Source organism: Vibrio sp. 10N.239.311.G01, assembly GCF_041465805.1.
Classification (GTDB): Bacteria; Pseudomonadota; Gammaproteobacteria; order Enterobacterales; family Vibrionaceae; genus Vibrio; species Vibrio crassostreae_C.
The window spans coordinates 1-53,626 of the sequence record NZ_JBFSRM010000031.1 but is presented as its reverse complement, the minus strand read 5'-3'; the positions used below and the strand labels follow the sequence as shown (position 1 = coordinate 53,626).

Sequence of the window (53,626 nt, the reverse complement as noted above, 5' to 3'; positions counted from 1 at the left end):
CCGATAGTACCAACGTTTACGTGCGGTTTCGTACGTTCAAATTTTTCTTTAGACACAATCGTGTTCCTTCCTAGTTATGATTCGCCACGTTCATTATTGAGCGAGACGCGCCAGAAATTGCTATTTTATGCGCCAACTCTCGTTAGCGCAATATTTGGACGCATTGTTCTTTCAAAAAATGAAAAAAAATGCCTTCCTTTTGTTTAACCACGCTCTGCAATGATTGCTTTTGCAACATTGTTAGGCACTTCAGCGTACTCACTAAACTCCATAGAGTAAGAAGCACGACCTTGTGTCGCAGAACGTAAATCAGTTGCGTAACCGAACATGACAGACAACGGAACTTGTGCACGAATTATCTTCAGGCCAGCTGTCCCCTCGTCCATACCTTCGATGATGCCGCGACGACGGTTAATATCGCCAACAACGTCACCCATCCAGTCTTCTGGAGTAGTTACTTCAACTTTCATCATAGGCTCAAGCAGAACCGGTTGCGCTTCAAGTGCACCCGTTCTGAAAGCCATAGAGGCAGCGATTGTAAACGCCATCTCACTTGAATCTGTTTCATGGTAAGAACCATCATATAGTGTAGCTTTGATATCCAAAACTGGATAGCCAGCAAGCACACCATTGTTCATCTGCTCTTCAACGCCTTTAGCAACTGAAGCGATAAACTCTTTCGGTACGATACCATTGGCAATTTCATCCACAAAGACAAAGCCTTCGCCAGCTTCTGATGGTTCTAGTTTCAGCCATACGTGACCGTACTGACCTTTACCACCATGTTCACGGATAAATTTACCTTCCGCTTTCGCTGTACCACGAATAGTCTCACGGTAAGCCACTTGCGGGTTACCAACGTTGCAGTTCACGCTAAATTCGCGCTTCATACGGTCAACGATGATATCTAAGTGTAGTTCACCCATACCAGAAATCAGAGTCTGGCCAGTTTCCGCATCCATATCAACGCGGAACGATGGGTCTTCCGCTGCTAGTTTACCTAGAGCGATAGTCATTTTATCTTGATCAGCTTGAGAGCTTGGCTCTACAACGATCTGAATAACTGGGTCTGGGAACTCCATGCGCTCAAGAACAATCTTATGGTTCTGGTCACAAAGGGTTTCACCAGTAGTCACATCTTTCAGGCCAATGATGGCTGCGATGTCACCTGCTCGTACTTCTTTTACTTCTTCTCGCTTGTTTGAGTGCATTTGAACAATGCGACCTAAGCGTTCACGTTGTTTCTTCACAGAGTTATAAGCTGTTTTACCGCTTTCAACAACACCAGAGTAAACACGGATGAAAGTTAAAGTACCAACGAATGGGTCTGTTGCAATCTTAAATGCTAGCGCTGAGAACGGTTCTTTGTCGTCTGCGTGACGCTCTGCTTCGTTCTCATCTTCATCGATACCTTTAATTGCAGGTACATCGACTGGAGAAGGAAGGAAATCAACAACTGCATCTAGAACAGCTTGTACACCTTTGTTTTTGAATGCACTACCACAAGTAGCAAGTACGATTTCATTATTAAGGGTACGAGTACGAAGACCTTGTTTGATTTCAGCTTCTGTTAGTTCACCTTCTTCAAGGTACTTATCCATCAGCTCTTCATTTGCTTCTGCAGCAGCTTCAACAAGTTCTGTACGATATTCTTCAGCCATTTCTTGCATGTCTGCAGGAATATCTTCGTACGTGAAAGTCATGCCTTGGTCAGCTTCATTCCAGTTAATTGCCTTCATCTTGATAAGATCGACAACGCCTTGGAAGTTTTCTTCAGCACCAATGTTCAGTTGAATTGGAACAGGAGTTGCGCCTAAGCGGTCCTTGATCTGTTCAACTACGCGCAAGAAGTCAGCGCCGGTACGGTCCATTTTATTAACGAAAACCATACGTGGAACTTGGTACTTATCAGCTTGACGCCATACTGTCTCTGACTGAGGTTCAACACCAGATGAGCCACAGAACACAACAACTGCACCATCAAGCACACGCAGAGAACGTTCTACTTCGATTGTGAAGTCAACGTGTCCAGGAGTGTCGATGATGTTAATACGGTGGTCCGAGAACTGAGCTTCCATACCACGCCAAAACGTAGTGGTTGCTGCTGAAGTGATCGTAATACCGCGCTCTTGCTCTTGCTCCATCCAGTCCATGGTTGCTGCACCATCGTGAACTTCGCCGATTTTGTGAGAAAGACCGGTATAGAACAGAATACGTTCACTTGTGGTTGTTTTACCTGCATCTACGTGAGCAACGATACCGATATTACGGTATTGCTCTATAGGAGTTTTACGAGCCACGGTTGAATCCTCTTATTAGAGACTTAGGGACTATTGCTATGTCTAGATTAGGCGTTAAAAGCGATGCTTCGCTAAAAATTGCTTGCCCTAGAAATAGCAATAGTTCCTAGCATAAGCATAGGAACTAAAGAAGTGCTGCAAGGAACCTTGCAGCACTAAAAAGGTATTACCAACGGTAATGTGCGAACGCTTTGTTTGCGTCAGCCATGCGGTGAACGTCTTCACGTTTCTTAACCGCAGTACCTTTGTTCTCAGACGCGTCTAGCATTTCAGCAGCTAGGCGTTGAGCCATAGATTTTTCACCACGCTTACGCGCAGCTTCAACTACCCAACGCATAGCAAGAGCGTTACGGCGAACCGGACGAACTTCTACAGGTACTTGGTAAGTTGAACCACCTACACGGCGAGATTTAACTTCTACCGCTGGGCGAACATTTTCAAGAGCTTCTTCAAATACAGCTAAGTGGTCTTTACCAGACTTCTCAGCCATTGAATCTAGTGCAGTGTAAACGATTTTTTCTGCAGTAGATTTCTTTCCGTCAACCATAAGGATGTTAACGAATTTTGCCAGCAATTCAGATTTGAACTTAGGATCTGGAAGGATCTTACGCTGACCTATTACGCGACGACGTGGCATGGATATTCTCCGTTGTCTTCTTCAGGTTTTTTCCAAAACTTTTCAGAATAATAAATAAAATAGTGTTTGGCCTTACTTAACGATTTCTTTTTAAAAAAGAGAATCAATTAAGACTTAGGACGTTTCACACCGTACTTAGAACGACCTTGTTTACGGTCGTTAACGCCAGCACAGTCAAGTGCGCCGCGAACAGTGTGGTAACGAACACCCGGAAGGTCTTTTACACGACCGCCACGGATTAGTACAACACTGTGCTCTTGTAGGTTGTGGCCTTCACCGCCGATGTACGAAGTTACTTCGAAACCGTTAGTTAGACGTACACGACATACTTTACGTAGTGCCGAGTTAGGTTTTTTAGGTGTAGTAGTGTAAACACGAGTACATACACCACGTTTTTGTGGGCACGCTTCTAGTGCAGGCACGTTGCTTTTAACAACTTGCTTTACACGAGGTTTGCGAACCAACTGGTTAATAGTTGCCATTAACTAGCTCCTGAAATTTACTTGAAAGTAAGCTTTGTGAAAAATCTATCCCTAATCACAAGTCGTAATTAGGGACGCAAAATTCTATTCAGCAGTGGGAGGTGTGTCAAGAAATATACAGATCTTTTTTAGCCGTCTAGAGCTCAGGATGGTCTACTTTTAACCAAACTGATAAAACACAGCTACCAAGTGACTGATTTGTCGTTCAAAACCGTCAGTTTAACGAAGCCATCGAAGTCAACTTGATCAATGGTACTTGAGACAAGTAGTTGTAAACCTCGGCTATCGAGATCTGGTTTTAACACCGACACCTGCTCTACTGCGCAGATTTGAGTGAATAACTCATGATTGGGAAGGCAAACATACACCGCATCTTCCACCAAAAGATACTGATCTTGTGGCTGAGAATAGGTCAATGCGAGTTTAAGTTTGTCGACTGATTTTACAATATGAAGCATAGCGTCCCCTAGAAAGTCAGTATCTGTTGGCACTGAGCTAACTTCTGCGTTAACTCGTCGGCTTCAACGGTGGTCACATCGATCAGCAGGTTGTCTGCTGAAAGACCAAACTGACTCAGACTACACTGACACACATACACCTGTTCGATGTCGTACAGGTCCATAAGTTTGAATGCAGAGATGTAGTCACGCGATAGTGTTTCGTCGGGCTGCTGCGCTTTGAGAAGCTGTGTCACGCCATCGCCAACAAAGAACACGGCAATGTCTTCACTATATGCGGACGCAGCAAGCAAGGCGTCTAACCCTTCTCTACCCGCAGCGGTCGTATGAGGGAAACTGTTAAATATAAAGGCTAACTTTCTCAAAACTGCACAACCCTATCTTGCGTTAGTAGCGCTTCCGATAAGCTCCCTAATCCGGCTTGAGTAAATCCAGTGGCTAGGTTAGAGGCACTTAGTTGATGTTGCTCTGCTTCTTCAGAGCTAATCACTCCGCGTCTTAGCGCAGCTGCCACACAGGTTTCAAGGCTAACATCGTGTTCATCAGCCAGCTTTTGCCAAGCAGAAGCTAAATCAAATTCATCGTTAGCCGGTACGGTAAGGTCTGAGCCGTTACTGACGCCATCTTGATAGAAGAACACACTGTGAAGTTTGTGGCCCTGTTTAATCAGAGCCACGGCAAACTGGTAGGCACTTCTTGCTGACTGTGAGCCATAGACTGGCCCATTCACTAGGAGTGTATAGCTTAGCAACCCTCTTCATCCTCTGTTTTACGTTGGCGGATGTATAGGTACACGGTGTGCTTAGAGATGTTCAGTCGCTCAGCAACGCGGTTGATCGCGTCTTTAATATCGAAAATACCTTTGTCGTACAGCTCCATCACGATCTGACGGTTCTTAGTATTGTTCGATACCGATTTGTCAGCGTTAATTTCTTCAATGGTGCGTTCAACCGTTTGGTCGACAAGTTCTTCAACGTCACTAGCGAAGTTAACCGATGATGCGGCTTCGTCTGCGTCTTGTGTAGGCATGAACGATTGCAGCACTTGTGAGAATGGCGCGTCTAGATTCACGTTAATACACAGTAGGCCAATCACTCGGTCTTCACCGTTGCGGATAGCAACCGTGATCGACTTCATCAACACTCCGCCTTTAGCGCGAGTGAAGTATGAACGTGAGAAGTTACGCTTAGAACCTTCAATATCTTTTAGCATCTTCAATGCAAGATCGGTGATCGGCGAGCCAACCTGACGACCTGTATTTTCGCCGTTGGCAATTTTAATCGCAGAAGTATTGAGGTCTTCTAAAGAGTGCAAAACGATTTCACAAAACGGACCAATAAGGCTCGCAATACCGTCAACAACGGCCTCATAAGATCTTAGAATGATTTTATCGTGTTCACTGAATGGCATAACGTGGACTGATTCCATTTCAAGTAACACATCTGCATTGACTGTTTCTGTAGTAGTCACTTATTCCTTACCTTCGTGTGAAAAATCAACAAATTTATGTAAGTTTATCAGAAAATTTTAATTGCACACCTAGCTAACATTGCAACTAGTGATTTAGAACAAGTTTAAAAATCAAATACTCATCTTCAAATCATAAAAAAAGCCTAACTCAAAGTTAGGCTTTTTATTCAATCAACGTATTTTAGTACGAGGCTTTTAACCGATATTACTGTGCAGGAGCTGCTTCAGCGTTATCGATGTTTAGTAGTTCTACTTCGAATACTAGCGTTGAGTTAGCAGGGATAGTCGGTGTGTCTTGCTCACCGTATGCTAGCTCTGGCGGGATAACGAACTTGTACTTAGAACCAACTTGCATCAGTTGTACGCCTTCAGTCCAGCCTGGGATTACGCGGTTTAGTGGGAATGTTGCTGGTTCGCCACGATCGTAAGAGCTGTCGAACTGAGTACCGTCTGTTAGCGTACCTTTGTAGTGTACTTGAACGGTATCAGTGTCTTTTGGAGAAGCGCCTTCACCAGCAGTCATTACTTGGTAAAGTAGACCAGATTCAGTTTGCTTAACGCCTTCAGTTTTAGCGAACTCAGCGCGGAAGTCATCACCGGCTTTCTTCACTTCTGCAGATTTTTCTGCCGCTTGTGCTTGCATCGTTTCAGCAACACGCTTGTCTAGAGCTTCAAGAGCTGCGCGAGTTTCTTCTTCGTTAAGTGCTGTTTTCTCTGCGAATACGTCTTCGATACCTTGAAGAACCATATCTTTGTCTAGGTTGATACCTAGCTCGCTTGGCTTATCAATGCTTGTGCTTAGGTAGTTAGCGAAAGATACACCGATTGCGTAAGCCGCTTTGTCATCTTCTGTTTTAAAGTTTACTGCTTCAACTTTAACTTCTTCTACCTGTGGAGCTTCTGCCTTTGGTTCTTCTTTCTGACAACCAACTGCTAGCATAACCGTTGCGGCAAGCAGTGATACTTTTAAAACTGATTTCATTGAATTCTCCAATTAATGGCCAAGCCATTGGTTATTGTGCACAAATCTAATGATTAGATTGGTGTGAATACGTTAGTTATAACAATATACTAGTCATATGTCTTTCGACACAAACCGGATTATTAGATGTGATGCGAATATTTTTCCACTCATTGCTATGTACAATTGTCATCACCTTGTTAAATGGTTGCTTTTTCTTCCAAGATGATGAGCAGCGTTGGGAAATTGAGCCCAATGGTGCCACCAGCTTTGCACTCAGCAGAGATGGACGCTTCGCCCTGCTCTACTCTCAGCAAAAGCAACTGCTCCTTTGGGACCTCGCCGAAGACCAAGAGTTGGCTCAGCTTGGTCCACAAGACCAGTTAGAAAACCAAGTATCGCGTATCCGTATCTCGGACAATGGCCGTTTTGCCATTACCGCTAGCCAGATGAACTTCGCCGTTTGGGACTTATCTTGGACTCAAGCACAAGGGCTCTGGTCTATCTCCGACGGCTTGATTCGCGATGTCGATATCTCTAGCAATGGTGAAAAAGTACTGCTTGGCCTTTCTAATGGAAAAGCCATCTATGTGGACTTAGTCACCGGACGCCGTCTGGAGTTCCTTGCTCACCGAGAAAAAGTGAATTCAGTCTCCCTCTCTTCTAATGGCCGCTACGCATTATCAGGCGGCAACGACTACAAAGCTTACCTTTGGGATACCGAGTCGGGCTTGGTGTTGCGCACCTTTGAGCATGAACAAAGAGTAGTACGAGTCGCGCTACAACGCGATGGTGAACTGGCTTTTACCTCTGATGGCGGCAATCAAGCGATGATTTGGGATCTTGAAACGGGCGAACCTCAAGCGCAATTGCAAAGCTGGTCTCGACAGTTGATTTTCTCGAGTGCGCGTTTTTCTGATGACGGCAGTATGTTGGTGACGGGCACACCATCCAGCCAAGTGAGTGTGTGGAATACTCAGGATGGCAAGCGAATTTCTCGCCACGATGCTGAGCCATTAAAAGATGCTCGCCCTCCTCGTGCGGTAGTGTATGATGCAGCCTTTGATGATAAGAACCGTGTGATATCGGGCACCTCTGCGGGCATTGCCCAAGCTTGGAATGTGGATTAAGAACGATGACAGAAAAGCGAGTTGAACAACTAGAAAGCCGCGTAAATGACCTAGAGTGTCAGCTAGCTTTCCAAGAACAGACCATTGAAGAACTCAATGAAGCGCTTAGCCAACAACAAATGTTAATCACGAGAATGCAAGATCAGATGAAGTTCGTGGTTGGCAAAGTAAAAAATATGGATGGCTCTAATCTAGCTGACGCATCAGAAGAGACGCCACCTCCACACTATTAAGTGCGGTTCAAAATAACCAATTAAATCTAACGACGCATATCGTTAGTTTCTCGTCCTCAATGTGTAAACACATTTCAGGACGGGACATAGAAAACTAAAAGGGCGACAGATACTTATCTGTCGCCCTTTTGTTTATTTCATCTCAGTGAATAAGCTAAAGCCAATTAAGCCGATACCAACTTAGTCGTCGGCATAAATCTTCACTTCAACACGACCTTGAGTATCAACGCTTGCACGATACATTCCTGAGCTGTTCATACCAAAATGTATATCGCCTTGGCCATCGATAGCGATCAAGCCACCTTCTCCACCCATGGTTTTCAATCCACCTTGAATGATCGTTTCACAAGCGGTGTGCACATCTTCTTTCAGATAACGCATTCGTGCTGCGACATCACTGGCGACCATTTTACGTAGGAAGAACTCACCCATCCCGGTTGTTGAGACGGCAACATTGCCATTTTCAGCGATGGTTCCTGCACCAATGATCGGAGAGTCACCCACACGACCGTATTTCTTATTGGTCACGCCACCGGTACTGGTTGCTGCCGCTAAGTTACCCGCTTGGTCTAATGCGACCGCACCAACCGTGCCGTACTTTTTATCGTCAGGGTATTTCTCAGCTTGCTGTTCATCATATTTCGCTTCAGACAGAGCAAAGATGCCTTTCTCTTTCATCGACTGAAGTTGGTCATAGCGGCGCTCAGTAAAGAAGTAGTCTTGCTCGGTAAAGGTGTAGTCATGCTCAAACGCAAACTTCTCGGCACCTTCACCAATCAGCAACACATGGTCGCTTTTCCGCATCACATCACGTGCAAGCTCAATTGGGTTTTTGATATGGCGAACGCCTGCAATAGCACCTGCATCCATTTCGCGGCCATGCATCACAGAAGCGTCCATCTCAACAAATTCATCATGCGTTAAAACAGAGCCCCTACCGGCATTAAAGTGCGGGCTGTCTTCCATCACCTTAACCGATGCCACTACTGCATCCAGAGCATCACCACCCGATTGCAATATTTGATAACCAGCCAAAACCGATTTTTCCAAAGCCTCGGTAATACCCGCTTTTAATTCATAGCTCATTTGCTCGCGCAAGATGGTTCCTGCACCACCATGAATGGCAATTGAAAAAGGCTGTGACATACAAACTCTCCACTGACGTCGTCTTATAATGTTGTGCTATCAATACCACATCCATGGTTCGATGTCTGATAACGAAAACCAAACTTTTACGAATGCTTAGATTTGCGGACACTTAGTTTGGTAGAGAAAAGCGAGGTCAAAAAGCGAGACTCCTAAACGCAAAAAGCCTCCACAAGGGAGGCTTTCAAGATTCTTAAACTAAACCGTTAATTCGGTATTAGTGAGAACCACAGCTACCGCCGCCGCAGCAGCCGTCTTTTTTCTCTTCACCGTGGTCATGGCCTTCGCCACCACAGCAACCGCCTTCGTGGTCATGATCGTGGTCGTGACCGCCACAGCCGCCTTCTTGGTGTACGTGACCGTGTTGAACTTCTTCTTCAGTCGCTTCACGAACCGCTACAACTTCAACGTCAAACGTTAGAGTTTGGCCAGCTAGCATGTGGTTACCATCAACAACAACTTCGTCGCCATCTACTTCAGTAACTTCAACTGGGATTGGACCTTGGTCAGTATCCGCTAGGAAACGCATGCCAACTTCGATTTGCTCAACACCTTGGAATACGTCAGCAGGAACACGTTGAACTAGTGCGTCGTTGTGTTCGCCGTATGCGTCTTCTGGAGTAACAGTTGCAGAGAACTTGTCGCCAGCTACTTTGCCTTCAAGCTCTTTTTCAAGACCTGTAATTAGGTTGTTGTGACCGTGAAGGTAATCTAGTGGAGCTTCTGCAGTTGATTGGTCAACTACTACGCCATCTTCAAGTTTCACTTGATATGCAACACTAACTACTACGTTCTTTTCAATTTTCATGAGAGCTCCAAGGAGGTTTGGACTAAGCTCGAACAGTTGAGCTTAGGAAAAATTCTGTACCGGGATATTATGGGGATCAATCAACGAAACTCAATCATTCTGGCTTAAAAATACCGATCATTTCTTGATTCGCGTGTTCAGATTTCTCTACAGTTTTCGGTTTACGCTGTTCTGTGAAGTCACAATCGACACATTCCACCAGCTCGATATTATTTTCAATCCACCAACGGAGTGTGTCTTGAGTGTTGCAACTTGGGCAGCTTGCCCCTGCGATAAAGCGTTTTTTCTGTTTCACGTTCATATCCTTTACTGCTCTGGATTCGCGGTTCTTCCCACTCACTTTATTGATAAGTTAAGCAGAGACCGCGTTTATTATTAGGTTAGTTCTATAGTCTGTTATTTCTATGCCCAAGCTCTATTTCTAAGCTCAAGCATGAGTTATCACTTCAAGCTACTGCCAATAGTTTCGAGATTGGTGATCGTTTTCCATCTCGTGTCCAAAGATCTCTTCAAGTTCTTTACGAGCCTCTTTCGCTCTTTGGGCTAACTCGGCATCTTCGTTATGCTGAGGCAGCAACTCTTTCAGCATACCATTATCCAACTTTCTAAAGTGTGCTTCTGCTCGCTTCGCTTTATATGGATGCATGCCAAGTTCAGTCAATGTTTGACGACCTAAATCCAATGCTCCAAGGAAGGTTTCACGCGAATAGTTACTCACACCGTGGTTAAGTAGTTGATACGCTTCAACACGGCTTCGTGCACGCGCCAAGATCTTTAAGCGTGGGAAGTGCTGCTTACATAAATCGACGGTTTTCATGATTTCATCTGGGGAGTCAGTACACAACACAATCGCCTCTGCTTTATCAGCACCGGCTGCGCGTAATAGCTCTAGGTGAGTCGAGTCTCCGTAAAACACCTTGTAGCCGAACTTTCTAAGGATGTGTATTTGGCTGGCATCACTTTCAAGGACAGTGATACGAATCTTGTTGGCATACATCAGACGACCAATGATCTGACCAAAACGACCAAAGCCCGCAATAATCACTCGAGGGCTGCGATCAACCACATCCGAAGACATCGCACTTTCACTGATTTGATTAAGCTGACGTGCAAAGAATCGGTCTTGCAGTTTAAGCATCAATGGCGTGGTCACCATAGAAAGGCTCACAACCACCAGTAAGAACGACACTTGTTCGCCACTTAAGATGCCTTGAGCACTCGCCGCAGTAAAAATAACGAAAGCGAACTCACCACCTTGGCTAAGGATCATCGCCATTCGGCTGCGTGCTTTAGCTTGAGTGCCGAAGATACGAGCCAGCGCATACAGCACCAAACCTTTCAATACGACTAGCGACGACACTGCAATAAGTATTGCGAATGGGCTTTCTGCCAGTAGACCTAAGTTTACCGCCATACCCACAGAGATAAAGAACAGACCAAGCAGTAAACCTTTGAATGGATCAATCGCGATCTCAAGCTCGTGTCGATATTCACTTTCAGCCAGAAGTACGCCCGCTAGGAAGGTACCTAATGCCATCGACAAGCCAATCCGTTGCATGATCACAGCAATACCAATCACAAGTAACAGCGCCGCGACGGTGAATAACTCACGCACACCACTCATCACTACGTATCGGAACAGTGGCCTCAACAAGAAGTGACCACCGACCAGTAGGCCAATCACGCCACCCAGCATCCACAGCATGTCAGCCCAGCTACCGCCGGTATTACCCGCAAGTAGAGGCAACATTGCTAGCATTGGAATAACAGCGATATCTTGGAAAAGCAGTACTGCAAAGCCCGACTGCCCTGCTTCTTTGCCGCCGAGCTCTCGCTCTTCAATAACACGCAAGGCAATCGCAGTCGAAGACAGCGCCAAACCCATACCTATCACGAGACTGGTTTGCCAGGTTAATCCAAATAGACAGGCGATGGCGGTAATAATTAGAGTGGTGATCAGCACTTGCGCGCCGCCCAACCCGAGAATGGGGGCTCGCATCTGCCACAGTTTTTTCGGGTTAAGCTCTAAACCAATCAGGAAGAGCAGCAGTACCACCCCGAATTCGGAGAAGTGCAGAATCGCCTCTACATCACTGATTAAGCCCAGCCCCCATGGGCCAATTGCCACACCTGCTAATAGGTAACCGAGGACTGAACCCAAACCAGCGCGCTGTGCGATAGGAACCGCAACCACAGCAGCCGCTAAAAATATAACGCTACTTTGTAGAAAATCATTAGTCAGAGCCATCATCTGCTCCTATATCTTGTAGCGGGTCTCGCAACCAATTTCGATACGCTTCGGCGTGTTGGTAAAGCGTCATATCCGAAACATTTCTCGCCCAGTGTAAAACTAAGGGGGATATCCAGTGCATCTGACACAAAGCAGCGGTTAGCTCGAATGGTTGCAAGATCTCTTGTAATGGATATTTATTATAGCCTGCGGCGCCAAACGCCTCTTCTTTACCACCAGTAGTAATAACGCTACGCCAGTGTTTGCCTTTAAGCGCACTCTGCTCACCGAATGCAAATCCTTTTCCTAACACACGATCAAACCACTCCTTCAATAACGAAGGACAGGAATACATAAACAGAGGATGCTGGAACACAATCACATCGTACTCTAGGAGTAAATCATGCTCATAAGGCACATCGATAAAGAAGTCTGGGTAGATGGCGTAGAGATCGTGAATTTTGACATGACCGAGCGACTCGACCTTTTTAACCATCATTTGATTAGCAATAGAGGTGTGCGGCTCTGGGTGTGCGTAGATTATTAACACCTTTGGCACGGCTTTGTCTGTCGAGGGAGTATTACTCATTCCTTTGAAACATTCCTTTGAGGGCTAAACGGTGGCAAGGCCACAAGAATTTAAGCAAAAGTTATTAATATGTTATTGGCATCATAACGCAAATTGCATTGTGATCGACTTTTATCTGGTTTCAGCCTACTATGCAGGCGTCTGTTCACCTCTAATTTCTATGCTATTTCAATTATGATTACTTTCTCTGATATTAAATTGCTACGCGGCGGTAAGCCACTCCTCGACCAAGCATCTGCGACTTTTCACCCTGGCGACAAGATCGGTTTGGTTGGTAAAAACGGCTGTGGTAAATCTACGCTATTCGCCTTAATTAAGGACGAACTGTCTATTGATGCGGGCTCATTCAGCAAACCTGCCCATTGGGAAATGGCTTGGGTTGCTCAAGAAACCCCTGCATTAGAAAGAACAGCAATTGAATACGTGATTGATGGTGACCGTGAATACCGCGGCCTTGAAGATCAACTAGAGAAAGCTGAACAAGCCGACAATGGCACATTGGTAGCAGAGATCCACGGCAAGATTGAAACCATTGGTGGTTACAGCATAAAGGCACGTGCTGCCGAGTTACTGGATGGCCTAGGCTTTAGCCAAGAACAAATGACATGGAACCTGACTCAATTCTCAGGTGGTTGGCGTATGCGTTTGAACCTAGCGCAAGCCCTACTGTGTCGCAGTGACCTACTGCTACTCGATGAGCCTACCAACCACTTGGATTTAGACGCAGTAATGTGGCTCGAGCGTTGGTTACAAAGCTACCCTGGCACGCTAGTGCTTATCTCGCACGATAGAGACTTCTTAGACCCTATCGTCAACCGCATCGTGCACGTTGAAAACCAACAGCTCAATGAGTACACGGGTAACTACTCATCGTTCGAAACCCAACGAGCGCAAAAACTGATTCTGCAACAAGCGATGTACCAAAAGCAGCAGAAACAGATGTCTCACATGCAGAGCTACATTGACCGTTTCCGTTACAAAGCTTCAAAGGCTCGCCAAGCGCAAAGCCGTATTAAAGCGCTAGAGAAAATGGAACAAGTACTACCTGCTCAGTTTGATAACCCATTCAGCTTTGAGTTTAGAGAGCCAGACGCACTACCAAACCCAATCATGATGATGGATGAGGTATCTGCGGGCTACGACGACAACCTAATTCTAGAAAAGATTCGCTTGAACCTAGTACCGGGCAGTCGTATTGGTTTGCTTGGTCGAAATGGTGCTGGTAAATCCACGCTGATTAAGTTGCTTTCAGGCGAACTGAAACAACAAGGCGGCGAACTGAGCTATTCGCAAGGCGTTAAGATTGGTTACTTTGCACAGCACCAATTGGAAACGCTGCACCCTGAAGAAACCCCGCTACAACACATGATGCAGATTGCGCCTAAACACACCGAACAACAACTGCGTGATTACCTAGGTAGCTTCGGTTTCCAAGGTGAAAAAGCGCTCGATAAAGTAGCACCTTTCTCCGGTGGTGAAAAAGCACGTTTAGTATTAGCGCTACTGGTATGGCAAAAACCAAACCTGTTGCTACTCGATGAACCAACCAACCACTTGGATCTCGACATGCGTCAAGCGCTGACTTTTGCCCTGCAGACGTTTGAAGGCGCAATGGTTATCGTATCGCACGACCGTTACCTATTGCGTGCAACTACCGATGATTTATACCTTGTACACGACCGCCAAGTAGCACCGTTTGATGGTGACTTAAGCGATTACTACAAGTGGCTAACCGAACAGCAGAAAGTTGAGCGCAAAGAAGCACAAGCATTGGCACCAGCAAAAGACGGTGCCAACAGTGCAGCAGCGAAAAAAGAGCAAAAACGTAAAGAAGCCGAGTTCCGTAAACTGACGGCACCACTGCGTAAAAAGCTGACTCAATTTGAAAAACAGATGGATAAATTAACTCAGGCTCTTGAAGAAGCCGAGCAAGAATTATCCGACACTTCACTGTATGAAGCTGAAAATAAGGCTAAACTGAATAAAGTACTCGCTCTCCAAGCGAGCAGTAAGTCACAGCTAGAAGAAGTTGAAATGGATTGGATGTCCACTCAAGAAGAGCTTGAGCAGATGGAACAGGATATGGATAGCTTATGAGCCCAGAGCACGCCCCAATATCACTAACACTGGAACGACTATGGCAATTTAGCCTTCAGTACTACAGTGTGCGCGGTGTAAAGGATGCGTGCCTAGCTTTGCAAAACCAGTTCCACGGCAACGTCAATCTACTGCTGCTTCTCAAATGGCTTGATGAGCAGCAATTGTCTTTTGCTGAAGAGGAGTGGCACAAGGTTCAACAGTGCTTGAGCCGCTCTGAAACCCTGCTTCATAGCTATCGAGAGCTACGTAAACATCTCAAAGCACACGTTGTCGACTCTCTATACCGTGAAGCGCTAAAGTTTGAGTTACAGCTTGAAAAGCAACAACAGTCCGATCTGGTCGACTGTATAAACTCCCTACAGCTGTACGCTAACCAGCAATCACCGCTCACTTTTCAGTACTGTCGTTTATTAGGGGCTGAAAACCTCTACGACGCTTTTTCTGAACCAGCACCACAGCCCTAGCTCATTCTCTTTCCCTTTTATTCAATCAAGATCCAAGCTTAACCTTGATATTATTCAAACGGTTACCCATAGCCTGTTTTTGTATCTCGTATAAGTGAAGCCTTGCGCTTATGCCGAGAATCAACCAAGCTCAAATAAAAACGTGGGCGTTTCGTTACAAACTCAACACGTTATCAAAACCCGTATAAAGAAGCATGGATCGTTTTTATGACAATATTTACCGCAGCTGCTGGTCTCTCTAATCCGCACTTACAAACCTTAGTGCCACGGTTTATTAGGAAGCAGGCGCTGTTTCATCCTCACTGGCAAACCTTAGAAACACCCGATGGTGACTTTCTTGATCTTGCTTGGAGCGAATCACCAGACGGTGACACCTCAAATAAAAATGATCGCAGTAGCAAGCCGATATTCGTTCTATTCCACGGTTTAGAAGGTAGCTTTGAGAGCCCTTATGCCAATGGATTAATGAATGCGTTTGCTAAAGATGGTTGGTTGTCCGTGATGATGCACTTCAGAGGCTGCAGCGGAAAACCCAATCGCCTGGCTCGCGCTTACCATTCAGGTGAAGTCGAAGATGCGCGCTTTTTTCTAAGACACCTGCACGCCCAGTTTCCGAATAACCCTAAGGTTGCGGTTGGCATATCTTTAGGTGGAAACATGCTGGCGAACTATTTGGCTGAGTACGCAGACGACCCATTGCTGTCGGCGGCGACCATCGTATCTGCTCCTTTTGACTTAGCGTGTTGCTCTAGTCGTATTGAGCGTGGTTTCTCCAAGCTCTATAAGAAGTACCTGCTCAACTCTCTAAAATCGAATGCGCTAAAAAAGGTTAACCTGCTGCAGGAAAAACTTGGCATCACCGCTGAAGCCATCAAGAACATCACCAAACTGTATGAGTTTGATGAACGAATCACTGCGCCTCTGCACGGCTTCAAAAATGCCCAAGATTATTATGCGCAATGTTCTGCTCTGCCTAAGCTCAATAAGATCAAACTACCGACTCAGATCATTCATGCCAAAGACGACCCTTTCATGACCGATGATGTGATCCCAAAATTTGTTCTGCCCGATAACATCGATTATCGACTGTTTCAAAAAGGCGGCCATGTTGGGTTTATTACTGGCAGTACACTCAAGCCAAGGTTTTGGTTAGAAGAAGCCTTGCCTGCCTACTATGAAAGTATCCAAGATTCGGCATAATGACCGAGCCTTAGTAAATAGAAGTAAAACAATACTAAGCACACGCATTTCTACATCAATAAACCTATTTATGAACATAAAAGAGAGAAGTATTTATGATCATCCCATGGCAAGACATTGCGCCAGAGACACTGGAAAACCTCATCAAAGAGTTCGTGCTGCGTGAAGGCACAGACTACGGCGACGTAGAGGTTTCACTGCAAAACAAGATTGATCAAGTGAAACATCAATTAGCTTCAGGAGAAGTCAGCATTGTGTTTTCTGAGCTCCATGAAACCGTTGATATTCAAGTCACAAAACGCTTCTAAGCTGCGCTCATAAAGGAGCCGTGTTATAGTGGTAAACGATTGCTAACAAGTAAGTTACTCAAAAGACAAGGGTTGTCATGTCCGCTAAACATCCAATTATTGCGGTGACGGGTTCATCTGGAGCCGGCACCACCACCACCTCAGAAGCCTTCCGTAAAATGTTCAATATGATGGACGTGAAGGCCGCTTGGGTTGAAGGGGATAGTTTCCATCGCTTCACTCGCCCAGAGATGGATGTCGAGATCCGTAAAGCGCGCGAGCAAGGTAAGCACATCAGCTACTTTGGTCCACAAGCCAACGACTTTGGTGCGCTAGAAGAGTTCTTCCGTAAATACGGTAACGAAGGTACAGGCAAGGTACGTAGCTACCTGCACACGTTCGATGAAGCCGTTCCTTACAATCAAATGCCAGGCACCTTTACGCCATGGCAAGAGATCCCAGAAAATTCAGATGTGATGTTTTACGAAGGCCTGCACGGCGGTGTGGTTGATGGCGATATCAATGTTTCTCAACACGTCGACTTGCTGATCGGCATGGTACCTATCGTCAACTTAGAATGGATCCAGAAATTCGTTCGCGACACACGCGATCGTGGTCATTCTCGTGAAGCAGTAATGGACTCGATTGTTCGCTCGATGGATGATTACCTTAACTACATTACTCCTCAGTTTTCGCGTACTCACATCAACTTTCAGCGTGTTCCAACGGTAGACACATCAAACCCTCTCAACGCTAAAGGGATCCCAAGTTTAGACGAAAGCTTCGTTGTTATACGTTTGCGCGGCATCAAAAACGTCGATTTCCCTTACCTTTTAGCTATGATTGATGGCTCATTTATGTCTCGCCACAACACGCTTGTGGTACCAGGAGGGAAGATGAGTTTTGCTATGGAGCTCATTGTAAGGCCGATCCTACAACAACTCATCGAAACCGGAAAAATTGGTTAACAGAGCACCATTCTGGTTGATTACTTTTCATACCGTGATCATGTGCACAATTTTGCGTAAAAAATCGTAGCTTGGTCACGATTAAAATCAAGAAATAGTACCTGAAAAAGGATACTATTCTTAAACGAAACACAAGATAGCTTGCAGCGCTCAACGAGTGCTCTTATCCTACAAGTCAATCCAGGCTTAGCTAAAATACGGAAAGCGGCAAGCATACCCTGCAGAGGAAGTGAGATATTATGGTTCTAGGTAAACCTCAAACCGATCCAACATTAGAGTGGTTCCTTTCACACTGTCATATTCATAAGTACCCATCAAAAAGTACTTTGATTCATGCTGGTGAAAAGGCAGAAACCTTGTACTACATTGTTAAAGGTTCTGTGGCAGTTCTTATCAAAGACGAAGAAGGTAAGGAAATGATTCTTTCTTACCTAAACCAAGGCGACTTCATCGGTGAGCTAGGCTTATTCGAAGAAGACCAAGAGCGTACAGCTTGGGTTCGTGCAAAATCTCCTTGTGAAGTAGCTGAAATTTCTTTCAAGAAATTCCGTCAACTTATCCAAGTGAACCCAGACATCCTAATGCGTCTATCAGCGCAAATGGCAAACCGTCTACAAGTAACTAGCCAAAAAGTTGGTGACTTAGCGTTCCTTGACGTAACTGGTCGTATCGCACAAACGCTACTAAACCTAGCAAAACAACCAGATGCAATGACTCACCCTGACGGCATGCAAATCAAGATCACTCGCCAAGAGATTGGCCAGATCGTTGGTTGTTCTCGTGAGACAGTTGGTCGTATCTTGAAGATGCTAGAAGAGCAGAACCTAATTTCTGCACACGGTAAAACTATCGTGGTATATGGCACTCGTTAATCTCGATTAACTGAGCCTAAAATTTGAAAGCCACCAAATGCAAATTTGGTGGCTTTTTTGTTTTCTAAAGATCTACAAAGAAAATACGAATGAAACACCTACAGCTTCGAAGCGCAAACACTCTCGAAGCGAAGCCTATCTGCATCTTTAGGGTAAAGTCCGTACTCGTATCTTTCTTTAACCGTTAGTGCTTTCGAAGATCTTGTCAGCCGATGCTGCCACAAAACCGGTATAAAGCTCACCATTAGCCATCGCATAACGCTTAGCGAACTCATAGAAGCCTCCAGGAATCATCTCATTGCCCTCAACAAATGAAACTGGGACTTTATCTGCCATTGTTGATGATTGCTCTAATAAGACCTCTGGAGAGCCTTTAACCTGGCCACCAGATGCATTGATCGTGAAGCCTGATTCGCTCAAATAATCATTCACTGCCTGCACTTCATCAAAAGCATCGAGTTGATTAACGCTCACTGTAAAGTGGTTGGCACCGTAACCATGAGCTGCGAGCCAAGACGCGTATTCACTCTCTTTTGCAAGCACTTGGAAATCTGCGAAGCTCAAGTCCCATAGACGACCACCAAACAAGAATTCATGGCCTTGAAGCTTGCTTACGTCGACTTGCTCAACCAATTTAGCAACGATCTGTTGTAAGTCACTTGAACACTCTTCGACCTTCAACTCACTAATGAACACTTTAGGTTGATTTGGATCTGGGTGCTCGTAATGCTTCGCGACTAGCTTCTTACTCTCAAACAAGTAATCGCCACACGCTTTATAACCTAGCTCAAGGAAAGGCTTAGCCAATGTTTCAATACCTAGCGGAGCAACATTGAAAGTACGCAGTGCAATGTGATCATTAATCAGAGCTTCGTCTTCTTTCAGCAAGTGATGCACTTTCTCAGCCGATGGACAAAGCCTATGAATGTAATCGTCCCAAAGTGATTTAAAGAGTAGATCGGGCGTCATGGTGACTCCTTGTCAGAGGTTCTAGCAAGCTAGTAATTTGGATTAGAAAGGGAGAGGCTGAGACACAGAGTCAGCAGCCATCAGCCTGTGACATACTTGTTCTATTATTATCTACCGCCCAATCTAGGTGTCGGACGTGATGGAAAAGGGAAGCGATAACACCACTTCCCTATTTCAAGCTTAACCAATGAGCCTAAGACTCATTAGCCTAAATTAAAGCTCAATACCTGGGCTAAACGATGCTGGTAGTTGAGTTTCGCCACCTTCCATTGAAGCCATAGGGTAAGCACAGTAGTCAGCTGCGTAGTAAGCACTTGGACGTAGGTTGCCTGAAGCACCCGGACCACCAAACGGTGCATCACCACTTGCGCCTGTTAGCTGACGGTTACGGTTAACAATACCCGCACGGATATGGTCAACGAAGTATTCCCATTCAGAATCGTCTGTTGATACAAGGCCTGCAGACAAACCAAAGCGTGTGTCGTTAGCTAACTCGACCGCTTGCTCTAGCGATTGGTAACGAACCACTTGCAGCAATGGACCGAAGTACTCTTCATCTGGCAGTTCAGCAATATTGGTTGCATCGATAATGCCCGGAGAAACAAACGCCGCTTGACCCGCTTTTGCTTCTACTAGGCTGACACCACCTAACGATTGCAGATTAGCTTGCGCGTCTAGAATAAATTTAGCGGCAGCTTCAGAGATCTGAGGGCCCATGAAAGGAGCTGGTTCCGCGAAAGGCTGATCGACACGAATCTTTTGCGTAGCTGCGACCAGTTTATCTAGAAGCAGATCGCCCTTCTCGCCAGCAGGCACATACAAGCGACGAGCACATGTACAACGCTGACCAGCACTGATGAACGCCGATTGGATGATAGTGTATACCGTTGCGTCTGCATCACCGTATTGGTCGCTGATCACCATAGGGTTGTTGCCGCCCATTTCTAGTGCCAGCATCTTGCCCGGTTGGCCCGCGAATTGACGATGCAGGATATGACCAGTATTCGCACTACCCGTAAATAGCACGCCATCAAGACCTTTAGCATCAGCCAGTGCGATACCTGTCTCTTTAGCGCCTTGCACTAGGTTGATTACGCCAGCAGGAAGACCCGCTTCTTGCCATAGCTTCATTGCGAATTCACCCGTCCAAGGTGTCTGCTCTGAAGGCTTGAATACTACGGTGTTGCCCGATAGCAGAGCTGGAACAATATGACCGTTAGGTAAGTGACCAGGGAAGTTGTAAGGCCCAAATACCGCCATCACGCCCAATGGACGGTGACGAAGTACAATTTGGTTGCCAGCCGCTTCACGTGAAGCTTCACCTGTACGCTCGTGGTAAGCACGGATAGAGATGGCGATCTTGCCTGCCATCGCGCCCGCTTCAGTGCGAGTTTCCCAAATCGGTTTACCCGTCTCTTTTGCAATAATCTGTGCAATCTCTTCGCTGTTCTCTTTTACCTTCTCAGCAAAGTTCAACACGATCGCTTCACGCTCTGCAAAGCTCAATTTTTTCCAAACCAAGAAGGCTTCACGAGCTGCTGCTACTGCAGATTCAACCTGCGCTGGTGTTGCGCTATCACCCTGCCACACTACTTCATTGTTGTATGGGCTTACTGATGTCATGGCGTCACCTTGACCTGCCACCCACTGTCCTGCTATCCACTGAGTCATACTTCTATCCTTAAAATCTTCGACAGATAATCGCCGCTCTTACTGAGCCAACATGCGAACGAATTCGCCTTCTTTTACTTCAAGAGCGCTCGCTACTTCAGATGATAAAATCACTGTGTCGCTTGCTTGGTCATACGCACCTTTCGCGGCTACTGCGCGGAAGTTCTCAAACGAGGTATTACCAATTAGGAAGTCTTTAGAGCTAGAGTGCTCTGCAATTTGAACCTGTGCTCGAATTGAGTGACGCACAGATTCGATGTTTCTTAGATCACACTCAACCGTTGGGCCTGCATCAAAGATGTCGACATAACCACGGTTGGTGAAACCTTCACGTTCCAGCAACTTAAGTGCAGGGCGCGTATTGTCATGTACCTCTCCGATCACCGCTTGAGCTTCTTTGCTCAGTAGGTTCACGTAGATAGGTAGCTTAGGCATTAGGTCAGCAATGAAGCCTTTCTTACCAATACCGGTTAGGTAATCGGCAAGCGTGAAGTCAATCGAGAAGAAATGTTCTTGCAGCCATTGCCAGAAAGGAGAATTGCCTTCCGCATCTGATACACCACGCATCTCAGCAAAGATCGTTTTTGAGAAACGCTCTGGGTGCTCAGCCATCAGTAGGAAACGACACTTAGACATCAGTCGACCGTTTAAGCCTTTGCGGTAATCAGGACGTAAGAACAGCGTACAAATTTCGCTGCAGCCTGTGTAGTTATTACCAAACGTCAACAGCTTAACCACGTTATTCACTTTAAGGCGCTGTGAAGAGTGAACCACTTTACTGATGTGGTACGAGTAAAAAGGCACATCCCAGCCAATGGAAGCTTCGATACCCGTTGTACCAGCAACTTCGCCAGTTTCAGCGTCGAAACCCACCATTAGATAGCCTTCATCACCGGGTTCGGTCACGTCTGCTTTCGCAAAGCTGTATTCAGAATGGGTAATTCGGTTAGTTAACAATTCTTCGTTAACCGGAAGAGATGTGAATCCATGACCTGATTCAACTGCACAGGTGTGCAGCGCATCGTAATCAGACAGTTTTATTGGGCGAACAACTAGCATCAATATTCCCTCCAGATGCAAAATAGGCCCAAAACCAGAAGCTTGGGCCTTTAGCAGTACGTCATGAGATCGCTCTAATGGCGATCATTCCTATGACGCCGCTCAGGCTAAACTAGCGTAGCGATTGCTTTGTCTAGTTTTGATAAACCTTCTTCAATTTCTTGTTTAGTGATAACCAGTGATGGAGTAAAACGAACCACGTTTGCACCCGCAACCAGTACCATTAGGCCTTGCTCGCCTGCTGCTACTAATACGTCACGCGCACGCCCTTGCCATTCGTCATTCAGTGCAGCACCTAACAATAGGCCTTTACCACGAATCTCACTGAAAATTTGGTATTTGTCGTTAATCTTAGTTAGACCATCACGGAATAGCGCTTCACGCTCTTTTACGCCTTCTAGAGTCTCAGGTTGGCTAACTACGTCAACCACTGCTTCAGCTACCGCACACGCCAGTGGGTTACCACCGTATGTAGAACCGTGCGTACCAACCTTAAGGTGTGTAGCCAGTTCAGACGTCGTCAGCATTGCGCCGATAGGGAAACCGCCACCTAGAGACTTCGCTGTGCTTAGAATGTCTGGCGTTACGCCCAGACCTTGGTAAGCATAGAAGTTACCAGTACGACCATTACCTGTTTGTACTTCATCAAAAATCAACAATGCATTGTGTTTATCACACAGCTCACGAACTGTGTTCACGAATTCAGAGGTTGGCGAGATGATACCGCCCTCGCCTTGCAGAGGTTCCATCATGATGGCACAAGTGCGATCAGAGATGTGCGCTTCTAGAGCGGCAATATCGTTGTAAGGTAGGTGAGTTACATCGCCAGGTTTTGGACCGAAGCCATCTGAGTAAGCTTCTTGACCACCAACGGTTACAGTAAAGAAAGTACGACCGTGGAAACCTTGTTTGAATGCAATGATTTCAGATTTCTCAGGACCGTGAACATCCGCAGCCCAACGACGAGCTAGCTTAAGTGCTGCTTCGTTCGCTTCTGCACCAGAGTTGGCAAAGAATACTTTTTCTGCAAAACATACGTCAGTTAACTTCTTCGCTAGACGCAGTGCAGGTTCGTTAGTCATTACATTACTTAGGTGCCAAATCTTGTTTGCTTGCTCAGTAACGGCATTTACCATTGCTGGGTGACAGTGACCCAAACAGCTCACAGCAATACCACCAGCAAAGTCGATATACTCTCGGCCTTGTTGGTCCCAAACGCGTGCGCCTTCCCCTTTTACTGGGATCATTTCCATTGGGTTATAACAAGGCACCATCACCTCATTAAACAGACTACGTTCTACTTTATTTTCCACTGTCATCGTACATTCCTTCTCGATACCGCAAGCTTCGCAAATAAGCGTAATGGTTCATAAGTGAGACAAAGATATTTTGTCTCGCCATAATCCCGCTGCAGCATTATATTTACATTTAATTAACCTTTTCAATAGTAGATTATTCTTTAGCCATCCCTTACAACCAGCTAAACGTCACTACCTATGACTATTTATGCATCAATTAATCTGTTTTATGAAGCTTTTTTTACCTAAACGTATAACCAGCAACAGCAAAGCCTTACTGGCATTGCGGTATATTGGGTTCGAGACGAAATAACGCGAATAATTTTGCATAGGCTAAAAACTTAGCCTGACGAGGGAGAAATGTTATAAAAAGTGATCGGCGTCAGAGGGATGAAGACGCGTAGCGCCCGAATTTAAACGCTTAACGGGTAATGGAATACGTTAAACTGGCTTATTTAGACGGAGAAAGAGTCAAATTTAAACACTCAGCGTGCTAGGAAGTTAGCGAGAAGCTGGTGTCCTTGCTCTGTTTTAATCGATTCAGGGTGAAATTGGACGGCATCAATCGGCAAGGTTTTGTGTTGATAACCCATGATCTCATCCATGCTACCATCTTCAAATTCCGTCCAAGACGTCAGCTCAAAACAGTCTGGTAATGTGCCGTTTTTCACCACTAAAGAGTGGTAACGAGTCACAGTCAGAGGGTTATTGAGACCTTGAAAAACACTCTTCCCGTTATGACGAATAGGCGAGGTTTTACCGTGCATCACTTGTCTGGCTCTCACCACTTCACCACCAAAGACTTGAGCAATGGCTTGATGACCAAGACACACACCTAAGATCGGCAGCTTACCAACGAAGTGTTCAATCACCTGCAGCGAAATTCCCGCATCATCGGGCGTACATGGGCCCGGCGAGATAACAAGATGGCTAGGATTTAGCGCTTCGATGCCCGCAATATCAATCTCATCGTTGCGAACAACTTTTACAGTTACCCCTAACTCACAGAAATACTGATACAAGTTATAGGTAAAAGAGTCGTAGTTATCGATGATAAGTAACATGGGTCGAAATCGTTTGCTAAATACTAAAGGATTGGGAGATATAGGGGCGGTATTGTGCAATACCCATAGCGAAAGGCAAGTGGAAACTGCATTTCGCCAATAATTAAGGCCAACCTAAGTTGACCTTAATTGTTTACAGATAGCGTTAAGTTATCTGAATTGGCTTACTTGTATGGCAAGCCAATCTATTTGTGATTGAGCTACTTACGACGACGCCACATTGCTAAGCCAAATAGTGACATAAGAGCACCGAAGCCAAATGAACCGCCTACTCTTAGCTCAAGAACGGCAGGATCATGATCCGATGAACGGAAGTGATCTTGGTACTTAGGTAGGTCACCTTTGTACTCTTCGTTGTAGTCAAACAACGTCGACTCACCACCATTGATGTGCCAATCGGTAGCATCGACAACCCTATCTTTCAGGCTTTCGCTGATCAGCAGGTGGTCTAGAGCGCCAACTTCATCATTGTATGAGTAGCTCCAGCTGTCTGGGTGCTTTTGAGCCACAGCATTGATATAACCGTAGTTCTTCGTAATCACCGCACCGCTATCACCAAACTGCTCAACACCATCAATGTAGGTATTACGAGCTGCTTTGATCTGCTTGCCGTATTTCTCTTCCGAGTAATCGGTTAGCACCAGCATTGGATCTTCCATGCCGTACGAGTTCATATCACCCAGGATCACTTTGTGACCTTTGATGCCATCGAGCGCTTCACCTAATGCAACCGCCGCAGCAACACGGAAGTTCTCACATGAACCTTGCTTATCGGCATCAACGCCGCCTTGGCCGCCCTGCTCAATCGGAGCAGCATCTTCCCAACACTTAGAGCCTTTCGATTTAAAGTGGTTGATCGCTACGGTGAGTTTCTCTTTGGTGCCTTTAACTTTAAAGGTTGGCGCCAATGAGTCACGTTGGTAGTTCTTACCGTCTTCAATCACCTTGCCTGAATCGTCTAACACCTCTGGTGCTTGTTGGCTTGGCATCGCGATAACACGGCTGTCTTTAAGCTTAACCACCTTCTTACGGTAGATAACACCCGTTGTGATAACGTCAGTACCAATAGAGTCCATCTCGTCGGTTACGCCGTCTTCGTTCGAGTCGACAGCCACAAAGGTATAACGGTCTTTCTTACGCTCAATGCGATCATTCAGTTGGTTTACAAGTTGCTGAATGGCAGAGCCTTCACCAAAGCCATTGTTCTCAATTTCCATCAAGCCAATGATGTCTGCATCTAAGCGAAGAATCGCGTTCACAATCTTCTCTTGCTGCATCTCAAACTCAGTGATGGTGTTCGCGCCACGGTTATTGCCGTGCTGATTCGCGTCGCCACCAAATGGAGAGTTGAAGTAGTTCAATACGTTGAAGGTCGCAATACGTAGGTCGCCTTCATCCATGTCTGGTTTGTCGGTACGCGGATCGTTACGCACATAGTTTTCAGCCGAGATCTGGTTAGTCGCAATTAAACGGTACTCACCGTAGCTGTAAGTCAGCACGCCTTCTAGGCCAACAATGGTGTCATCAATGCGGATGTAATCTTCTGTTGAACCATCTTGGTCGATATCAGTGCGGCCAAAATCTGGGTAGAAAGGGACTTGTCCATCAGCCGCTTTTTGATCGGTTTCAACGAAAAGACGGCGGTCTGCGTTGTCTTCAGTTTGCTGCTTCGCTTCGTCAGATCCCGCGGCGAAAAGCTGGTTCGGCTGCATGTTAATACGCTCATGCGCCAGTACCATGTTGTTACGACGACCTGCGTAGTCATAACCAAAGGCACGCGTCACACGCATATCAAGCGCTTCGGTTGTTTTCACCAACATGCCTTCGTAGCGTTCAAGCGTTGCAGCGAAGTTCTCGTCACTGTCTAGCACTTCAATCGCCGTAGCTTCAGGTGCCTGCTGCTCGCCCTGTTTTAGCCATTGGTTGTTTTCTACTTTCAGCTGAGTGTGGCTGTAGTATTCTTGAACCTTGCCTTTCACACACACTACATCACCGGCTACTAGCTCTGAGCTCGACTGGTTGGTATGAATAAATAGACCCTCAGAAGTGCTTGAGTTGAAATCATCCTCAAGTGCTTGCAGGTAGAAGCCTTTAGTTAGGCCTGTTGTTACCGCACTTACCACACCTTTTACGAAATATTCATCGTCGGTGATGTATGGGTAGCCATCGATGAATGGCGATGTAGCGCCCTCACCTTGGATTTCTTGAATGGTGGTGAATACTGGGTCAGAGCCATCTTGTGTACAAGTGAACGCTTCTGGCAGTTCAACGCTGTCTAGTGAACCTAGGCCTTCAATGCTGTCTTTTGGTAACGATACCCATTGTGAAGCATCAAACGTCGCAGAAGGTGTTTGTGTCGCACGAACCAAAGTAACATCTTTGCCCCAGTCCACATCGCCCATCAAACCAACAACATCATGTACCGAGCCGTCTGAATTCAAGATAGCCAGCGGGTCGTCACCATTATGATTGGCGATAGAGGCATTAATGATGTCAGCTTGAGCTTTAATCTCATCACTCGCACTAGAATGTGCGACCACGAGTACTTCACCGGGTGCTAAAACGTGTCCATCTAAAGGTAAAGTGGCACCCCATGATCCGTTGCCATTGGCAGATTTCGCCAATGAGTAACCATCTAAACTAATGCTGCTATCGCCACTATTGGCAATCTCAACCGCTTTGTTATAGCTGCCGCCTTCCACATATTGTGAAATAAACAAATCAGCGTGTGCGCTTGTAGTTAACAAGCTACCAATTGCCACTGCTAGCAATGAAGGTTTGTGTAAAAGAGCCATCCGTTTCACCTGAGTTCATCGAGTTATAGTCACTGCCATCTATGGGCAGTCATGTATTTTGTGGTAACTATCAGGTTTATTTATGAAAGGAATAAGTCAGTTGGCAAGAAAATGAGGAACTTATCACTTTGGAATCATCAATTGTTTGGCACGTTATATATTTCCAACATATATAGAAACGAGTGTGATTTTATAAAGCTTGAGGGTACCAAATAAGATCATCTGCACAGCATTACAGCGATGGATATGCTAGCTAAATACTGGGTAAATTATCAATTCAAACAAGGGGGTTTCGAGGAAGGCAAATGGAATGGGCATGAAAAAGCCCAAAGTAAACAACAGCTACTTTGGGCTCAAATTCTCAAGCGAGTTGTGTTAGTTCACCCTATGGGCGAGTAACAAAACCTACTGCTTCGTATGCTTTTTTCAGTGTCACTGCAGCACGTTCAGAGGCTTTTTCAGCACCGGCTTTCATTACTGCGTCCATGTAGGCACGGTCAGCACGGATACGGTGATATTCAGCTTGAATCGGCTCAAGCATCTCAACCAATGCTGCGCCTACGTCTTTCTTGAACGGACCGTACATTTCAACGCCTTGGTACTGCGCTTCGATCTCTTCGAACGTTTTACCCGTCGCTGCAGAGTACAGACCCATTAGGTTAGAGATACCCGCTTTGTTTTCCCAATCGTGAGCAATGCGTGGTGGTGTTTCTGCATCGGTTTGCGCTTTGTTGATCTTCTTGATGATCGACTTAGGCTCTTCTAGCAGAGTAATCACGTTCTTACGGTTGTCGTCCGACTTAGACATCTTCTTCGTCGCGTCTTGCAGGCTCATTACACGTGCATTCACTGTTGGAATGTAAGGTTCTGGTACTTGGAAGATTGGCGTTTCAGGACCGTAGATGTTATTGAAGCGAGTTGCGATATCACGCGCTAGCTCTAGGTGTTGTTTCTGGTCGCTACCTACTGGCACTTGGTGAGCACCGTAAAGCAGGATATCTGCAGCCATCAACACTGGGTAATCGTATAGGCCTACGTTTACGTCATTTGAGTGACGTGCAGACTTATCTTTAAACTGAGTCATACGGCTCAGTTCACCCATTTGTGTGTAACAGTTAAGAAGCCAACCAAGTTGAGCATGCTCTGGTACGTGTGACTGAACAAATAGCGTGCTCTTCTTTGGATCAACACCGACAGCAAGACAGATTGCTAATGCGTCTAGGGTCGCTTCATGCAGTGCTTTCGGATCTTGGCGAACCGTAATTGCGTGAAGGTCTACAACACAGTATTGGCAATCGTAATCATCTTGCATCTGTTGCCATTGACGTAGAGCACCCAAGTAGTTACCGATACTCAGTTCACCAGATGGTTGAACACCACTCAATACGATGGGCTTGCTCATGGTTTTAATTCCTTTGCTTATTCGCTAAGTTTATTGAACGCTTAGCTTCTTAACTTAAATATAGAAAAGCCGCACAGCTCTTCTGTACGGCTCATCCAGTGTACTCATTGATAAGTATTTTGCTAGTAGGTTAGCTAACTTTTGTCCGCTTTATGCTGAAACTAGAACGACATCTAGTAATTGCGCGACGTTATCCGCGACATAGTCAGGGTTTGATGCTGAAATCGGCTCGCCGTGGTTATAACCGTAAGTCAGACCAAACGAGTGACAACCTGCATTCTTAGCCGCTTTAATGTCGTTGCTTGAATCGCCAACCATCAACATCTCTTCCGCTTTTACATTGTGCTTTTCTAGCAACCAGTTCAGAGCGACTGGGTTCGGTTTTTTCTCTGGGAAAGAGTCGCCACCCAACACATCAACAAAGTACTTATCAATACCGTGTTGCGCCAGTACGTCTGGTACAAACTTCGATGGCTTGTTGGTAACCAGCGCCATAGTGAAGCCGGCTTTATCCAGCTCAGCCAGCGTCTCTTTAACCGATGGGTAAAGGTGACTTAGCTTGTGACCGCCCTGCTCATAGAAATCATCAAACAGGATGCGTGCTTTTTTCAGGAGCTCTGGCTCTAGGCTTGGGTCTACCGTCAAGTTACGGCTGAGTGAACGTCCGATAAGAACATCAGCACCATTACCTACGTAGTCGCGAACTTGTTCTTCGCTCACTGAAGGGAAACCCAACTCCTGACAAGCTTGGTCAGCAGCAACGGCCAAATCAGGCACGCTGTCTAACAAGGTTCCATCCAAATCAAAGGCGATCAGTTTTATTGAGCTTAATGACATCTTACTTTCCTATTTATTATGTTCGTCTTATGAGTTGAGCTATAAGACGTAAAAAAGGGGCAAATTAGCCCCTTAATATTCAATCTATCTGTAGTTTTACGATTATGCGTTTACTTTTGCAAGCTCTGCACGCATCTCATCAATCACTTCTTTGTAATCTGGTTGATTGAAGATAGCTGAACCCGCAACGAACATATCTGCGCCCGCTTCTGCGATTTCACGGATGTTATCAACCTTCACGCCGCCATCAATCTCAAGGCGAATGTCACGGCCTGACTCATCAATCAGCTTACGAACAGCACGTAGTTTATCTAGCGTGTGCGGAATGAAAGATTGACCGCCGAAGCCTGGGTTCACAGACATCAGTAGAATCATGTCTACTTTGTCTAGGATGTAATCTAAGCAAGAAAGCGGCGTTGCAGGGTTAAGAACCACACCCGCTTTACAGCCGTGCTCTTTGATTAGCTGTAGAGTGCGATCGATGTGCTCTGAAGCTTCAACGTGGAAGGTAATCATTGATGCGCCGGCTTTAGCAAACTCAGGCACGATGCTGTCTACTGGCTTAACCATAAGGTGAACATCGATAGGAGCCGTAATACCGTAGTCGCGCAGCGCTTTACAGATAGGCGCGCCAAAAGTCAGGTTAGGTACGTAGTGGTTGTCCATCACATCGAAGTGCACAACATCAGCACCAGCTGCGAGTACTTTTTCTACGTCTTCACCAAGACGAGCAAAATCTGCAGACAAAATCGATGGAGCGATTAGAAAATCTTTCATACCAAACCTCTTAAGAGTGAGTAAATTGCGAATATCACCGCCTTGTGACATCTCATATACAAATACAAGACTCAATTCCAAGACTATTTGGTGTGCAATTCTACCTAAGCAACTAAGCAGATCCTAGCAGTTCGAAAGATTAGTTTATGAAAGTACCCGTTGGTCACTCAATTTAATGAGTTCGAGGGTTATGTTGGCCGCTACAATTCTTCTGAAGCGTGTTGCTGGTTTTTCTCTTTATGAAAAAGTGCCAGTAACTCATCGACTTTATTGCGCCCTGCGCCATTACGGCTAATGGTGCGCTTAACCTTGACCACGTTCAGTTCTGCACCATGGTATAAACGGCGCGTTAAGGTGGTGTCATGGTTTGAGATCAAGACAGGGATGCCTCGTTCCATCGCTGCTTTTTCAGCAACATCCGCCAGTGCAGCTTGGTCATCTAAGCTAAAGCCATTACCTGCGTAAGAGGTAAAGTTTGCCGTGTTCGATAGTGGTGCGTATGGAGGATCGCAGTAAACCACACAGCCTTTGCGCGCGCGGCTAAAGGTTTCATGGTATCCCTCACAGACGAAGGTGGCTTTTTTCGCTTTCTCGGCAAAAAATTCCAGCTCAGCTTCTGGGAAGTAAGGTTTTTTATAAGAACCAAATGGAACGTTAAAACCGCCCTTCTTGTTGTAACGACATAGGCCATTGAAGCCAAATCGGTTCATATACAAGAAAGCCAATGAACGATACATGACGTTATCTGTACCATTGAACTCAGCGCGAATATCTAAGAAGGCTTCTTTACGGTTGTTCTCAGGACAGAACCAGCGCTTCGCTTCCGTGATATAAGTTTCAGGATCGGTTTTAAGCAGGTTGTACAGGTTGATAAGATCGGGATTGATATCTGCAAGCAGGTACTGTTCAAAGTCAGTATTCAGAAATACTGAGCCGGCACCGACAAACGGTTCTACCAATTTACGAGCAGGTGGCAGGTGACGTTGGATGTCTTCAACTAGGCCATATTTACCACCAGCCCATTTTAGAAAGGCACGCTGCTTTTTCATTTACTGCTCTATCTATCAACTCAAAAATAAGGCTGCGGAATGTAACATATTTTGAGGCTAAGCTCAGGGTTATTTCGCACGTTCTATCTCTCGATGCACTTGATTCATCGATTTTGCCCAAGGTTCCAACTGTTGAAGGGGTTTTGATAACGCACTTACCGCGTCTCTCGCCACTTGAATCGTTGGGTAATCTTGATAAGTGATAATAAACCACTTGGTGTCGTTGCGAAGTGTTGGGTAAATACGAACCTTGTTCTCAAGGTCATACTCTTCAATGAAAGACTGTACGTCGTCCAATGAGGTCATCGCACTCAACTGCAAAGTATAAGCTCGCGGAGAGATAGCTTGTAACTCTTCGCGAGAAAATGAGAATGTAATTTTCTTAGTCGGTGGCGTGGACTGTGTTAGGTCTGTTGCTTCATCGGCTGAAGGCTGTGACTCCACTTTGTCTGCATCTGATTGCGAACTCACCGCGGCACCTGTGTTTTCTTCAACAGCAGCATCAATCGCACTGGTATCGGCACTTTCAGGTTTATCATCAAGCAAGGCATCAACCACATCAGAGGTGATTACGACACGCTGCTGATCTTGTTCGACTTCTCCAACACTCGCGGTATCTTCAACGACAGTCGGTGGCAAAGATGAGCTGTCGTCATCAGCACCTTGATAACTCATGTCAGCTTCGGCTTCAGAATCGTCCATTCCGTCGATTCCAGCTTGCTCGGTACCACTTTCCACTTCAAAAGTTGGGATAGCTGTCTGTTCAATCGGAGCGATAAGAGATTGCGCTTTATCGTCAGGGGTTGGTTGACTGAACATCCACCAATAACCACCACCAATTAAAATCAACAGCAAGGCCACCACAATCGCGATATTGATGGGTGAGCCAATAATTGAGCGAATAATAATCCTTTTTTCCACTTTCAATTCTCCTAAAGCCATTAACCCACCGGGCAGAGGTTGCGCTTTATTAAACGCACGTCGCACGCAAGTTTCAGACTCATCATCAACATATCGAATCACCAGTGATTCAAAGAAATGTTCAGCTTCTGGTTGCGAAAGGTCATCGATCTCAAGATCGATAGGTTTGTGTTGTTGACCGTAGCTCAAACGCGTTAATAACGTATCTAAGTGGCCAGGTTCCGAGAAGAGAACGATATTGATCGTCCATTGAGGGTTTGATTGAGCTTCCAGTACCAACATCCATAATTCGGATACCAATAGCTCAGAAAGTCGTTGGGCATCATCAACGACGATAACCACATTACACGGTTCTCCATCCAGTAACCTTGTTAGGCTATCCGATAAAGAATCATGTTGATTAAACAGGGGATCAGAAACAATTTGGCTAAGAATGAGCGCACGGCGTTGTTGATCGTCTTGGCTTGGATGACAAAGCAGTAAACACTGATTTTTTTCTGTCGACCATGCTTCAAGATAACGCTGAGCCAACCAAGATCGGCCAGAGCCAGCTTTGCCCGCCACCGTCACAAGGTTTGAACCAAAGTTAGTCAAAAGCTGTAAGCGCTCTAGCAGCTCAACTTGAGATTCTAACTCTAATACTCTTAATTCATGAGCCAAACTCATTGGGGATCCCTACTGATAAGATCGATCAGTAAAACGCTTCAGTTGCCTAGAGTTTAGCTAGGCAACCTCACAACCAAATTTAAAGAGTACGGCAGAAATCGATCGCTTGTTTAATGATGTCTTGAGGCACATCAGCAACCACTTCAGCAGTACCAATACTTGTTGGTAATACCAAACGCAACTGACCAGACAGCACTTTTTTATCGCGCATCATGTGCTTCATAAAGTCTTCAAAAGACATGCTTTCTGGCGTATGGATTGGTAGTTTCGCATTCTTGAGTATAGAAATAATTCGCTCAAGTTGCTGCTGAGAGATCAGTCCCTGTAATTGAGCTGTTTTAGCTGCCATTACAGTGCCTGACGACACAGCTTCACCATGTAGCCAAATACCATAGCCTAGTTCTGCTTCAATCGCATGACCAAATGTATGACCTAGGTTCAATAACGCTCTGATTCCTGACTCTTTTTCATCTAGAGCCACCACTTCAGCCTTAATTGCACAACAACGAGCAATCGCGGTAATCAGTGCTTCTTCATCAAGTTGATAAAGTTTCTCTAGATTCTGCTCCAACCAATCAAAGAAGGCTTCATCGTAAATGATGCCGTATTTGATCACCTCAGCAATGCCCGCTGCAAACTCACGCTCTGGAAGCGTTGATAAACAGTTGGTATCGATGATCACAGATTTCGGTTGGTAAAAAGCGCCGATCATATTCTTACCAAGAGGATGGTTTACTGCGGTTTTACCACCAACAGAAGAGTCCACTTGAGAAAGAAGGGTCGTCGGGATTTGAATGAAATCAATACCGCGCTGGTAACAAGAGGCAGCAAAACCGACCAAGTCACCGATAACACCACCTCCTAAAGCAATCACCACCACATCGCGGCTGTAATTTCCTTCAAGCATGTAGCTCATCACTGAATTGAACGTTTCAAGGGTTTTGTACTGTTCACCGTCTGGCAGCTCGAGAAGAGATGTCTGACAGCCGACTTGATCCAATAGCGATAAAATTTTATCAGCATAAAGAGGCGCTACTGTCACATTACTGATAACAACAACTTTCTGCTTACCTGATAAAAAAGAAAGGTACGCCGGGTCTTCAAATAACCCGGCGCCAATAGAGATAGGGTAGCTACGCTCAGCTAGATTGACCGTAATCCGTTCCATGGGTTTGCTCTCCGAAAAAATGAACTTAACGTTCTTCTAGCATTTTTACGATCTGGTTGGCTACCACTTTTGCACTTTGGTCGTCAGTACGAACTGTGTAGTCCGCCACTTCTTCGTATAGTGCGTTGCGAGATACAGCTAGATCTTCTAGCACATCACGCGGGTTGTCTGTTTGAAGTAGAGGGCGTTTCTTGTCGCGGTTAGTGCGAGCAAGTTGCTTTTCAATTGTTGTCTCTAGGTATACAACAATGCCTCGTGCAGATAGACGGTTACGGTTTTCTTTGCTCAACACTGAACCACCACCTGTCGCAAGAACAATACCTTGTTCTTCTGTCAGATCATTGATTACAGATTCTTCGCGCTTACGGAAACCTTCTTCGCCCTCAACATCAAAAACCCATGCGATGTCTGCGCCAGTGCGCTCTTCGATCACAGTGTCAGAGTCTAGAAACTCCATATGAAGTTGGGAAGCTAGGTGTCTACCAATTGTACTTTTGCCGGCGCCCATTGGGCCAACAAGAAAAATATTGCGTTTCTCAGCCATGTTTTTAGCAGTAATTTACAACGTTAATTCAATGACATCGCCACAAGGTAGGTCAGTACAAGTACTGAAATTAAAAGGCCCGTGGCACCGATTCCTCACAGATAATTCGTGATAAGACCCGAAATTATCAAGGTTAGGTGCCACTAATGCAACTTTATTTTTAATCTAATTGTTCATTACTGAATCACAACTTTGGGTGTGACAAAAATAAGTAGTTCACTTTTACCCACATTTTCATAGCTGCGACGGAACAATGCGCCCAAAACTGGCAGGTCCCCCAACAGAGGAACTTTATCCACTGTACTGCTCACGCTGTGCTGAAATATCCCGCCAAGCACGACAGTTTCACCATTATTAACAAGCACTTGCGTACCTATTCTTTGCGTATCAATGGCGACCGCTTCACCGTTTCCAGTTTTTACCACTTGCCCTGGCCTATCTTGAGTCACGCTCAAATCCAATACCAAACGATTGTCGGGTGTGATCTGCGGTGTCACCTTAAGACTCAACACCGCTTTCTTAAATGCAACCGACGTAGCGCCACTTGAAGATGACTCTAAGTAAGGAATTTCAGTACCTTGCTCAATATAAGCCGGCTTTTTATTGGTGGTGATTAAGCGTGGACTAGAAATGATTTCAGCTTTTGACTCTTGTTGCAGTGCCGACAGTTCAAGATCGAGTAAGGTATCTGAACCCAGTTTGGCCACCTGAAACGCAATACTCGAGGCGTTCGGCGATGTTGCCCCTAAATTGACGTTGAGATAGTCATCAATCACGCTGCTGCCGCTATCGTCGTCATACGGCGTAATCGCTGATGGGTGGTTACCTTCGATTGAGCCACCAACGGTGAAGCTTCCGTTGGTTGAGGAAACGCCCCAGCGCACGCCAAGCTCATCAAGATTACCCTCAGTAACCGTGACAATACGCGCCTCTATCTGTACCTGCTTCACGGGAATGTCTAACGATTCAATGATGCCTCGGATCACGGCAATGTTTTCTTCCAATTCACGAATGAGCAGTGAGTTGGTGCGCTCATCAATGGTAATCGAACCACGATCGGACAACATGCTGACCGCACCTTCACCTCCAATCATGTCAGCGATGTCGGTGGCTTTAGCAAAGTTAATCTTGATGATTTCCGATTTAAGCTCCCCTAACTCCTCTTCTAAGCGCGATTTCTCTAACGCTTGTTGCTCTCGAAGGTCGAGCTCCGCTTTCGGCGCGACCAAGATAACATTGCCATCAACACGCTTATCCAAGCCTTTAACTTGCAAGATAATGTCGAGAACTTGCTGCCAAGGTACGCCATCTAAGCGTAACGTCAGGTTTCCGGCTACCGAATCAGACACCACGAGATTGAAGTCGTTGTAATCGGCAATCAGTTGCAGGACATTTCGTACCGGGATATCCTGGAAGTTAATCGATATCAGCTTGCCCTCTTTCTCTAGAACGCTTTTTTCTTTGGTCGCTTCATCGAGCACCGGTTTGCTGATCACCACCTCAATAAAGCGCCCCTTTAGGTTGTATTCATACTGATAGTCATTGCTAATCGTCGCTAGAAGCCGAGTGCTTGGTGTCTCTTTATAGACTTCAATGCCTTCAACCAAGGTAGCGAAATCCTTCACATCCAGCAGGTAGAGCTTGTCATCATCAACTTGAGTATTGATTAGCTCGATACTTAACCCTTCCTGAGCTCGTTGAACATCCACCACTGCTGTGCTGGTCGCCAGCTCAATAATGATGACGGCGTCTTTATCCTTATTGACCCTAAAATCAATATTCTCCAATTTGTTCGGTAAGCTCTCGGCATGGCTGAGCACGCTAACAACCAACATCACAGACACAGCAAAACCTTGTAGAGCCTTGCTCACTAATCCACTTATTCCTTTAATCATATTTACATCTCATATCCACATCATGTGACATTGGTTTACTTCAGAGCCAGCCTAACGTTGCGCTTATGCCAACAACCTAAGCCATCTGGAAGAGTTTCATTAATCTGAACGTATTGGCTCGTCACCTTAGTAACTCGGCCATTGTTTAAGCCGATAAACTGGCCTTTCTTGACGTTTACCACGTTGCCTTTGGGTGTTTGCACTAAGCCAAACACGCTTGAGCCACTGCCCATCACGCCTCTTAAACGAAGCTTACTCAGCGGGTACTTCTCTAACTTGCCATTACGAGAACGGGCGCTGGGTTGCCAACAGTCTTTCTTAACCAAGGGTTGGTTTTGCACAATGGCTTCTTTAGGCAGTTCAAAGGGAGGACGCAAAGATCGGCGCTGATAAGTCGCCGCCGTGAATTCAGTTGCTGGGACAAGTTGCTCGACATCTTTTCTCGCCTTGGCTTCAACCTGCGCCACAAAATCTTGCAGTGAGTCTTGATTAGCTTTGCAGCCTGACAACGCAAGCATCAATACGATTGAGTAAAACGCGCTATTGGGTTTCATCATTAACCTCCGATTTAAACTGGTAGGTATAAGCTCGAACCCTAAAGTGCAGCGTGCTACTTTCTTGACTGACTCGCTGCCAATTCACATCATCAAAGCTAATAATACGCGGCAGCTTGGCGATGGCAGCAGAGAAGTCACCAATCTCGTGATAGTCACCTGTCAGCTCTATATTGAGAGGCAATCGATAGAGAAACTCCTTATTCTGCTTTTGCCCCCAATCGATTCGTGTGAAGGTCAGCGAGTTATCCAAGCCGAGCTCATTCACGGAGGCCAACATGCTCGCTAACTCCTTTTGAACGGGCAGCTGCTCTAATAGATAATCGTAGCGACTAGTTAGCTCATCCAACTGGCTCTGCAACTTAGGCAAGGCTGCAACCTTATTCGCCTTTATCCTCAAGGTCGTTTTTAAGGTCTGCTCCTGTTGCTTCATCTGTTTCAGTTCCTCGTCGAGCGGCAGCAGATACAGCCAAGTGCCAACACCTTGGATTAACACCATCAACACCAGAATCACGAGAAGCTGAGGCAACAATGGCCATTCGGTGATCTCATCAACATCGAGATCTTGCAAGCTCATCCTGTTTTGCCTACTAATCCTATTTTGAAGGTTAGCCATGATGCGCCCCCTTATCTTTTCTGCTCGCGGTTGTGTTTTCTAAAGACACAGGGCTAAACACAAAAGAGACCTTGAAGGTCTGAAACTCTTTATTGAAGCGCTTGCGGTTATGAACGATAGAGTGCATCTCGACCCCTTTCAAAGAATCTGAACGTTCGAGGTTGTCCAACATGGTGGCGAGACGAGCAGTGCTGTCGCTGATGCCCGACATTTCAATCTCCTGACCATTCATCTTTATCTTGTCGACATAGACACCCTCTGGAATCAGCTCCGGCATCAAGTTCATGAAGTCGGTGGTCTTATTACGGCCAAGCTGCAGCGACTCAACCACATCAAGTCGAGTCAGAATGGCTTTGTGTTCTTGCTCTGCGACTTTTAACGACTGAATTTGTCGGTCGAGCTCAGCAATGTACTGATTGAGGTAATTGAGGCGAGCTTGCTGCTTGGCTTGTTGATCGTGAAAATAGTGACCAACCGCCCACTGCCCTATAAGCGCAATGATGACGCCAAGAATGACCAGATGGATAAAACGCTTCTTGTGCTGAGCACGAATCTCATCACGCCACGGCAGCAGGTTAATTTGATGCAACATGCTTCTCTCCCTGCCACTTGAGTCCACTCATCGCCATACCCGCCGCGATACCAAAGTGTTGCCAGTCAATCGGCAGTCGGCGTCTCTTGGCGACCTTATTCTCAAATAAAGACAAAGGATTCAATGACTCGCAGCTCAACTGAAAATGGCGTTCTAGCTCTTCGGTTACCATAGGGATGCTGGCGCCCTCGCCCATCAACCAAATCCCTGAGATAGGTTGCTGCGCATTTCCCGATGAATAGAGCTGCAATTGACGCTTGAGCTTCTCAATCAGGTTAACAATGAATTGATGTGTCTCTTCCATAGTACCGAACACGCTCTCGATATCACTCGGGTCATCTGAGCTGCGAAGATCTTGAGTGCCAAAGGCGATGTCTTTATAGAAAGGCGCCGAATTCTGCGGGATAACCCCTAGCGAGGTTTGGTCGATTCCAACATCCACTAGCAACCAGTTTTTCTTATCGGGATACAGGCGCGAGGCCAATTGCCAGATATTAAGTAGCCCATGCGCCTGTGTATCCACCACCACAGGTTTGAAGCCAGCCTTGGTTAATGCATCCGCTCGGCTATCCACAACTTCTTTACGAGTGGCGTATACCTGATAACTGCTTGTCGAACCTTTACCAAATCGTTTGTCTTCCAGCTTTACAAAATCTAAACTCAGCTCCTCGATAGGAAAGGGAGATTGATGGGCGAAGGTTTGATAGATAGAAAACTCTTTTTCTCTGTCTTCTAACTCACTCTCTATTTGCAGTACTTTGCTGATCACCGTGTTATCAGGTACCGAAATGGCGACGTTGCGACAGCCAAAAGGCAGTCCTTTCCTAAGTTCTTTAAGTTTCTTAACAGTTTTCTGATACTCCAAAGTATGGTTAGCTGTAAAAATGTCGTCCGAAATCGGCAGCTCTTTGTATCCCACTAGGGCATACAACTCCCCCACGGGTTTTAGTACCACGGCTTTGATGCTGTGATGATTTATATCTATACCTGTAATTAATGATGAACCCATGTGACCTAGCTCCTGAAGTGCCAAGCATTTCGTTGATTATCTAGGGGTTGTGATTATTAGTTAAATAAGCGTTAATAAACGAAAGCTAAGTTTTTAGCCTAGAGTACAAGGGTTTGCTGCTTATCAGCCTTAACTAATCAGGGATTATCCGGTGAAGTTCATAAAGCGATTATTCATATTTACATTGATTTGCATGATTCTTGGAGTCAGTACAATTTTCGGGTTTTATTTTTACGTAAAACCAGAGTTGCCTGATGTTGCCACTTTGCGCGACGTAGAACTCCAAACGCCGATGCAAGTCTTCAGTCAAGACGGTAAGCTGATCTCTCAATTTGGTGAAAAGCGTCGTAATCCAGTCACTTATGACGAGATTCCTCGCCACTTAGTTGAGGCTCTGATTGCCACCGAAGATAGCCGTTTCTATGAACACCCAGGTATTGACCCAATCGGTATCACACGTGCAGCACTCGTGGTTGCAATGTCGGGTTCAGCCAAACAAGGTGCGAGTACCATTACTCAGCAGCTTGCGCGTAACTTCTTCTTATCTAATGAGAAAAAGATTATGCGTAAGATCAAAGAGATCTTCATTGCGATCCACATTGAGCAACTTCTTAGTAAAAAAGAGATCATGGAGCTTTACGTCAACAAGATCTTCCTTGGTCACCGTTCGTATGGCTTTGGCGCGGCAGCACGTGTTTACTTCGGTAAAGATCTTCCTGATCTCACGCTGAGTGAAATTGCGACCCTTGCGGGTATGCCAAAAGCACCTTCGACAATGAACCCTATTTACTCTGTTGAGCGCGCGACTAACCGTCGTAACGTTGTATTGCGTCGTATGTTAGACGAGAAATACATCACTCAAGCAGAGTTCGATGACGCTCGTAGCGAAGAGCTTATCTCGAAATACCACGGTGCAGAGATCGAACTGAGCGCGCCATATGTTGCTGAAGTTGCACGTGCTTGGATGGTGGAACGCTATGGTGAAGAAGCTTATACATCAGGCATGAAGGTCTACACGACCGTTGATTCGAAACTGCAAAAAGCAGCGAACCAAGCCGCAATTAAGAACCTACTTGGCTACGATGAGCGTCACGGCTACCGTGGTGCTGAAAAAGTATTGTGGCAGACTGCGCAAGCAGCGTGGGATCAAGAACAAATCGTTAAACACCTTAAGTCTCAACCAACCTATGGTGACCTAGTCCCTGCTGTTGTTACCGCGGTTGATTCGAAAAGTGCTCAAATTTGGGTTAAGAACCAAGGTGAAGGCACTATCGAATGGCAAGGCATGAACTGGGCGCGTAAATTCCTAACGGATAACCGCCAAGGACCAGCGCCTTCTCAAGCGAAAGAAATTCTGGCGGTTGGTGAACAAATCTGGGTTCGCCATGAAGCCGTTACCGGCGATGAAGTCTCTGAAGAGCCGACAGAAGAGTCAGCGACTGCAGAATCAGAAACACCGATTGTATGGCGACTAAGCCAAGTACCGAATGCGAACACAGCATTTGTTGCAATGAACCCGAACAACGGCGCGGTATTGTCGATGGTCGGTGGCTTTAACTTTGTCCACAACAAGTTCAACCGTGCAACGCAATCTATTCGTCAGGTGGGTTCTGGTATCAAACCCTTTATCTACTCAGCAGCGATTGAGAAAGGCTTAACGCTAGCCTCACTGATCAACGATGCACCGATTAACCAATGGGATAAGAGCCAAGGTACCGCATGGCGACCAAAGAACTCGCCACCGACTTACGTGGGTCCAACTCGTTTACGTATTGGCTTAGCTCAGTCTAAAAACGTAATGGCGGTACGTGTACTGCGCGAAGTAGGCCTAGATGATACTCGTAACTACCTAACTCGATTTGGTTTTGATATTGACGAAGTGCCTCGTTCAGAGACCATTGCTCTGGGTGCGGGTAGCTTAACGCCAATGAAAGTAGCTCAAGGTTACTCAGTATTCGCTAATGGCGGCTACTACGTTGAACCTTTCTACATCAGTCGCATTGAGACACCATTTGGTGAGACTGAATTTGAAGCGACACCAAAAGTGGTTTGTAAAGACGATTGCCAACAGCAAATGACCTCAGACCCAATGGCTGATGAGTTTGCAGAGCAAGATGTGGATGCCAAAGTACAATACGCACCTCAAGTTATCTCTGAACAGAACGCATTCCTTGTTCGTGAAATGATGTACAGCAACATCTGGGGTGGCGGTGATTGGAGCGCTGGCACTGGTTGGAACGGTACTGGTTGGCGTGCACAACCGTTGAAGCGTCGTGACATTGGCGGAAAAACGGGTACCACCAACGATTCTAAAGATACTTGGTACAGCGGCTACGGCCCTGGCATGGTGGCTACGGTATGGGTTGGTTTTGATAACCACAACCGAAACCTAGGCCGTACTAAAGCGAACTCGAACCTTGGTAAAAATCAGATTACTGGTGCAGAAGCTGGCGCGAAAACAGCAGAACCTGCATGGGTTGATTTCATGGGTACGGCGTTAGCGGGTGTTCCTGCTGAGCGTAAAGAGATTCCTGAGAACATCGTCCGTGTTCGTATCGACCGTGAAACTGGCTTACTGACCAACAAGTTCGATAGCTCATCAATGTTCGAGTACTTCGAGAAAGGCACAGAGCCAACCGAGTACATCACTGAACGTTTCAATGATGACATCTACTCAACCTCATCAGGTGAAGCAGTAGAAGAACTGTTCTAACTAAGGTTTGTAGAACCTAGTAACATGAACCAACAAAAAGGGTTGATATGCATTCATATCAACCCTTTTTTTATATCTATATCTGACCAGACTAGGCTCTAAATTCAAGCGCTAAGCCGTCTTCTCCAGTTGAGTTCGAATCGTCTCAGCCAATTGCTCGAAACGTCCCTTCAATGGAGAGCCCGGACGGTAGGCAACAACAATGCGACGTGAAGGTGTTGGATTCACAGCAGGTACGTAACACACACCGTCTTTCTGCTTCTCTTTCGGCACCGATAGCTGAGGAAGCAAGGTAATCCCCGCCCCCGCCGCGACCATGTTACGCAGCGTTTCTAAGCTGGTTGCCTTAAAGCGCTCATCATCTTTGGCGCCCGCAGCAAAACAGAAGCCCAAGGCTTGGTCTCTCAAACAGTGACCGTCACCTAGCGCAAGTACGGTTTGTCCATTTAGCTGCAGCATATCGACAGTGTCTTGCTGAGCCCACTCGTGGTCACATGGAACGGCAACACTTAACGGCTCGTCATACACATCGATCTCTTTGAACACCGCCGTTTCATCAACCGCAGCCAGTACTAAGCAATCAAGCTTGCCATCTTCAAGTTGGCTCACTAACTGATGGGTCTGAGCTTCATGCAGGTAAAGCTCAAGATCTGGGAAGCTCTCTTTAAGATGAGGAACAATCTTAGGCAAGATGTAAGGACCCACGGTTGGAATAAAACCAATGTGCATTGGCCCCGTCATCGCTTCACCGTGTCCACTCGCCATATCTTTAAAAGTTTTCACTTCATTGAGAATACGCTTGGCTTGTTCAACAAGTTGTAACCCTGATTCTGTAAATATCACCTTCCTTGGACTACGCTCGGTTAACTGAAGTCCAATTTCATCTTCGAGTTTGCGTATTTGACCGCTTAGTGTCGGCTGACTGACAAAGCACGCTTCTGCCGCTTTTCGGAAGTGTTTATGCTCTGCGAGCGCCACCAAGTATTCAAAGTCACGAATGTTCATGCTCAGTCTCTTACCTCAGGTTTTAATAAGAACAAGGGTTCTAATAGAAACATTTAAAAGAAAAATGCTCTTGATAGAATTTACCTATCAAAACCATAACATCAAACGATTAGAGCTATCAAAGGATTTATCTAATAATGGGCTCAACGAAACGAAACAGAGCGAAGAAAAACGTTAAGCTCTGATAGAACAAAATTAAAAATACTATTTAAGGAAATCAATATGTTTGCATCTAAAGAAGGTCAATCAATCCCTCAAGTAACATTCCCAACTCGCCAAGGTGATGCATGGGTTAACGTAACTACTGAAGAGCTATTCAAAGACAAGACAGTTATCGTATTCAGCCTACCAGGTGCGTTTACGCCAACATGTTCGTCAAGCCACCTACCTCGTTACAACGAGCTACACTCTGTATTCAAAGAAAACGGTGTTGATGACATTCTGTGTGTTTCAGTAAACGACACATTCGTAATGAACGCTTGGAAAGCAGACCAAGAAGCGGAAAACATCACATTCATCCCAGATGGTAACGGTGATTTCACAGACGGCATGGGTATGCTAGTTGAGAAAAACGACATCGGCTTCGGCAAACGTTCATGGCGTTACAGCATGCTGGTTAAAAACGGCGTGGTAGAAAAAATGTTCATCGAAGAAGACGTACCAGGCGACCCGTTCAAGGTTTCTGATGCAGATACTATGCTTAACTACCTTGCTCCTGAGCACAAAGAGCAAGAGTCAATCACAGTATTCACTAAGCCAGGCTGTCCTTTCTGTATGAAAGCAAAACAGAACCTAATCGACAAAGGTCTGAACTACGAAGAAGTGGTTCTAGGTAAAGATGCAACAACAGTAAGCCTACGTGCAATCTCTGGTCGCACTACCGTTCCTCAAGTATTCATCGGTGGCAAACACATCGGTGGTAGTGAAGAACTAGAAACTTTCCTAGGCTAATCGCTTCATCGCCGATATAGGCTTAGAAGTATCAGCTAACCCACCCTCTTGTGGGTTAGCTATTCCAAACACTCTTATCTGAGTTTTGGGAAAAAGAATATAGCTGGTGACTCGCCTGTCTTTTACTAACCTATAGTTAGCAATAAAAGCAGAGTCACAAGCTAAACCTAATAAAACAGAATCACAAAACTGACCCGCAATCCTGACTCTCAAAAAATCATCAGAGTTGGAGGGGTTCGTTCAAACCAAATTTAGCCATTGCGAGAAAATTATTATGAAACAAGTCAATGTAGATGTAGCAGTTATCGGGGGCGGTACGGCAGGTTTAGGTTCTTACCGCGCTGCAAAAGCACACACTGACAGTGTCGTGATGATTGAAGGTGGCCCTTACGGTACTACCTGTGCTCGCGTTGGTTGTATGCCATCTAAACTGCTTATTGCAGCTGCGGAAAGCGTACACCAAATCGAGAAAGCTCCGGCTTTTGGCGTTCACCCACAAGGTGATATCGTGATTAACGGCCGTGAAGTGATGGACCGAGTGAAGTTTGAGCGTGACCGTTTTGTTGGTTTTGTTTTAGAAGGTGTTGATGAAATCCCAGAGCAAGACAAGATCTCTGGCTACGCAAAGTTCTTAGATGACAACACACTACAAATTGATGACCACACGGTTGTCACCGCTAAGCGTATTGTTATCGCGACCGGTTCTCGCCCTGCATACCCTGCCGTTTGGAATGAGCTTGGCGATCGCCTGATCATTAACGACGACGTGTTCAGCTGGGATGATTTACCAGAATCGGTTGCGGTATTTGGCCCTGGTGTTATTGGTCTTGAGCTTGGTCAGTCACTGCACCGCTTAGGTGTGAAGACCAAACTGTTCGGTTTGGGTGGTCAAGTTGGCCCAGTAACTGATCCAGAGATCATGGCTTATGCAGATAAAGCTTTCAATGAAGAGTTCTATCTCGATGCCGACGTGAAAATCGAAAGCATGAAGCGCATTACCACTGAATCGGGTGAGCCACGTGTCGAAATCCAGTTCATCAATAAACAAGGTGAATTAGAAACTAACGTCGTTGAATACGTACTAGCAGCAACAGGTCGTCGCCCTAACACTGACAAGCTTGGCTTAGAGAATACCTCTCTAGAGCTTGATGAACGTGGTGTGCCAATCGCAGACCACTACACGCTACAAACATCACTACCATCAATATTTATCGCTGGTGATGCGAGTAACCAACTGCCTCTACTGCATGAAGCAGCAGACCAAGCTCGTATTGCGGGTGACAATGCAGGTCGCTTCCCAGAGATTCGTGCAGGCCTACGCCGCTCTAAAATCTCGGCAGTATTCTCTGACCCGCAAATCGCGATGGTTGGTGAAACCTACAAAGAGATCACCACACGCTTAGGCACATGTGGCTGTTTCGCAACGGGTGAAGTGTCTTTCGAAAACCAAGGTCGTTCACGAGTGATGCTTCGCAACAAAGGTATTCTGCACGTATACGGCGAGCAAGGCACAGGCCGCTTCCTTGGTGCTGAGATGATGGGACCAAACGCAGAACACTTGGCTCACTTATTAGCATGGGCACACCAGAACAAGATGACGGTTTCTGAGATGCTAGACATGCCGTTCTACCACCCAGTAATCGAAGAGGGTGTACGAACTGCCCTACGTGACCTGAATGCGAAACTGCACCTAGGTCCAGAGATGGTGAAACACTGTCTGGATTGTGGCCCGGGCTGTTAATCTCAGACTAGCGCCAGTCAATTAGCAGTTAACAAACGTTAGATACTAAAAAGGAAAGCCATTGGCTTTCCTTTTTGTTTTTGGCAACGAGCAAACTATAGATTCCCGATTACGCTCCTTCGTCGCTAACGGGAATGACGTAACTTTTAACGCACATCTGAGCCGAAGCCAATCAGTGTGATGGTCGTTTTAAAAACGCATCTAAGCTGAAGCAGACCAAAGTGACGCATCAGCTAAACCAAAACTAAACTCGTCATTCCAGAACCGAGGGACGAGGTATCTGGAATTTCTTGAAGCCATTGCGTCACTAAAAGCTTTAAGCAATTACTTCTCAGCAGCAATCACAGAGATCTCAACAAGTAGCGCTTCGCGAGCCATGTCGCCTGTCACACATGCGCGAGCTGGAGCGTGACCTTCTGGTACCCATGCATCCCACACTGCATTCATTTCTTGGAAGTCTTTCATGTCTTTCAAGTAAATCGTTGCTGACAGCATGTGCTCTTTGTCGCTGCCTGCTTGCTCAAGTAGCGCTTCTACTTTATCTAACATGGTTTGAGTTTGTTCAGTGATGTCTTTAGTTGCATCAGCACAAACTTGGCCACATAGGTAGATAGTACCGTTGTGTTTAACAATACGGCTCATACGTTGCTTGGTTTCTTGGCGCTCAATCATCGACTTTCTCTCTCTGTGTCACCGTGATCCAATATCTTGTGACGTGTTATTATCAGGGCAACAAGCATAACGCGAATCAAACCCAAGATGACATGCATTCATTGCAATAAAAGTGAAAAAATCCGTAACAAGCTCGGTCGCTGCCAGCGTTGCATGAATCAGCTGATGGTGTTGTCGATTTTGAGTTGGGGAGTATGGTGGCTGTTTTTCAGAGAAGACCCAAAAACCATCAATGCCATCGCTTTGATGATGGCCGCTTTCGCATTCAGTGGCTTGTTGTCGTTGCATTGGATAATGAAGTTTGTCGTGCTGCCTTTAAGGAACAAAAAGCGTTAACAGAGAGACTTTGCTAGATAAGTGATAAAGGCTAGATGTCCAATTAAATGACTCGCCTTAGCAAGCCGTCATCATTTCCCAAACAGCAGATAGAAAAAAGCCCCAGAACCAATCGATTCTAGGGCTTTCTTAGAAAATTCTAAGAAAAAGCAGTGGTACTTTAATAGACCGGGCTTTTCTTAGTTTGTTCCCAAAAAAGATCATATTTTTGATCTTTTTTTTAGGAGCTATAAAATCAATGCCTTATGCAACATTAACCTTAGCAATTATCTGCTCTACCAAGTTCACTTCCAATGCCACTTCATCACACGCATGTTGACGAGGACACTGGTCACAATCTTTCAGTACCTTCTCAGGCAGCAGAGATTTCGATGTTGGTAAGAAATCATGCTTCATAAAGAACTCTGGAGTACGAGTCAGCACAAACACCTTCTTGATGGCCATTTGTCGCGCTTTCTCAACCAAGTGCTGCACAATTGCGGTACCCTGCCCTTGACCTTGCCAGCCAGCTTCGACACCCAGTGAACGGATTTCCGCTAGGCCAGAGTCATACACATAGAGTGATGCACAACCTGTCACCTCACCATGATGCTCTGCGACCGCAAACGAGCCAATATCACGCACCAGTTCATTACGAGAACGAGGTAGGTTTTCACCCATGTTCGCCCAGTAAGCGACCATACCTTCCAACGCTTCAATATCGGTCAGACGAGCAGGACGAACCTTGACGATGGACGTATCACGCTGTGATAAACGTTTCTCAGCTTGGTCAACCGCGTAAGCCACTTGCTGTGGAGATACACCGCCTAGCGCGCTACGTTTTTCAAGACACGATTCAATGGTCAGGATGTCATACACATCTTCCTCAATCACCTCAGAGAACTCTTTCATCTCTGCGATGGTTAATTCTTCTAATGCACAGCCTTTAGCAATCGCCGCCACTACCGTCACACCAACAATATGGTGAGCTTCACGGAAAGGAATCCCTTTCGCTACTAGGTAATCAGCCAATTCAGTTGAGTTCGCGTAGCCTTGTTTCGCGGCTTCAAGTGTACGTTCGCCGTTCACTTTAATGCCGTCAAAACAGAGTGCTGCCATTTCCATACAATCATTCCAAGTATCTAAAGCGTCGAACAGACCTTCTTTATCTTCTTGCATGTCTTTGTTGTACGCCAAAGGCAGAGCTTTTACTGTCATCATCATTGCCGCTAATGAACCGTAAACACGGCCAGTTTTGCCACGGATAAGCTCTAGCGCATCTGGGTTTTTCTTTTGTGGCATCAGAGATGAACCTGACGTCACGGTATCCGCTAACTCGATGAAGTTTGATTCACCTGAGTTGTAGAAAATCATATCTTCTGCAAGACGCGAAAGGTGAAGCATAGAGATAGAAGCAATCGACATTAGCTCCATCACATGGTCGCGGTCAGAAACTGAATCTAGAGAGTTGCGCGTTGCACGACGGAAACCTAAGTTGTGAGCTAACTCTTCACGGTCCATCGGGTAAGCTGTTCCAGCAAGGGCACCAGAACCCAGCGGACATGTGTCTAGACGCTTAATCGCATCATTCAAACGTGAATAATCACGCTCAAGCATTTCAACGTAAGCCAAGCACCAGTGAGCAAAAGTTACCGGCTGAGCACGTTGTAAGTGAGTGTAGCCAGGAAGCACGGTTTCTTGATGCTGAGAAGCAACGTTCACCATTTGGCTTTGTAGGCGATCCAATGCCAGTAGCAGTTGGTTACCTTGCTGACGACACCATAGTTTCAGGTCTGTCGCCACTTGGTCGTTACGAGAACGGCCAGTGTGAAGTTTTTTGCCCAAGTCACCGACTTTGCCGATAAGTTGCTGCTCAACCCAGCTGTGAATATCTTCTGCATCAGAACGTAGAATCTGTTCAGGATCTTCCATCACCTCAAGTTTTAGCTCATTCAGCGCTAACTCAAGCTTCTGTTGCTCTTCTTCTGTTAATACGTTGACCGACAGTAGAGCTTTAGACCAGGCAATTGAGCCCACAATGTCTTGCTCAGCCAATCGGTAATCAAAACGAAGAGAATCGTTAAAATCTTTGAACCGGGTGTCTGCTGCTTGGGTAAATCTACCGCCCCATAATGCCATTGTGTATCTCCTAATTGCACAGTGCTCACTGTTTTTGCAAATGATAATTCTGATTAAGATTCAGTATTTTTCTGATGGTTTAAACTTACGGCAATTCAAAATGAAAATAAAGTATTAATTCATTATTTTCACATATTTATTCACCAACAGTTCAATCCATTGATTATTTTTAGCGTGGAGCGCGAATTATATGCCATCCGATAGGAAAAACCGAAGCTGATTTATTAGGCAAATAGAAAGTCAAAAGCCCACTCACTAATCAATAGTGAATGGGCTTTGCATAATAATGTCTGTTTACTAACCTTCAATCTTTCATCAAAGGCTAGCTCACTAACTCATTGTTAGGATTACTTTTGGCTATTCAAAGCACGGATACGGCTTGATAGCGAGTAAAGGCGGATGAAGCCTTCAGCATGGCTTTGGTCGTAAACTTCATCTTCACCAAAGGTTGCAAACTCTTCTGAGTACAGGCTGTTGTCAGAACGCTTCTGAGTCACCGTTGCATGGCCTTTGTAAAGCTTGATAACCACTTCACCATTCACGTCTTGTGCTAGCTCTTCTGTCGCGGCAAGGATTGACTTACATAGTGGAGTGAACCAACGACCATCGTATACAAGGTGAGAAGCCTTAACACCGAGCTCTTCACGGAATTCGAATGCCGCTTTATCAAGAACCAGTTGCTCTACTGCACGCAGTGCTTCCATCATGATTGTGCCACCCGGAGTTTCGTAACAACCACGAGACTTCATGCCAACAAGACGGTTCTCTACGATATCGATACGACCAACACCGTGCTTAGCACCTTTCTCGTTTAGGTAAACCAGTGCGTTGTATGGCGTCATTGTTTCGCCATCAACCGCAACCACTTCGCCTTTTTCAACTTTAAGCGTCACTGTTTCAGATTCGTTTGGCGCTTGCTCAGGGTCTACAGTCCAAGCCCAGCAATCTTCGTTAGGTGCATTCCATGTGTTTTCTAGAACGCCGCCTTCTGTTGAGATGTGCCATGCGTTTGCATCACGCGAGTAAATCTTAGTAAGAGAAGCCGTACAAGGGATGTTACGCTCAGCCAGGTAATCTAGACACTCTTCACGACTCACTAGATCCCATTCACGCCATGGTGCAATTACGTGTAGATCAGGTGCTAGTGCAGCAAATGCGCCTTCAAAACGAACTTGGTCATTACCTTTACCAGTACAGCCGTGACACAGTGCGTCTGCACCTACTTTACGTGCGACTTCAACCTGTGCTTTCGCGATGATTGGACGCGCCATCGACGTACCTAGTAGGTATTTACCTTCGTAGTAAGCGCCCGTTTTCAGCGTTGGGTAGATGTAGTCAGCAACCATCTCTTCTTTAAGGTCTGCGATGTAACACTCAGATGCACCAGAAGCTTTTGCTTTCTCTTCGATACCAATCAACTCTTCGTCGCCTTGACCAACATCCGCAACAAACGCAACCACTTCACAGTCATAGTTCTCTTTCAACCATGGAATGATTACTGATGTGTCTAGACCGCCAGAGTAGGCTACTACAACTTTCTTTACGTTAACTTTGCTCATTTTCTTTCTCCTAGTTTCCATACTGCACATGGCGGTCAGCGTTGGAAATGACTTCATAATTATATGTTTATTTAATTTGTCTAAATTCTTTAAGTAGTGACTCGTTGTGAGACCTACTGAGGTAAAAACTGTGTTCCTATGCTTTTACCTGAAAACAGTTGTGTTAGCTTTTCTGGGTATCGCCAAGTGGCAACTTCGATTGGTCGTCCAAGGTCGTTAGCGGCTTCTAGTGCGGCTTGAACCTTAACGATCATGCCGTCGGTAATCACTTTGCCTGTAATAAGGTCATCAGCTTGTTGTTGATTAAGGCTTGGAATGAGGTGACCTTTGCCATCCAACACACCACTTACATCAGAAAGCAGTACCAGTTCAGCATCAAGTGCGCCTGCAACGGCAACCGCAGCTTGGTCGGCATTGACGTTCATCAGTTGGCCTTGCTCAGTCAGACCAATCGAGCTAATGATAGGCAGTGCGCCCGCATTAAGAATCGCTTGCAGAACGGTTGAGTCGCCCGGCTCCGCTTTTCCTACCGCCCCCAGTTCAGGGTTCAGTTCGCTCACTTTGCATAAACCACCGTCTGCTAGGCTTAAACCAACGGCATTGATACCGTCTTTAATCGCCTGACCTTGAAGTAATTTATTCGCCGTGCCCGCTAATGCACCAGCGATCACTGGGATCTGATCATAAGGAGTAACACGTAGCCCTTCTTTCTTAACGGTTTCGAGGTTCAACTTATTCATCAAATCATCAACAAGGTAACCGCCGCCGTGAACAATCACGATTGGTCGTTGTGCCTGTTGTTGGTAAGCAGAGATAGCACCAAATAACTTGCTAAGTGTTTCACCACAAGATAGCGCAGCGCCACCTAACTTTATGATTAATGGTTGATTATTAAGGCTCATATCTAGATTTCCTTACACTAACGCAGTTAATGGCGCAAAACCATAACGTAAATTCAAACACTGCATCGCTTGGCTAGATGCACCCTTTAATAAGTTATCAATCGCTGAAACAACGATGATGTGATGACCTTGAACCTTCCAACCTAAGTCGCAGAAAGGCGTCTGCTCTACATCTTGAATTCTTGGCAATGTCTCTTCGAGTAATCTCACCGCAGGTTTACCTTGGTAAGCTTGCTCGAAGGCATCTTGTATCTGTTGTTCTGTCACGCCTTCAGCCAATTTCATGGTAATGGTTGCCAAAATGCCACGCTTAAAGTTGCCGAGGTGCGGGGTAAAAATCACATCACATCCTAAATGTGCAGCCATTTCAGGTTGATGACGGTGATTGAATACACCATAAGCTTGCAAGCTCACTTCGCAGAAGCTGTTGACCATCGTCGCCTTGCGGCCTGCACCAGTCACACCGCTGGTTGCGTTAATCACTGGCCATTGGTTTTCATCCAGTAACTTGGCTTCAACCAAAGGCTTAATCGCCAGTTGTGATGCGGTTGGGTAACAACCCGCGACAGCGACAAGCTGAGCTTCTTTAATTTCTTGTTCGTTCCACTCAGCTAAACCGTAAGCCGCTTTGTCTAGCCATTGTTCGTGTTGATGTTCAAAACCGTAAAACTCTTGATAGAAGTTTTCGCCTTTAACTCTGAATGCACCCGATAGGTCGAAGACTTGGCAATCGTTCTCTAGAAAAATTGGCGCTAGGTCGTGACTGACTTCGTGTGCCGTTGCTAAGAAAATCACATCAGATTGTTTAGCTACTTCTTCCGGATTTGTTAAAGGTTGTACTGGCATATCAATCAAGCCAGCTAACTTACCGTGCAGTGCCGCAATAGGTTTACCTGCGTCTACACTATTGGCTGAGACATATAAACCTGATAGCGTGAGCTCAGGGTGTCTGTTTATCATTAGAGCCAGTTCTGCTCCTGTGTAGCCGCTTGCGCCAATGATCGTGGTTTTCAACATCTCAACACATCCATTTTTGAGGTAAGTTACATTTCAAATTTGACTATTCATACTTAATTTTTAGCTTTATTTGATTTCTTATGCATTAAATATGATTTAATATGTGTTTTACCGACTTATGGTTTTCCTGTCAATAGTAGAAGTGAAGTTATTATGCAATTACCGAGTTTTCTTGAGGTCTACAAAGGCCTAATTTCCACAGACTCTATTAGCTCGACCGATCCAAGCTGGGATCATGGCAACGAGAAAGTGATCGAAAAAATGGCTCAATGGTTTAAAGACGTAGGCTTTAGCGTTGAAGTCGTGGAAGTCGAACCCGGCAAGCATAATATGGTCGCTAAGATGGGATCGGGCGAAGGTGGCTTGCTACTCGCAGGACACAGCGACACAGTGCCATTTGATGAAGGACGTTGGAACTTCGACCCTCACGCACTAACAGAACACAACAATCGCTTCTATGGATTAGGCACAGCCGATATGAAAGGCTTTTTCGCTTTCGTTTATGAAGCGGCAAAGAAGATGGATTGGAGCAAACAGACCAAGCCGCTATATGTATTGGCAACCTGTGACGAAGAGACCACCATGCTGGGTGCGCGTCATTTCACTGAAAATGCACCGTTTAAACCGGATTACTGCATTATTGGTGAGCCAACCAGCCTTGTGCCGATTCGTGGCCATAAAGGCCATGTTGCTAACGCTGTGCGAGTAACGGGTAAATCAGGTCACTCTTCTGATCCTGCATTAGGTGTCAACGCCATCGAGATCATGCATGAAGTGTTGTTCGCTTTAATGCAACTGCGTGACAAGCTAGTCAAAGAGTATCACCACCCGGGTTTCGCAATTCCAAGCCCCACTCTAAACCTTGGCCATATCCACGGTGGCGACAGTGCCAACCGTATCTGTGGTTGCTGTGAGCTGCACTATGATGTGCGTCCTTTGCCAGGTATCAGCCTAGATGGCTTGGATAACATGCTGCGCAGCGCACTTAAAGAAGTGGAAGCAAAATGGCCGGGCAGAATCGAGATTACGCCACTGCACGAACCTATCCCAGGTTATGAGTGCCAACACGACCATCCATTTATTGGTGGCATGGAATCCGTTTGTGAGATTGAATCGCAAACCGTCAACTACTGCACTGAGGCACCTTTCCTTCAAGAACTTTGCCCAACCTTAGTGCTGGGGCCGGGCTCTATCGACCAAGCTCACCAACCAGATGAGTTCCTAAGCTTCGATTTTATCGATCCAACGATTGATGTTCTGAGTAAATCTATTCGTAAATATTGTTTCTAGTTATTGCTACCCTTGCGATACTTTTTATAAAAGCTGCCCTAAAAGGTTAATGCCGTTCACTTAAGAGTGAACGGCATTTTTGTTCTTAGCATACCGTTGTG

The 53,626-nt window shown here is 45.8% G+C and carries 52 protein-coding genes; 15 read left to right on the top strand and 37 right to left on the bottom strand.

Translation table 11 applies throughout. The features are described 5' to 3' along the window. A partial coding sequence (locus AB6D06_RS19815) for a hypothetical protein (RefSeq protein ID WP_210439060.1) occupies positions 1 to 207 on the top strand: 207 nt, incomplete at its 5' end. On the opposite strand, the gene fusA is transcribed toward AB6D06_RS19815, so the two are convergent. From fusA to fkpA, 8 genes are all read right to left on the bottom strand, one after another. Next, positions 204 to 2,300, bottom strand: coding sequence for an elongation factor G (fusA, locus tag AB6D06_RS19810; RefSeq protein WP_017061101.1), 2,097 nt, complete (start codon positions 2,298 to 2,300; stop codon positions 204 to 206). The genes AB6D06_RS19815 and fusA overlap by 4 nt on opposite strands. Positions 2,301 to 2,466: 166 nt before the next feature. Beyond that, positions 2,467 to 2,937: a 30S ribosomal protein S7 gene (rpsG, locus tag AB6D06_RS19805; RefSeq protein WP_010435163.1), complete on the bottom strand. Its 471-nt coding sequence runs from the start codon at positions 2,935 to 2,937 to the stop codon at positions 2,467 to 2,469. A 107-nt stretch (positions 2,938 to 3,044) separates the two neighbouring features. Beyond that, positions 3,045 to 3,419 carry a 30S ribosomal protein S12 gene (rpsL, locus tag AB6D06_RS19800; protein ID WP_004737194.1) on the bottom strand — a complete coding sequence of 125 codons (375 nt, stop codon included), beginning with the start codon at positions 3,417 to 3,419 and terminating at the stop codon, positions 3,045 to 3,047. Positions 3,420 to 3,601: 182 nt separating this feature from the next. Continuing rightward, positions 3,602 to 3,877, bottom strand: coding sequence for a sulfurtransferase complex subunit TusB (tusB, locus tag AB6D06_RS19795; RefSeq protein ID WP_017063711.1), 276 nt, complete (start codon positions 3,875 to 3,877; stop codon positions 3,602 to 3,604). An 8-nt stretch (positions 3,878 to 3,885) separates the two neighbouring features. After that, positions 3,886 to 4,242 carry a sulfurtransferase complex subunit TusC gene (gene tusC, locus AB6D06_RS19790; protein ID WP_372111522.1) on the bottom strand — a complete coding sequence of 119 codons (357 nt, stop codon included), beginning with the start codon at positions 4,240 to 4,242 and terminating at the stop codon, positions 3,886 to 3,888. Beyond that, a complete protein-coding gene (gene tusD / locus AB6D06_RS19785) occupies positions 4,239 to 4,628 on the bottom strand; it encodes a sulfurtransferase complex subunit TusD (protein ID WP_017063709.1) in 390 nt (129 codons plus the stop codon). The genes tusC and tusD overlap by 4 nt, the downstream gene beginning before the upstream one ends. Beyond that, positions 4,622 to 5,347 carry a transcriptional regulator gene (locus AB6D06_RS19780; protein WP_004729851.1) on the bottom strand — a complete coding sequence of 242 codons (726 nt, stop codon included), beginning with the start codon at positions 5,345 to 5,347 and terminating at the stop codon, positions 4,622 to 4,624. The genes tusD and AB6D06_RS19780 overlap by 7 nt, the downstream gene beginning before the upstream one ends. Positions 5,348 to 5,552: 205 nt before the next feature. Then, a complete protein-coding gene (gene fkpA / locus AB6D06_RS19775) occupies positions 5,553 to 6,329 on the bottom strand; it encodes an FKBP-type peptidyl-prolyl cis-trans isomerase (RefSeq protein ID WP_017061105.1) in 777 nt (258 codons plus the stop codon). Positions 6,330 to 6,460: 131 nt separating this feature from the next. Between fkpA and AB6D06_RS19770 the strand changes: the two genes are divergently transcribed. Together AB6D06_RS19770 and AB6D06_RS19765 are read left to right on the top strand one after the other, a co-directional pair. Next, the gene (locus tag AB6D06_RS19770) at positions 6,461 to 7,438 is read left to right on the top strand and encodes a WD40 repeat domain-containing protein (RefSeq protein WP_017063707.1); all 978 of its coding nucleotides are present in this window, start codon (positions 6,461 to 6,463) and stop codon (positions 7,436 to 7,438) included. A gap of 5 nt (positions 7,439 to 7,443) precedes the next feature. Next, positions 7,444 to 7,671 (top strand): SlyX family protein, encoded by a 228-nt coding sequence (locus AB6D06_RS19765; RefSeq protein WP_009848930.1) that lies wholly within the window; start codon positions 7,444 to 7,446, stop codon positions 7,669 to 7,671. 180 nt (positions 7,672 to 7,851) lie between these two features. Here AB6D06_RS19765 and AB6D06_RS19760 read toward each other — a convergent pair whose 3' ends face one another. From AB6D06_RS19760 to kefG, 5 genes are all read right to left on the bottom strand, one after another. Further along, positions 7,852 to 8,817: an isoaspartyl peptidase/L-asparaginase family protein gene (locus tag AB6D06_RS19760; RefSeq protein WP_102428187.1), complete on the bottom strand. Its 966-nt coding sequence runs from the start codon at positions 8,815 to 8,817 to the stop codon at positions 7,852 to 7,854. Between the two features lie 217 nt (positions 8,818 to 9,034). After that, positions 9,035 to 9,625 (bottom strand): peptidylprolyl isomerase, encoded by a 591-nt coding sequence (gene slyD, locus AB6D06_RS19755; protein WP_017061108.1) that lies wholly within the window; start codon positions 9,623 to 9,625, stop codon positions 9,035 to 9,037. Between the two features lie 94 nt (positions 9,626 to 9,719). Continuing rightward, the gene (locus AB6D06_RS19750) at positions 9,720 to 9,920 is read right to left on the bottom strand and encodes a YheV family putative zinc ribbon protein (RefSeq protein ID WP_029235422.1); all 201 of its coding nucleotides are present in this window, start codon (positions 9,918 to 9,920) and stop codon (positions 9,720 to 9,722) included. Between the two features lie 156 nt (positions 9,921 to 10,076). Then, entirely contained in the window at positions 10,077 to 11,873 is a 1,797-nt protein-coding gene (gene kefB / locus AB6D06_RS19745) for a glutathione-regulated potassium-efflux system protein KefB (RefSeq protein ID WP_017063703.1), read from the bottom strand. Then, entirely contained in the window at positions 11,860 to 12,444 is a 585-nt protein-coding gene (gene kefG / locus AB6D06_RS19740) for a glutathione-regulated potassium-efflux system ancillary protein KefG (protein ID WP_372111518.1), read from the bottom strand. Before kefG ends, kefB begins: the two co-directional genes overlap by 14 nt. A 174-nt stretch (positions 12,445 to 12,618) precedes the next feature. Here kefG and AB6D06_RS19735 point away from each other — a divergent pair, with 174 nt between their 5' ends. The 6 genes from AB6D06_RS19735 (at position 12,619) to crp (ending at position 18,335) form a co-directional block, all read left to right on the top strand. Then, positions 12,619 to 14,541 carry an ABC transporter ATP-binding protein gene (locus AB6D06_RS19735; RefSeq protein WP_372111515.1) on the top strand — a complete coding sequence of 641 codons (1,923 nt, stop codon included), beginning with the start codon at positions 12,619 to 12,621 and terminating at the stop codon, positions 14,539 to 14,541. Further along, positions 14,538 to 15,008 carry a TIGR02444 family protein gene (locus AB6D06_RS19730; protein ID WP_017061113.1) on the top strand — a complete coding sequence of 157 codons (471 nt, stop codon included), beginning with the start codon at positions 14,538 to 14,540 and terminating at the stop codon, positions 15,006 to 15,008. The genes AB6D06_RS19735 and AB6D06_RS19730 overlap by 4 nt, the downstream gene beginning before the upstream one ends. A gap of 207 nt (positions 15,009 to 15,215) precedes the next feature. Then, positions 15,216 to 16,208 carry a hydrolase gene (locus AB6D06_RS19725; RefSeq protein WP_019825349.1) on the top strand — a complete coding sequence of 331 codons (993 nt, stop codon included), beginning with the start codon at positions 15,216 to 15,218 and terminating at the stop codon, positions 16,206 to 16,208. 95 nt (positions 16,209 to 16,303) lie between these two features. Beyond that, entirely contained in the window at positions 16,304 to 16,516 is a 213-nt protein-coding gene (locus tag AB6D06_RS19720) for a YheU family protein (protein ID WP_010435208.1), read from the top strand. A gap of 77 nt (positions 16,517 to 16,593) precedes the next feature. Then, complete coding sequence (locus tag AB6D06_RS19715; protein WP_010435210.1) at positions 16,594 to 17,463, top strand: phosphoribulokinase; 870 nt, start codon at positions 16,594 to 16,596, stop codon at positions 17,461 to 17,463. Positions 17,464 to 17,702: 239 nt separating this feature from the next. After that, positions 17,703 to 18,335, top strand: coding sequence for a cAMP-activated global transcriptional regulator CRP (gene crp / locus AB6D06_RS19710; RefSeq protein WP_004729651.1), 633 nt, complete (start codon positions 17,703 to 17,705; stop codon positions 18,333 to 18,335). A 177-nt stretch (positions 18,336 to 18,512) separates the two neighbouring features. On the opposite strand, the gene AB6D06_RS19705 is transcribed toward crp, so the two are convergent. The 18 genes from AB6D06_RS19705 to pilM all read right to left on the bottom strand — a co-directional run bounded on the left by AB6D06_RS19705 (position 18,513) and on the right by pilM (position 39,221). Beyond that, positions 18,513 to 19,304, bottom strand: a complete 792-nt coding sequence (locus AB6D06_RS19705; RefSeq protein WP_010435216.1) for a DUF1338 domain-containing protein — start codon at positions 19,302 to 19,304, stop codon at positions 18,513 to 18,515. A gap of 213 nt (positions 19,305 to 19,517) precedes the next feature. Continuing rightward, positions 19,518 to 20,975: a succinylglutamate-semialdehyde dehydrogenase gene (gene astD, locus AB6D06_RS19700; RefSeq protein ID WP_372111510.1), complete on the bottom strand. Its 1,458-nt coding sequence runs from the start codon at positions 20,973 to 20,975 to the stop codon at positions 19,518 to 19,520. 39 nt (positions 20,976 to 21,014) lie between these two features. Then, positions 21,015 to 22,034, bottom strand: coding sequence for an arginine N-succinyltransferase (astA, locus tag AB6D06_RS19695; protein ID WP_017061116.1), 1,020 nt, complete (start codon positions 22,032 to 22,034; stop codon positions 21,015 to 21,017). Between the two features lie 107 nt (positions 22,035 to 22,141). Then, positions 22,142 to 23,353: an aspartate aminotransferase family protein gene (locus tag AB6D06_RS19690; protein WP_372111507.1), complete on the bottom strand. Its 1,212-nt coding sequence runs from the start codon at positions 23,351 to 23,353 to the stop codon at positions 22,142 to 22,144. 464 nt (positions 23,354 to 23,817) lie between these two features. Beyond that, on the bottom strand, positions 23,818 to 24,396 hold the full coding sequence (locus AB6D06_RS19685) for an aminodeoxychorismate/anthranilate synthase component II (RefSeq protein ID WP_009848915.1): 579 nt from the start codon (positions 24,394 to 24,396) through the stop codon (positions 23,818 to 23,820). A gap of 200 nt (positions 24,397 to 24,596) precedes the next feature. Continuing rightward, positions 24,597 to 27,191: an ExeM/NucH family extracellular endonuclease gene (locus AB6D06_RS19680; protein WP_102319997.1), complete on the bottom strand. Its 2,595-nt coding sequence runs from the start codon at positions 27,189 to 27,191 to the stop codon at positions 24,597 to 24,599. Between the two features lie 385 nt (positions 27,192 to 27,576). After that, positions 27,577 to 28,593 carry a tryptophan--tRNA ligase gene (trpS, locus tag AB6D06_RS19675; protein ID WP_016796005.1) on the bottom strand — a complete coding sequence of 339 codons (1,017 nt, stop codon included), beginning with the start codon at positions 28,591 to 28,593 and terminating at the stop codon, positions 27,577 to 27,579. 150 nt (positions 28,594 to 28,743) lie between these two features. Next, a complete protein-coding gene (locus AB6D06_RS19670) occupies positions 28,744 to 29,430 on the bottom strand; it encodes a phosphoglycolate phosphatase (protein ID WP_017061120.1) in 687 nt (228 codons plus the stop codon). Positions 29,431 to 29,532: 102 nt separating this feature from the next. Continuing rightward, complete coding sequence (gene rpe / locus AB6D06_RS19665) at positions 29,533 to 30,207, bottom strand: ribulose-phosphate 3-epimerase (RefSeq protein WP_010435263.1); 675 nt, start codon at positions 30,205 to 30,207, stop codon at positions 29,533 to 29,535. 200 nt (positions 30,208 to 30,407) lie between these two features. Continuing rightward, positions 30,408 to 31,256 (bottom strand): Dam family site-specific DNA-(adenine-N6)-methyltransferase, encoded by an 849-nt coding sequence (locus tag AB6D06_RS19660; protein ID WP_017061122.1) that lies wholly within the window; start codon positions 31,254 to 31,256, stop codon positions 30,408 to 30,410. 69 nt (positions 31,257 to 31,325) lie between these two features. After that, positions 31,326 to 32,843, bottom strand: coding sequence for an AAA family ATPase (locus tag AB6D06_RS19655; RefSeq protein WP_372111501.1), 1,518 nt, complete (start codon positions 32,841 to 32,843; stop codon positions 31,326 to 31,328). A 79-nt stretch (positions 32,844 to 32,922) separates the two neighbouring features. Beyond that, positions 32,923 to 34,011: a 3-dehydroquinate synthase gene (aroB, locus tag AB6D06_RS19650; protein ID WP_017066199.1), complete on the bottom strand. Its 1,089-nt coding sequence runs from the start codon at positions 34,009 to 34,011 to the stop codon at positions 32,923 to 32,925. 25 nt (positions 34,012 to 34,036) lie between these two features. Further along, entirely contained in the window at positions 34,037 to 34,555 is a 519-nt protein-coding gene (gene aroK, locus AB6D06_RS19645; protein ID WP_017061125.1) for a shikimate kinase AroK, read from the bottom strand. A 176-nt stretch (positions 34,556 to 34,731) separates the two neighbouring features. Next, a complete protein-coding gene (locus AB6D06_RS19640) occupies positions 34,732 to 36,450 on the bottom strand; it encodes a type IV pilus secretin PilQ (protein WP_372111497.1) in 1,719 nt (572 codons plus the stop codon). 35 nt (positions 36,451 to 36,485) lie between these two features. Then, positions 36,486 to 37,004: a pilus assembly protein PilP gene (locus AB6D06_RS19635; RefSeq protein ID WP_017063694.1), complete on the bottom strand. Its 519-nt coding sequence runs from the start codon at positions 37,002 to 37,004 to the stop codon at positions 36,486 to 36,488. Beyond that, positions 36,991 to 37,620, bottom strand: a complete 630-nt coding sequence (locus AB6D06_RS19630; RefSeq protein WP_017061128.1) for a type 4a pilus biogenesis protein PilO — start codon at positions 37,618 to 37,620, stop codon at positions 36,991 to 36,993. The genes AB6D06_RS19635 and AB6D06_RS19630 overlap by 14 nt, the downstream gene beginning before the upstream one ends. Then, positions 37,613 to 38,212, bottom strand: a complete 600-nt coding sequence (locus tag AB6D06_RS19625) for a PilN domain-containing protein (RefSeq protein ID WP_017061129.1) — start codon at positions 38,210 to 38,212, stop codon at positions 37,613 to 37,615. Before AB6D06_RS19625 ends, AB6D06_RS19630 begins: the two co-directional genes overlap by 8 nt. Further along, complete coding sequence (pilM, locus tag AB6D06_RS19620) at positions 38,196 to 39,221, bottom strand: type IV pilus assembly protein PilM (protein ID WP_017061130.1); 1,026 nt, start codon at positions 39,219 to 39,221, stop codon at positions 38,196 to 38,198. Before pilM ends, AB6D06_RS19625 begins: the two co-directional genes overlap by 17 nt. A gap of 151 nt (positions 39,222 to 39,372) precedes the next feature. Here pilM and AB6D06_RS19615 point away from each other — a divergent pair, with 151 nt between their 5' ends. Further along, complete coding sequence (locus tag AB6D06_RS19615) at positions 39,373 to 41,934, top strand: penicillin-binding protein 1A (protein ID WP_372111493.1); 2,562 nt, start codon at positions 39,373 to 39,375, stop codon at positions 41,932 to 41,934. Positions 41,935 to 42,045: 111 nt separating this feature from the next. Here AB6D06_RS19615 and oxyR read toward each other — a convergent pair whose 3' ends face one another. Then, on the bottom strand, positions 42,046 to 42,939 hold the full coding sequence (gene oxyR / locus AB6D06_RS19610) for a DNA-binding transcriptional regulator OxyR (RefSeq protein WP_017061132.1): 894 nt from the start codon (positions 42,937 to 42,939) through the stop codon (positions 42,046 to 42,048). Between oxyR and AB6D06_RS19605 the strand changes: the two genes are divergently transcribed. From AB6D06_RS19605 to AB6D06_RS19595, 3 genes are all read left to right on the top strand, one after another. After that, complete coding sequence (locus AB6D06_RS19605; protein ID WP_229647423.1) at positions 42,938 to 43,117, top strand: hypothetical protein; 180 nt, start codon at positions 42,938 to 42,940, stop codon at positions 43,115 to 43,117. The two genes, oxyR and AB6D06_RS19605, sit on opposite strands and share 2 nt — an antisense overlap. 44 nt (positions 43,118 to 43,161) lie before the next feature. Beyond that, positions 43,162 to 43,890 (top strand): glutathione peroxidase, encoded by a 729-nt coding sequence (locus AB6D06_RS19600; protein ID WP_017061133.1) that lies wholly within the window; start codon positions 43,162 to 43,164, stop codon positions 43,888 to 43,890. A 274-nt stretch (positions 43,891 to 44,164) separates the two neighbouring features. Next, complete coding sequence (locus AB6D06_RS19595; RefSeq protein ID WP_017061134.1) at positions 44,165 to 45,631, top strand: dihydrolipoyl dehydrogenase; 1,467 nt, start codon at positions 44,165 to 44,167, stop codon at positions 45,629 to 45,631. Between the two features lie 324 nt (positions 45,632 to 45,955). Here AB6D06_RS19595 and AB6D06_RS19590 read toward each other — a convergent pair whose 3' ends face one another. Further along, positions 45,956 to 46,303 (bottom strand): RidA family protein, encoded by a 348-nt coding sequence (locus AB6D06_RS19590; protein ID WP_004729674.1) that lies wholly within the window; start codon positions 46,301 to 46,303, stop codon positions 45,956 to 45,958. An 87-nt stretch (positions 46,304 to 46,390) separates the two neighbouring features. Here AB6D06_RS19590 and AB6D06_RS19585 point away from each other — a divergent pair, with 87 nt between their 5' ends. Beyond that, positions 46,391 to 46,639: a DUF3624 domain-containing protein gene (locus tag AB6D06_RS19585; RefSeq protein WP_050642919.1), complete on the top strand. Its 249-nt coding sequence runs from the start codon at positions 46,391 to 46,393 to the stop codon at positions 46,637 to 46,639. Positions 46,640 to 46,882: 243 nt separating this feature from the next. Here AB6D06_RS19585 and argH read toward each other — a convergent pair whose 3' ends face one another. The 4 genes from argH to argC form a co-directional block, all read right to left on the bottom strand. Continuing rightward, complete coding sequence (argH, locus tag AB6D06_RS19580; protein ID WP_017061136.1) at positions 46,883 to 48,757, bottom strand: argininosuccinate lyase; 1,875 nt, start codon at positions 48,755 to 48,757, stop codon at positions 46,883 to 46,885. Positions 48,758 to 49,104: 347 nt separating this feature from the next. Continuing rightward, complete coding sequence (locus tag AB6D06_RS19575) at positions 49,105 to 50,316, bottom strand: argininosuccinate synthase (RefSeq protein ID WP_017061137.1); 1,212 nt, start codon at positions 50,314 to 50,316, stop codon at positions 49,105 to 49,107. Positions 50,317 to 50,429: 113 nt separating this feature from the next. Beyond that, complete coding sequence (argB, locus tag AB6D06_RS19570; protein WP_017061138.1) at positions 50,430 to 51,218, bottom strand: acetylglutamate kinase; 789 nt, start codon at positions 51,216 to 51,218, stop codon at positions 50,430 to 50,432. A 12-nt stretch (positions 51,219 to 51,230) separates the two neighbouring features. Beyond that, a complete protein-coding gene (gene argC / locus AB6D06_RS19565) occupies positions 51,231 to 52,235 on the bottom strand; it encodes an N-acetyl-gamma-glutamyl-phosphate reductase (protein WP_017061139.1) in 1,005 nt (334 codons plus the stop codon). A 153-nt stretch (positions 52,236 to 52,388) separates the two neighbouring features. On the opposite strand from argC, the gene argE reads away from it, so the two are divergent. Further along, the gene (argE, locus tag AB6D06_RS19560; RefSeq protein ID WP_004729680.1) at positions 52,389 to 53,525 is read left to right on the top strand and encodes an acetylornithine deacetylase; all 1,137 of its coding nucleotides are present in this window, start codon (positions 52,389 to 52,391) and stop codon (positions 53,523 to 53,525) included. The last annotated feature ends 101 nt before the right edge of the window (positions 53,526 to 53,626 follow it).

What these genes read in the sequence shown, in the direction of transcription:
- argB (WP_017061138.1), bottom strand. Translation starts at nt 51,218, where the DNA reads ATGAGCCTTAATAATCAACCATTAATCATAAAGTTAGGTGGCGCTGCG.
- oxyR (WP_017061132.1), bottom strand. Translation starts at nt 42,939, where the DNA reads ATGAACATTCGTGACTTTGAATACTTGGTGGCGCTCGCAGAGCATAAA.
- kefB (WP_017063703.1), bottom strand. Translation starts at nt 11,873, where the DNA reads ATGGCTCTGACTAATGATTTTCTACAAAGTAGCGTTATATTTTTAGCG.
- AB6D06_RS19630 (WP_017061128.1), bottom strand. Translation starts at nt 37,620, where the DNA reads ATGGCTAACCTTCAAAATAGGATTAGTAGGCAAAACAGGATGAGCTTG.
- AB6D06_RS19640 (WP_372111497.1), bottom strand. Translation starts at nt 36,450, where the DNA reads ATGATTAAAGGAATAAGTGGATTAGTGAGCAAGGCTCTACAAGGTTTT.
- aroB (WP_017066199.1), bottom strand. Translation starts at nt 34,011, where the DNA reads ATGGAACGGATTACGGTCAATCTAGCTGAGCGTAGCTACCCTATCTCT.
- AB6D06_RS19770 (WP_017063707.1), top strand. Translation starts at nt 6,461, where the DNA reads ATGCGAATATTTTTCCACTCATTGCTATGTACAATTGTCATCACCTTG.
- trpS (WP_016796005.1), bottom strand. Translation starts at nt 28,593, where the DNA reads ATGAGCAAGCCCATCGTATTGAGTGGTGTTCAACCATCTGGTGAACTG.
- AB6D06_RS19705 (WP_010435216.1), bottom strand. Translation starts at nt 19,304, where the DNA reads ATGACGCCCGATCTACTCTTTAAATCACTTTGGGACGATTACATTCAT.
- AB6D06_RS19600 (WP_017061133.1), top strand. Translation starts at nt 43,162, where the DNA reads ATGTTTGCATCTAAAGAAGGTCAATCAATCCCTCAAGTAACATTCCCA.
- AB6D06_RS19690 (WP_372111507.1), bottom strand. Translation starts at nt 23,353, where the DNA reads ATGACAGTGGAAAATAAAGTAGAACGTAGTCTGTTTAATGAGGTGATG.
- argE (WP_004729680.1), top strand. Translation starts at nt 52,389, where the DNA reads ATGCAATTACCGAGTTTTCTTGAGGTCTACAAAGGCCTAATTTCCACA.
- AB6D06_RS19735 (WP_372111515.1), top strand. Translation starts at nt 12,619, where the DNA reads ATGATTACTTTCTCTGATATTAAATTGCTACGCGGCGGTAAGCCACTC.
- AB6D06_RS19585 (WP_050642919.1), top strand. Translation starts at nt 46,391, where the DNA reads ATGACATGCATTCATTGCAATAAAAGTGAAAAAATCCGTAACAAGCTC.
- AB6D06_RS19765 (WP_009848930.1), top strand. Translation starts at nt 7,444, where the DNA reads ATGACAGAAAAGCGAGTTGAACAACTAGAAAGCCGCGTAAATGACCTA.
- tusB (WP_017063711.1), bottom strand. Translation starts at nt 3,877, where the DNA reads ATGCTTCATATTGTAAAATCAGTCGACAAACTTAAACTCGCATTGACC.
- AB6D06_RS19590 (WP_004729674.1), bottom strand. Translation starts at nt 46,303, where the DNA reads ATGATTGAGCGCCAAGAAACCAAGCAACGTATGAGCCGTATTGTTAAA.
- fkpA (WP_017061105.1), bottom strand. Translation starts at nt 6,329, where the DNA reads ATGAAATCAGTTTTAAAAGTATCACTGCTTGCCGCAACGGTTATGCTA.
- astA (WP_017061116.1), bottom strand. Translation starts at nt 22,034, where the DNA reads ATGCTAGTTGTTCGCCCAATAAAACTGTCTGATTACGATGCGCTGCAC.
- AB6D06_RS19660 (WP_017061122.1), bottom strand. Translation starts at nt 31,256, where the DNA reads ATGAAAAAGCAGCGTGCCTTTCTAAAATGGGCTGGTGGTAAATATGGC.
- AB6D06_RS19725 (WP_019825349.1), top strand. Translation starts at nt 15,216, where the DNA reads ATGACAATATTTACCGCAGCTGCTGGTCTCTCTAATCCGCACTTACAA.
- rpe (WP_010435263.1), bottom strand. Translation starts at nt 30,207, where the DNA reads ATGAAAGATTTTCTAATCGCTCCATCGATTTTGTCTGCAGATTTTGCT.
- aroK (WP_017061125.1), bottom strand. Translation starts at nt 34,555, where the DNA reads ATGGCTGAGAAACGCAATATTTTTCTTGTTGGCCCAATGGGCGCCGGC.
- AB6D06_RS19685 (WP_009848915.1), bottom strand. Translation starts at nt 24,396, where the DNA reads ATGTTACTTATCATCGATAACTACGACTCTTTTACCTATAACTTGTAT.
- argH (WP_017061136.1), bottom strand. Translation starts at nt 48,757, where the DNA reads ATGGCATTATGGGGCGGTAGATTTACCCAAGCAGCAGACACCCGGTTC.
- kefG (WP_372111518.1), bottom strand. Translation starts at nt 12,444, where the DNA reads ATGAGTAATACTCCCTCGACAGACAAAGCCGTGCCAAAGGTGTTAATA.
- AB6D06_RS19575 (WP_017061137.1), bottom strand. Translation starts at nt 50,316, where the DNA reads ATGAGCAAAGTTAACGTAAAGAAAGTTGTAGTAGCCTACTCTGGCGGT.
- rpsG (WP_010435163.1), bottom strand. Translation starts at nt 2,937, where the DNA reads ATGCCACGTCGTCGCGTAATAGGTCAGCGTAAGATCCTTCCAGATCCT.
- AB6D06_RS19635 (WP_017063694.1), bottom strand. Translation starts at nt 37,004, where the DNA reads ATGAAACCCAATAGCGCGTTTTACTCAATCGTATTGATGCTTGCGTTG.
- AB6D06_RS19720 (WP_010435208.1), top strand. Translation starts at nt 16,304, where the DNA reads ATGATCATCCCATGGCAAGACATTGCGCCAGAGACACTGGAAAACCTC.
- slyD (WP_017061108.1), bottom strand. Translation starts at nt 9,625, where the DNA reads ATGAAAATTGAAAAGAACGTAGTAGTTAGTGTTGCATATCAAGTGAAA.
- AB6D06_RS19655 (WP_372111501.1), bottom strand. Translation starts at nt 32,843, where the DNA reads ATGAGTTTGGCTCATGAATTAAGAGTATTAGAGTTAGAATCTCAAGTT.
- AB6D06_RS19670 (WP_017061120.1), bottom strand. Translation starts at nt 29,430, where the DNA reads ATGTCATTAAGCTCAATAAAACTGATCGCCTTTGATTTGGATGGAACC.
- AB6D06_RS19595 (WP_017061134.1), top strand. Translation starts at nt 44,165, where the DNA reads ATGAAACAAGTCAATGTAGATGTAGCAGTTATCGGGGGCGGTACGGCA.
- rpsL (WP_004737194.1), bottom strand. Translation starts at nt 3,419, where the DNA reads ATGGCAACTATTAACCAGTTGGTTCGCAAACCTCGTGTAAAGCAAGTT.
- crp (WP_004729651.1), top strand. Translation starts at nt 17,703, where the DNA reads ATGGTTCTAGGTAAACCTCAAACCGATCCAACATTAGAGTGGTTCCTT.
- AB6D06_RS19760 (WP_102428187.1), bottom strand. Translation starts at nt 8,817, where the DNA reads ATGTCACAGCCTTTTTCAATTGCCATTCATGGTGGTGCAGGAACCATC.
- astD (WP_372111510.1), bottom strand. Translation starts at nt 20,975, where the DNA reads ATGACTCAGTGGATAGCAGGACAGTGGGTGGCAGGTCAAGGTGACGCC.
- pilM (WP_017061130.1), bottom strand. Translation starts at nt 39,221, where the DNA reads ATGGGTTCATCATTAATTACAGGTATAGATATAAATCATCACAGCATC.
- argC (WP_017061139.1), bottom strand. Translation starts at nt 52,235, where the DNA reads ATGTTGAAAACCACGATCATTGGCGCAAGCGGCTACACAGGAGCAGAA.
- AB6D06_RS19680 (WP_102319997.1), bottom strand. Translation starts at nt 27,191, where the DNA reads ATGGCTCTTTTACACAAACCTTCATTGCTAGCAGTGGCAATTGGTAGC.
- AB6D06_RS19730 (WP_017061113.1), top strand. Translation starts at nt 14,538, where the DNA reads ATGAGCCCAGAGCACGCCCCAATATCACTAACACTGGAACGACTATGG.
- AB6D06_RS19625 (WP_017061129.1), bottom strand. Translation starts at nt 38,212, where the DNA reads ATGTTGCATCAAATTAACCTGCTGCCGTGGCGTGATGAGATTCGTGCT.
- AB6D06_RS19715 (WP_010435210.1), top strand. Translation starts at nt 16,594, where the DNA reads ATGTCCGCTAAACATCCAATTATTGCGGTGACGGGTTCATCTGGAGCC.
- AB6D06_RS19605 (WP_229647423.1), top strand. Translation starts at nt 42,938, where the DNA reads ATGCTCAGTCTCTTACCTCAGGTTTTAATAAGAACAAGGGTTCTAATA.